Here is a 57,671-nt window from a genome sequence, read left to right on the forward strand (position 1 = left end):
GCGTCCAGATCATGCCCGCGTGGGACCTGGTCGACGAGCAGAAGTTCGCCCAGGTGTGGTTCGCCCACACCTGCTTCGCGCTCCCGTTCGCCGTCTACCTGCTGCACAATTTCATCTCGCAGCTCCCGGGCGACCTGATGGAGGCGGCCCGGGTCGACGGCGCCACCCACCCGAAGATCTTCCGCACCATCGTGCTGCCGCTGATCACCCCGGCGCTGGCGGCGATCGGCATCTTCCAGTTCCTCTGGGTCTGGAACGACCTGCTGGTCGCGCTGATCTTCGCCGGTGGCGGCGACGAGACCGCCCCGCTGACCGTCCGGCTCGCCGAGCTGGCCGGCACCCGGGGCAACGAGTGGCAGCGGCTCACGGCCGGCGCGTTCGTGTCGATCGTCGTACCGCTGATCGTGTTCCTGTCCCTCCAGCGCTACTTCGTGCGGGGCCTGCTCGCCGGCAGCGTCAAGGGTTGATCCACCGTCCCGCCGCCGCCGGTGTGCCGGCGGCGGCGGGACACGGGTCGCAGCGGGGAGCCACGATGACCAAGATTGACGACGTCGCCCGCCTGGCCGGGGTCTCCACGGCCACCGTCTCCCGCGCGTTGCGCGGCCTGCCGACGGTCTCGGCCGCCACCCGCCGCCGGGTGCTCGCCGCCGCCGAGCAACTCCAGTACGCGGTCTCGCCCAGCGCCTCCCGGCTCGCCGGCGGCCGGACCGGCACCGTCGCCGTGGTGGTCCCGCGGATCACCAGGTGGTTCTTCGGCACCGTGGTGGAGGCGGTCGAGGACTCCCTCCAGCAACACGGCTACGACACGCTGCTCTACAACCTCGGTGGCCGGGAGCAGACCCGCCAGCGGGTGCTGCGAACGGCCAGCCTGCACAAGCGGGTGGACGCGATCATCCTGGTCGCCACGCCGCTGCGCGCGGCGGACGTGCACGCGCTCACCAAACTCGACCTGCCCGGCGTGACGATCAGCTCCGGCAGCGGAGTGCCCGGCTGGCCCTGCGTCCGGATCGACGACGTGGCCGCCGCCCGCACCGCCACCCGCCACCTGCTCGACCTCGGGCACACCCGGATCGCGCACATCTCCGGCGACCCGGACGACGAGCTGGCGTTCACCACCCACCTGGACCGGCGGCGCGGCTACCAGGAGGCGCTGCGCGCCGCCGGCCTCCGGCCCGACCCGAGCCTCGACGTCGAGTCCCAGTTCACCATCGACGGCGGCACCCACGCCACCGCCGAGCTGCTGGCCCGCGGCGAGCCGCCGACCGCCATCTTCGCCGCCTGCGACGAGATGGCGATGGGCGCGGTCAGCGCGCTGCGCGACGCCGGGCTGCGGGTGCCGCAGGACGTCAGCGTGATCGGCATCGACGACCACGACCTGGCCGGCGTGCTCGGGCTGAGCACCATCGCCCAACCCGCCGCCGACCAGGGGCGCCTCGCCGCCCGCATCCTGCTCGACCCGCTGGGGGCGGGCGCCGCCGACCCGTACCCCGGCCCGGTGCCGGCGCCGCGCGGGGCCGGCGGCGACGGACGGACGCCGACCTCGGTGATCCTCCCCACTCGGCTGGTCGTGCGGGACTCGACCGCGCCGCCCCGGGCACACTGAACGGACCCGTTCGTCAGGCATCCACGACAGGGAGAAGGCGCTGAACACCGACGCGACGCAGCAGGCCCCGGCCACCGGCTGGTGGACCGAGGCAGTCATCTACCAGGTCTACCCGCGCTCGTTCGCGGACTCCGACGGTGACGGCATCGGCGACCTCCCGGGCATCACCGCCCGCCTCGACCACCTCGCCGAACTGGGGGTCGACGCGGTCTGGCTGTCCCCGTTCTATCCGTCCCCGCAGGCCGACGCCGGCTACGACGTGGCCGACTACCGGGACGTCGACCCGCTCTTCGGCACGCTCGCCGACGCCGACCAGATGATCGCCGAGGCGAAGGCCCGCGGCCTGCGGGTGATCGTCGACCTGGTGCCCAACCACACCTCGTCCGCGCACCGCTGGTTCACCGCCGCGGTGGCCGCCGCGCCGGGCAGCCCGGAACGGCAGCGGTACGTCATCCGGGACGGCAAGGGGCCGGACGGCGTCGAGCCGCCGAACGACTGGGAGAGCGTGTTCGGCGGGCCGGCCTGGACCCGGCTGCCCGACGGGCAGTGGTACCTCCACCTGTTCGACCCCGGCCAGCCGGACCTCAACTGGGACAACCCGGAGGTCCGCGAGGAGTTCCTCGGCGTGCTGCGCTTCTGGCTGGACCGCGGCGTCGACGGGTTCCGGGTGGACGTGGCGCACGGGCTGATCAAGCAGGCCGACCTGGCCGACTGGCAGGAGCCGCAGGAGATCCTCTCCGGCAACGAGGCGGACAAGCCCCGGCCGCCGATGTGGGACCAGGACGGCGTCCACGAGGTGTACCGGGAGTGGCGGCGGCTGCTCGACTCGTACGCCGGGGAGCGGGTCCTGGTCGCCGAGGCCTGGGTGGAACCGGCCGAGCGGCTGGCCCGCTACGTCCGGCCGGACGAGATGCACCAGGCGTTCAACTTCGAGTACCTGATGGCCGCCTGGACCGCACCCGCCCAGTACGCGGTGATCACCCGCTCGCTGGAGGCCACCGACGCGGTCGGCGCGCCCACCACCTGGGTGCTGTCCAACCACGACGTGGTCCGGCACGCCTCCCGGCTCGGGCTGACCACCGGCGGCGGCCGGATGAACGGCATCGGCGTCGACGACCCGCAGCCGGACGTGGCGCTGGGCCTGCGCCGGGCCCGGGCGGCCAGCCTGCTGATGCTGGCGCTGCCCGGCTCGGCCTACCTCTACCAGGGCGAGGAGCTGGGGCTGCCGGAGCACACCACGCTGCCCGACGAGGCCCGGCAGGACCCGACCTGGGCGCGCAGCGGGCACACCCAGCGCGGCCGGGACGGCTGCCGGGTGCCGATCCCGTGGGAGGCCGACGCCCCGTCGTACGGCTTCGGCCCGACCGACGCGAGCTGGCTGCCCCAGCCGCCGATCTGGGCCGAGTACGCGCTGGACCGCCAGCGCGGGGTGCCCGGCTCGACGTACGAGCTGTACCGGACCGCGCTGCGCCTGCGCCGGGAGCACGGACTGGCCCGGGGCCCGATGCGCTTCCTCTCCTCCGGCGACGAGGTGCTCACCTTCACCAACGGCGACCTCACCGTGCTGACCAACTTCGGCCCCGAGCCGGCCCCGCTGCCCGACGGCGCAACAGTGCTGGCCGCCAGCGCCCCCCTGACGGACGCCACCGTCCCCACCGACGTCACCGTCTGGCTGGCGGCGTAAGGAGGGGCCCCCTGTTAACGCCTCCGGTATAGATGGGGCCCCCTCTTGACACCCACCTGTTAAGAGGGGGCCCCTCCTTCGAGGCGGTCGAGGCCGTCGCGGCGGTCGAGGCGGTCGAGACGGTCGGCGCGGGCGTGCAGCAGGTCGTGCACCTGCGCGATGTCGCGGGGGGACGTCCGGGCCGCCAGCCAGTACATGATTCCGGTCGGGACGAAGAAGAGCTGGAACGCGGCCAGCCCGACCGCGTAGTTCAACGGCGGCGGGAACGCCACCCGCAGCGCGGCGAACGCCACCCCGACCAGCCCGTTGCCGGCCGCCCGGCCGACGCCGTTGACCAGGTTGCCGAGGCTGTAGACCGTGCCCCGGTGCTCGGGCGGGTTGACGTCGGCGATCAGCGCGAACCAGTTGGGCGAGTTGGCCGAGGTGAGCGCCAGCGCCACCACGGCGGTGAGCAGGCTCAGCCCGATCGTCGGCTCGGTCAGCACGCTGGACAGCACCGCCGCCACCACCGCGCCGGAGCTGCCGCCGTCCGGCACGTCGATGCGCAGCGGCACGAAGAACAGGACCAGGTAGAACGGCACGGCCGCGAGGACGCCCACGGCCGCGACCCGGGCCCTACCGCTCGGGGTACGCCGTTGCAGCGCGTCGCCGACCAGCCCACCCACGATGGAGAGCACGCCGCCGAGCTGGAACAGGGTGGCGAAGACGCTGCCCACCACCACCGCGGTGGCCGCCGAGTAGCCCTGTGCCTCGGCCCGCTGGCTGAACAGCACCGGCAGCCAGACCAGCGAGCCGAACGCGGCCTGCGCGGTGAGCCCCTGGAGGATCAGCCAGCGGTTGGTCCGCCGGGCCAGGATCCGGGGCAGGTCGGCGCGGCTGATCCGGTAGTCGTACTCGCCCCCGGCGTCCAACGCCTCGGCCAGCTCCGGCTCGCTCTGCCCGCGCCGGATGTCGTAGGTGAACAGGTACGCCATGGTGGCGGCCAGGCCGACGCCGGTCAGCAGCAGGAACGGTCGCCGCCAGTCGGTCGCGCCGAGCAGCCCGCCGACCAGCGTGCCGGCCAGCGTGCCGACGCCCTGGGACAGGCCCCAGAAGCTCATCACCAGCCCGCGGCGGCGCGGCGAGATCAGGTCGGTGACCACGGAGAAGCCCACCGAGCCGACCGCGCCCAACCCGACCGCGGCGACGAGCTGGGCGACCAGGAACGTCGAGTAGTGCCCGGCCAGCGCGCTGCCGCCGGTGCCGGCCGCCCAGATCAGCGTGCCGACCATGAGCAGCGGCTTGCGGTTGGTGCGGTCCCCGACGTACGCCCAGCCCACCGCCGCCACGGCGCTGACCAGGAAGCTGACGGCGGTGACCAGGCCGAGCAGCCGCTGCGGTACGCCGAGCGCGCCGGAGATCGGCCCGTACAGCGGTGGCACCAGGCCGATCGCCACGTTGTCAAGCGAGGCGAGCACGACGAAGACCACGACGCTGTAGAACCGGTGCGCCGCGTTCCCGCGCCGGGAGACCCTCGTGCCGCTCATGCCGGCAGCCAACCAGGCCCGCGCCCCTCGCGCAGCGCGACCCCCCGGTGCGCCCGGTGTTAAACGGGGCCCCTTCTGTGCGGGAGGCGTTAACAGGGGGCCCGGCCTTACCCCCGGGCGTGGGTGTAGTGGGTGCGGATGGTGGGGACGGGGGCGGCGGTGTACTCCTCGGTGTCGCCGATGGACCAGGTGGGCGGCGTGTCACCGCCCAGCGCCACCCAGGCGGCCTGTCGGGCCGCGCCGTCCGCGACGTACTCGCCCGGCGGAGGGACCACCACCGGGCGGCCGAAGACCTGCGGCGCGATCCGCCGGACCGCGGCGGAACGGGCGCCGCCGCCGACCAGGATGATCCGGTCCGCGCGGGCGCCCTGCGCGAGCAGCGCGTCGAGGCCGTCGGCCAGCCCGCACAGCAGCCCCTCGACGGCGGCCCGGGCCAGGTGCGCCGGGGTCGAGGTGCCGAGCGTGAGGCCGTGCAGGCTGCCGGTGGCGTGCGGCCGGTCCGGGGTCCGCTCCCCCTCCAGGTACGGCACCAGCACCAGCCCGTCCGCGCCGGCCGGGGCGGACAGCGCCAGCTCGCCGAGCGTGTCCAGGTCGACACCGAGCAGCGTCGCGGCGGCGTCCAGCACCCGGGCCGCGTTCAGCGTGGCGACCAGTGGCAGGAACCGCCCGGTGGCGTCCGCGAAGCCGGCCACCGCGCCGCTCGGGTCGGCGGCCGGCGCGTCGGCGACCGCGAAGACGGTGCCGGAGGTGCCGATCGAGACGATCACGTCGCCGGGACCGGCGCCGACGCCGAGGGCCGCCGCGGCGTTGTCCCCGGTGCCCGGGCCGAGCAGCACCGACCCGGCGCCGCCGGACGGACCGACCGCGCCGGCTGCCCCGCCGCCGGACGAGCGGGCGGCACCGGACAGGTGCGCGGCCGAACCGCCGTCGAGCGCCGTCGGGTCGAGGTGCCCGGCCGCCTCGGCCGGGCCGAGCACCACCGGCACCCGCGGCCGCCGCCCGAAGGCGCGCTCCAGCAGGTCGAGCCGGTATTCGCCGGTACGCGGTGACCAGTAGCCGGTGCCGCTGGCGTCGCCCCGGTCGGTGCGTAGCGCGTCCAGCCCGGGCGCACCGGCCAGTTTCCAGGTCAGCCAGTCGTGGGGCAGGCAGACCGCGGCCACCCGGTCGGCGTTCGCCGGCTCGTGCCGGGCCAGCCAGCGCAGCTTGGTGGCGGTGAAGCTGGCCACCGGAACCGCGCCGGTGGCGTCGGCCCAGAACCGGCGGCCGGTCTCCCCGCCGCCGGCCTCCTCGACCAGTTCCCGGGCGGCGTCGGCGGACCGGGTGTCGTTCCACAGCAGCGCCGGCCGGACCACCTCGCCCGACTCGTCCAGGCAGACCATGCCGTGCTGCTGGCCGCCGACCGAGACGGCGGCCACGTCGGCCAGTCCGCCGGCCTCCGCGACCGCGGCGCGCAGCGCGTCCCACCAGGCGTACGGGTCGACCTCGGTGCCGGCCGGGTGCGGCGCGCGGCCCTGCCGGACCAGCGCGCCGGTCTCCGCGTCCCGGACCACCACCTTGCAGGACTGGGTCGACGAGTCGACCCCGGCGACGAGCGGCATGGCGGCCCGCCTCAGCGCGCGCCGAGCAGGTGCTCGACGGCGAGCTGATTGAGCCGGACGAAGCCGAAGCCCTTCGCGCCGGCGGCCTCCGGGTCGAACTCCTCGAACGCGGTCCGGTCGGCGAGCAGCTCGGCGTAGCCCTCGCCCGGGTTCAGCGTCGGCGTGGACAGCTCGGCCACCCGGCTGGCGGCGAGCGCCTCGGCCACCTCGGGGTCGGCGCGGAACGCCTTGGCCCGCTCCTTGAGCAGCAGGTACGTGCTCATGTTCGCGGCGGCCGACGCCCACACCCCGGCGATGTCCTCGGTCCGGGAGGGCTTGTAGTCGAAGTGCCGCGGGCCGTCGTACGCGGGGCCGCCGTCCGGGCCGCCGTGCTCCAGCAGGTCGACCAGGGCGAACGCGTTGAGCAGGTCGCCGTGGCCGAAGACCAGGTCCTGGTCGTACTTGATGCCGCGCTGGCCGTTGAGGTCGATGTGGAACAGCTTGCCCTGCCAGAGCGCCTGGGCGATGCCGTGGGCGAAGTTGAGCCCAGCCATCTGCTCGTGGCCGACCTCCGGGTTGAGCCCGACCATCTCCGGGCGGGCCAGGGTGGAGATGAACGCGATCGCGTGGCCGACGGTGGGCAGCAGGATGTCGCCGCGCGGCTCGTTCGGCTTCGGCTCGATGGCGAAGCGCAGGTCGTAGCCCTGGTCGACGACGTACTGGCAGAGCAGGTCGACGGCCTCGCGGTAGCGGTCCAGCGCGGCGCCGATGTTCTTGGACAGGTCGTACTCGGCGCCTTCCCGGCCGCCCCACATGACGAACGTCTTCGCGCCCAGCTCGGCGGCGAGGTCGACGTTGCGCAGCACCTTGCGCAGCGCGTACCGGCGCACGTCGCGGTCGTTGCTGGTGAAGCCGCCGTCCTTGAACACCGGGTGGGTGAAGAGGTTGGTGGTGACCATCGGCACGACCAGGCCGGTCTCGTCGAGCGCCTTGCGGAACCGGCTCAGCCGGGCGTCCCGGGTGGCCGCGTCCGCGCCGAACGGGACCAGGTCGTCGTCGTGGAACGTGATCCCGTACGCGCCCAGCTCGGCGAGGCGGTGCACCGCCTCGACGGCGTCGAGCTCGGGGCGGGTGGCGTCGCCGAACGGGTCGCGGGCGGTCCAGCCCACCGTCCAGAGGCCGAAGGAGAACTTGTCCGCGGGGGTGGGACGGGGTGCCATGGGGACCTCCGGTGGTGGTGTCGTCCGCGATTTGTTCAGCGGTTGAATTAAATGGCGGGGATGTGGCAGTGTCAAGTGGTGACCAGCGCCAGCACCGCCGGAGCGGTCCGGCAGGGCAGCCTGCGCGAGTTGAACCTCGCGGTCGTGCTCGGGCGGATCGCCGCCGCCGACCAGCCCCCGTCGCGGGCCGGGCTCGCCGCCGGGACCGGGCTGACCCGGGCCACCGTCTCCGCCGTCGTCGACGACCTGATCGCCGGGCGACTGGTCGCCGAGGCGGAGCCGGCCCCGCGGACCGGGGCGGGCCGGCCGGCGCGCGGCCTGGTGCTCGCCGCGGACGGTCCGGCCGGGTTGGGGCTGGAGGTGAACGTCGACTACCTGGCGGCCTGCGTCGTCGACCTGAGCGGCACGGTCCGGCACCACCTGGTCCGTCGCGCCGACCTGCGGCCGGTCTCCCCCGCCGACGCGCTCGACCGGCTCACCGCGCTGGCCGCCGAGGCGCGCGCCGCCGCCGTACGCGACGGGTTGACGCTGGCCGGCGCGACGCTGGCCGTGCCCGGCCTGGTGGGCGACGGCGGCCTGGTCCGGTTGGCCCCGAACCTCGGCTGGCGGGACGTGGACGTGCCGGCGCTGCTCGCCGGGCGTCCGCTCGTCGAGCCGGTCGACGGCGTCCCGCCGCTGGTGGTGGAGAACGAGGCCAACCTGGCGGCGCTGGGCGAGCTGTACGCCGGGCCGGCCGGCCCGCGCAGCTTCCTGCACATCACCGGCGAGATCGGCATCGGCGCCGGGATCGTGCTGGACGGCGCGCTCTACCGGGGCGCGCGCGGCTGGAGCGGAGAGATCGGTCACTTCCCGGTCCAGCCGCAGGGGCGGCCCTGCCGGTGCGGTGGCCAGGGCTGCCTGGAGCGGTACGCCGGTCAGGAGGCCATTCTCGCCGCCGCCGGGCTGCCCGGCGCGGAGCTGCCCGCCGACACCGCCGCCACCCGGCTCGCCGACCTGGCCGGGGCCGGGGACCGGGCCACGCTGGCCGCGCTGGCCGACGCCGGGGTGGCGCTGGGGGTGGCGGTGGCGGGCGTGGTGAACCTGCTGGACCTGGACACCGTGGTGCTCGGCGGCGGATACGCCCCGCTCGCGCCGTGGTTGTGCCCGCCGGTGGTGGCGGAGATCTCCCGACGGGTGCTCACCGCCGCCTGGTCACCGGTCACGGTGCGGCCCGCCGCGCTCGGCGCCCAGTCGGCCGCGGTCGGCGGCGCCACCTCGGTGGTACGCCGCATCGTCGACCGCCCGGTCGGCTGGCTCGCCCGCGCCGCGACCGGTTGAGCGGGGCCCCGCGCATTCCTCGACGGGCATTCGTCGCTCCCGCTCGGTACGCTTGCCGTCAGGCAACCTGTTCACGAGCGAGGAGTGCACCGACAGCATGCACACGGGTCGTCCGGCCGAAGCGCCCGGCCAGCGGCGGTGACCGCCGCGCGCCGGGGCGGCGTCGCCGGGCCGGTCAGCGGCGGCGGACAGGGCTGGCGGAAACGGCCCCGGCGGGTGGCCGGGGTCGCGCTGCCGGCTGACGACCGGCTCGCCCGCGAGCTGCTGGACGGGCTGGCCGAGGCCGTCGTGACGGTCGACCCGGCCGGCGTGGTGACCCTGGTGAACGCCATGGCGGCGGAGCTTCTCCCCGAGCTGACGCCGGGCGTCGTCCTGGCCGGCTGCCGGGTGTCCGCGCTGGCCGAGGCGGCCCGCGACGGCGCCGACACGTTCGAGGCCGAGCACCTCGGCCGGCGACTGCGCGGCCTGCGGCGCGGGCTGGCCGGGGAGCGTGGCGCCTGGTACGTGCGGGACGTCACCGAGGAGCACGCGCGTACCGACGCCCTGCTCACCGAACGGTCCCGGACCGCGTTCCTGGCCCAGGCCGGCAGCCGGCTCGGGCTCTCCCTGCACCGGGACCAGACGCTGCGCGCCGCCGTCGCCCTGCCGGTGCCCTACCTGGCCGACGTCGCCGTGGTGGTGCACCGACCGCCGCCGCCGGCCGAGGACGAGCCGCACTGGACCCGGTACGCCACCGGCGACTCCGGGCCGACCACCGGCGTGGTCGGCTGGCGGACCGTGGAGTCCGTCCCCGGCCTGGTCGAGGCGCTCGACGGCGACCTCACCGCGCCCAGCCCCTGGCTCGACGCCGAGCTGGCCGACCTGGCCGAGGTGCTCCCCGCCGACTTCGGCCGGCCGGGCACCGTGCTGATCAGCCCGATGCCGAGCGCCGGCGGTCCGGCCGGGGCGCTGGTCCTGGCCCGCCGCCCCGACCGGGCCGGCTTCGACCAGCGGGAGATCGCGCTGGCCCGGGAGTTCGCCGGCCGGGCCGGCGCCGCGCTGGCCGCCGCCGAGCTGTACGGCGAGCAGACCCACCTGGCCCGGGTGCTGCAGAACAGCCTGCTCCCGCCGGAGCTGCCCCGCCTGGCCGGGATGACGCTGGCCGGCGGCTACCGGGCCGCCGGGGACAGCCTGCGTATCGGCGGCGACTTCTACGACCTGTTCCCCACCGGCGACGGCGGTCTGTTCGCGCTCGGCGACGTCTGCGGCAAGGGCGTCGGCGCGGCCGTGCTGACCGGGCGGGTACGCCAGTCGTTGCAGACCCTGCGCCTGGTCGAGCAGCGCCCCCGGGAGCTGATGGAGCTGCTCAACCGCGCGCTGCTGGACGCGCCGGGCGCGGCCGCGCGGGCCCAGTTCACCACGCTCCTGCTCGGCACGCTGAGCCGGCAGCCCGACGGTGGGCTGCTGGTCCGGATGGCCGGCGGCGGGCACCCGGCGCCGCTGGTGGTCCGCGCCGGCGGCGGCATCGACGCGGTCCGGGTCGGCGGCATGCCGGTCGGCGCGCTGACCGCGGCCCGGTTCGCCGAGGTCGAGGTGCGGCTGGCCCCCGGTGACCTGCTGCTGGCGTACACCGACGGGGTCACCGAGGCCCGGGGCGGTCCCACCGAGCCGGCCATGTTCGGCGACGACCGGCTGCGGCAGGCGCTCGCCTCCGGGACCGGGCTGCCACCGGCCGCGCTCGTCGACCGGGTGCTCCAACTCGTGGACGAGTGGCTCGACGGGCAGCCGCACGACGACATCGCCATGCTGGCCGTGGCCGCCGCGTGAGCCCGTCCTGCCGGATCGGGCCGGAGACGCTCGCCGCGTACCTCGACCACCTGGACCGGGCCGACCGGGTCGGCGCCGTGGCGCTCGCCCGCGACCTGGTGGCCGCCGGCTGTTCGGTGGCGGACGTCCTGGTCGACCTGGTCGCGGTGGCGCAGCGGGAGATCGGCCGGCGGTGGCTCACCGGCTCGTGGAGCGTCGCCCAGGAACATGCCGCCACCCACGTCAGTGAGCTGGTGGTGGACGCGCTCGGCGCGAGCGTCGGCGCGCCGCGCCACGGCCTCGTGGTGGTGGCCTGCGTGGAGGGCGAGTGGCACGCGCTGGCCGCCCGGATCGTCAGCGAGGTGGTCCGGGCGGCCGGCTGGCGGGTGACGTTCCTGGGGGCCAGTGTGCCGGCCCGGCACCTGGTCTCCTACCTGCACCAGACCGGCCCGGAGGCGGTGCTGCTCAGTTGCGTGCAGCCGAACCGACTGGTGCGGGCGGCGCGGATGGTGGAGGCCAGTCGGGCCGCCGGGGTGCCGGTGCTGGCCGGCGGGCCCGGTTTCGGCCCCGAAGGCCGGTGGGCGACGGCGATCGGCGCGGCGGCGTGGGGCGCCAGCGCGCGGGACGCGGTGCGGTTGCTGGCCGGGCCGCTGCCCGCCGGCACGCACACCGGCCCGCCGCCGCCCCCGAGGGACGACGCGTACGTGGCGGTGCTGCACCGCCGGCGCGAGCTGGTCCGGCTCGCGCTGGGCGCGGTGGATCCGCCGCAGGAGAGCGTCGAGGATGTCGCCTCCGGCATCGCGCACCTGGTCGACGCGCTGGTGGCGGCGGTACGGGTGGACGACGACCGCCTGTTGCGGGATTTCGTCAGGTGGCAGGAGGAGGCGCTCACCGACCGCGGTGGCCGCCGCCTGCTGGACGACGTGCTCGCCACGCTGGAAGGGGCGCTGACCGAGTATCCCCGGGTGGCCGCGCGGCTGCGGACGGCGCGGGCCGCGGTCTCGGCCGGCTGACCGGCGTGGCGGGCCCCCGCCGGCGCGGCCCGGCGCCGGTGTCGACCGACGGCGGGGCCGCGGTGTCAGGCGGTGCGGACCGCCGAGGGGCCGTCGGGCGGGACCGGCTCGACGGGCCCGCGGGGCGCGCCCGGTCGACCGGGCGCCGGCGGCGCGCCCAGACCCACCAGCGGGTCGCCGATCCGCTCCCCGGAGGGGCGCAGCACCGGCCAGTCCTCGGCCACTGTCGCCTCGTCGCGGCGACCGACCTCGTCGAACTCCCGCATCCCGCGCAGCAGCGCCACCCGGCCCTCGGCGCTCATCCCGGCCAGGATCCGCGCCAGCCGGCGCCGCCGGTCGGCGCGCAGCTCGGCCAGGAGCCGATTGGCCGCCGGGGTGAGGTGCAGCGAGATCTCCCGGCGGTCGTAGCGGCCCGGCTCCCGCTCCAGCATGCCGGCCGCCACCAGCCGGTCGCAGAGCCGGCTGGCGGAGGAGAGCAGCATGTCGGTCAGCGAGGCGAGCCGGCGGAGGTTGATCCCGTCGTACTGCTCGACGACCATCACCGCGCGCAACTGGGCGCTGGAGAGGCGGCTCGTGGTCCGCTCCCGGGCCGCCTCCCAGACGGAGAGCAGGGTGCCCGCCGCCTCGTCCAGGGCGGCGGACATACTCGCTTCGGGTCCCACGGGACCGGGCTCCTCGGTCATGGTGGGCCCGAGACTACCCCGCGGCCCAGCCCGGCGACCTGTGCAAAGGAGCAAAGATGAGCGAAGCGGAGGCGCGCGCCCGCCGAAACGTGACGGACGCGCCGACTGATCTCATCGTGGCGCGCCTCGCCGACGAGCTGCGGCGGACGTACGGGATCACCCGGACCGAGCTGTACCAGGTCGACTACCGGCTCGCCGAGCTGCTGCCGCTGGGCGGCGGCGAGGCGCTGACCGGCCCCGGCCACCCGGCCTGGTACGCGTTCGACCACCAGGAGCCGGTGTTCGCCGACGGGACCGGCTGGTTCCCGGTGGGGATGCGGGGCGAACGACGCGGCGTGCTCCGGGTCTCGCCGGTGCCCGCCGACCCGGCCGCCCGCCGCGAGCTGGACACCGTCGCCACCGTGCTCGGGCACGAGGTGGCCGCCGTCACCTCGACCACCGACATCTACCTGAGCGCCCGGCGCAGCCGGCGGCTCACGCTGGCCGCCGAGATGCAGTGGGAGCTGCTGCCCGGTCGCAGCCGCATCCGCCCGTCGTTCAGCCTGGCCGGCCAGTTGGAGCCGGCGTACGCGGTGCGCGGCGACAGCTTCGACTGGTCCGACGACGGCCACCGGCTCTGGCTCGCGGTGCTCAACGGCTTCGGCGAGGGGGTGGCCGCGGCGTTGCTCACCTCGCTGGCCACCTACGCGCTGCGCAACGCGCGCCGCGCCGGGCTGGCCCTGGCCGACCAGGCCGCGTTGGCCGACCAGGCGGTCTACGCCCAGCACCGGGGCGAGCAGCACCTCTCCGTGCTCCTGATGGAGCTGGACCTGGCCACCGGGGCGCTGGTCGCGGTGGACGCCGGCTCCCCGCACCTGATCCGGCTGCGCGCCAGCGAGGTGACGTCCCAGGCGTTGGAGAAGCAGTTCCCGCTCGGCATGTTCGAGGGCACCGACTACCGCGAGCAGCGGTTCGACCTGGAGCGCGGGGACCGGCTCTTCGTGGTCAGCGACGGCGTGATCGACGCCACCGCAAACCGGGTCCGCTACGGCGAGTCGGCCCTGGACCGGTTCCTGCGCCGCACCAGCCCGATGGAGCCGCTGGACGCGGTCCGGTCACTCATCGGCGACCTGCGGGCCTTCGTCGCCGGTGACCTGGTGGACGACGCGGTGGTCGTCTGCCTGGACTGGCTGGGCCCCCAGGATCAGTAGGCGCCGCGGCTGCCCAGCACCGCGCCGAACGTCTTCCAGAGGATGGTCAGGTCCGCCGCGAGCGACCAGTTCTCCACGTAGTAGAGATCGAGCCGGATGCCGTCCTCCCAGCTCAGGTCGGACCGGCCGCTGACCTGCCAGAGGCCGGTCATGCCGGGCTTGACCAGCAGCCGGCGTGCCACGTCGCCGTCGTAGCGGGCCACCTCGGAGGGCAGCGGCGGGCGCGGGCCGACCAGGCTCATGTGGCCGAGCAGCACGTTGGCGAGCTGGGGCAGCTCGTCCAGCGACCACCTGCGCAGCAGTCGGCCCGTCCGGGTCACCCGGGGGTCGTCGCGCATCTTGAACATCAGGCCGTCGGTCTCGTTGCGCGCGGCCAGCTCGGCGAGCAGGGCGTCCGCGTTGACCACCATGGTGCGGAACTTGAAGACGCCGAACTCCTCGCCGCCCTGCCCGACCCGGGTCTGCCGGAACAGCACCGGGCCCCGGCTGTCCAGCTTGATGGCGAGCGCGAGCACCCCGAGCAGCGGCGAGAGCAGGAGCAGGGCGATCAGCGAGAGCGACCGGTCCACGAATCCCTTGACCAGCTTGCGGGCGCCGCGGAACTCGGGCGCCTCGACGTGGATCAGCGGCAGGCCGGCCACCGGACGGGTGTGGATGCGCGGGCCGGCCACGTCGGTCAGCGCCGGGGCCACCACCAGGTCGACACCGGTGCCCTCCAACTGCCAGCCCAGGCGGCGCAGCCGGGTGGCGGTCAGCTCACCGGACGCGGTGACCGCGACCGTGTCCGCGCCGATCGCGGTGGCCGCCTCCGGGATGCCCCGGAAGGACCCGACCACCGGCACGTCACCCAGCCGCTGCGGCACCGGGGCGAGCAGCGCGTCCGGGATGCACGCGCCGACCACCTGGTAGCCGGCGTACGGTTCCCGGCGCAGCGTGTGCACCAGCTCCAGCACGTGCGCGGTGTCGCCGACCACGAGCACCTTGCGGGACCAGCCGGCGCCCCGGTCGCGGGCGCGGTGCAGTCGCTTGCGCGCCGCGAACCGGGCCACCTCCAGACCGATCGTGCCGACCGCGAAGGAGATGGCCAGGAAGCCCCGGGAGACCCCGACGTCGGCGATGTAGCCGGCGATGGCGATGCCGCCGGCCAGCCGCAGGCTCGCGGCGCTGACCCGGCGGTACTCGTCCGCGCCGTAGCCGAGGACCTGGTCGTCGTAGCAGCGCATGGCCTTCAGCGACACCAACCAGACCAGCAGGAGCACCGGGGCGACCACCACGTACGGGATCTCGGACCCGGTGGGTTGTTCGTCACCGAACCGGGCCAGGTAGCCGGCCAGGATGGCCACGGCCAGCACGGCGGTGTCGAGCACCACCAGGACCCTGATGTAGGCCCGCTCCGCGGCTCGCGTCGTCGCACCGGGTCGATCACCCCCGGGACGCGACGTCCTGGCAGGTGTCAACAACGTCGCCGAGGTCACCGGTCCTCCCCACTTAACTCAGGACCGCCCCGTCCCCGCCCGGCCCCCGGTTGGAGGGCCTGCGGTCGAGGCACCCGGACATCATGCCAGGACAATTATGGTTACCGATTGATTCGGACACATTACCGTCAGTTCACCTCCCAGGTCTTGACCCGGGAAGCCTTCCGCCGCACCGGATCGCCGGCACGGCGGAAGATTATCGCTGAGTGCGGGATCAGCGCGGCGCGGGTGGCCGCAACGCGATCGCCTGGAGGAAGATTTCGCCGATCTTGCTCGGGTCGGTGGTCACGAACGCGCCGCCGCCGGTGACGTCCGTGATGGACTTCAGCTCGGCCCGGTTCACCTCGTTGCCGATGCCGATGATGATCACCTGGACCGGCTGCTCGTCGTCCCGGAGCTTCTTGAGCTGATCCAGCAGCGCCTTCTGCGAGATGCCGTTGTCGTCCTCGTTCTTGCCGTCGGTGAAGAGCACGATCGAGTTGACCTTGCCGGGCTCCCAGTCCTGCTGGACCTTCTTGTACGCCGCGAGCATGGTGTCGTACAGGCCGGTGTCGCCGCTGGAGGGCCGGATGGAGGCCAACCCGCGCTGCAACTCGCCCCGGTTGCCGGACAGCGGCCGGATGCCGACCAGCTCGTTCCAGTCCTGCGAACCCTTCAGGTTGGTGGAGAACGTCCACAGGCCGATCGACCAGGAGTCGTCGAAGAGCCCCAGCCCCTGACCGGCGGCGGCCACCGTGACCTGCTCCCGGCTGGCGCCGTTCGCGGTGGCCACCGGCTTCTTCATCGAACCGGAGACGTCGACGACACAGAGCATCCGACCGGACTGGGTGGCCACCGACCAGGTGGTGGTGGCCGTCGAGATGGCGACCGGGTCCAGGTCGGCCGCGCCGCCCTGACCGGACGGCGGGACCTGCTTCTCCCCACCGTTGGACGGGCTCGGCGCGCCCGTCGGGGCCTGGAAGCCCCGACCCCAGTTGCCGTCCGGCGCGCGCAGCGCCTGCGCGGCGAGCCGGTCCTTGAAGTCGGCGGAGCGCAGCGCCTCGAAGAGCACCCGGGCGGCCGACGCCTTGCTCGGCTCGATGCCGGGCAGCACCGCGAACGGGAAGTCCAGCGGGATCGGCGGCGGGTCGAGGTAGAGCGCGGCGAGCTTGATCGGCGGCTTCGTGTTGTTGTAGGCGATCACGTCCTCCTCGGACAGCGCCGCCGCGCCCAGCCCGTTGGCGATGGCCGTCGGGTCGGACGAACGCGGGAACCGCGCGAGCAGGTCCTGCCGCAGCGAGGAGCGGTTGGTGGCCAGCGCGCGCAGCGCCCCGACCATCGCCTCCTGCGCCTTCGGGGAGCCGGCCTCACCGGTGGAGCTGGCCGCCGCGGTGAGCGAGAGCAGGCCGGACAGGCCGGCCGCGTCCTGGGTCGGCTCGACGATCCCGGCCCGCAGCGGCTTGCTGGCGGTCACCTGCTGGAGCAGCTCGGACCAGCGGAACTCCTTGTCCGGCCAGCCGATCCGGGTGGCCACCGGCTCGGGCAGCGCGACCACCACCGGGCTGCGCGCGATCGAGGCGCCGTTGGCCGGGGCGAAGGCGCTCGCGCCGCCGGCCTTGAGCCGGACCAGCCAGGTCGAGGAGTCGGGCACCCAGACGTCGGGGGTGACCGCGGTGCCGCTGGCCTGCCCGACGCCGGCCAGCGTGGCGCCGTGCTTGCCCGCCACGGCGGCGGCCACGTCGACCGGCTCGGCCGAGGCAACGGTCACCGCGATGCAGGTGCCGCCGACCGCCGCGCCGTTGGCCACCCACTCGTCGGCGGCCCCCTGCACCGCCGGGGCGATCTCCGGGGCCGCCGACACCGACAGCTCGATCCGGCCCGAGCAGTTCGGGCCGGCCAGCTGCTGGTAACCGAACCAGGAACCGGCTACGACAGCGACGAGCGCGGTCGCCGCTGCGGCGGCGCCTGCTCCTCGGAGGTTGTGACGCATGCGATGGCGGCCAGACACGGTGACCATCTTGCGTATCTCGTGGGGTTACTGCCACAACCGTTCGGACGAAAGTTACGCAGGAGAAACAGTTGATCACTAAATCGGCACGCTGAGTTAGGAATCAGTGACCGAGGCGGCCACCGTCCACTGCGGATCGCGCGCTGCGTGACCGCTCCGTCACACCAGAACGCAGGTCGGACTCGCCACCGGCACCGGCTCCCCGACCGGCTCCGGCACCCCGCTGCCCGGGTCCACCCGGAAGACCCGCACCAGGTCGGCCCGCTCGTCGGCGACGTACAGGTGCGATCCGGCCAGCGCGAAGTGCCGGGGCCAGCCACCGCCGGCGTCCACCTCGGCCACCAGCTCCGGCGTCTCGCCCGCCAGCGCGAAGACGGCCACCGTGCCGACGCCGCGGTTGCTGACGTAGAGGAAGTTGCCGTCCGGCCCGACCGCCACCCCGGCCGGCTGCACGTGCCCGGTCCGGCCGCTGGCGTCGACCCGGACCCGCTGGCGCAGCCCGTCCGGCGTCAGGTCGTACCCGGTGACCGTGGCGTCCAGCTCACCGACCAGCCAGCAGCGCCGCCCGTCCGGATGCCGGGCCAGATGCCGCGGCCCGGTGCCGGCCGGCGTCCGCAGCCGCGGGCCCCGGGGCACCAGCCGCCCCGAGGCGGCGTCGAGGTCGTACCGGTAGACCGAGTCGGTGCCCAGGTCGACGGCGAGCAGCGGCCCGCCGGCAGGGTCGGGCGAGACCATGTGGCAGTGCGCCGCCTCCTGCCGCTCCGGATCGGCGCCGTGCCCCTCGTGCCGCACCAGGTCGGTGCGCTCCCCCGGCACGCCGTCGGCGTCCAGCGGGAACACCGCCAGGCTGCCGCCGCCGTAGTTCGCCACGAACACGTGCCGCCCGTCCGGCGCGATCGCGAGGTGGCACGGCTCGGCCCCGCCGGTCGGGCGTACGCCCAGCGCGGTGAGCCCGCCGTCCGGGGCCACCCGGAAGGCGCTCAGCCCGCCCTCGGGAAGCTCGTTGACGGCGTACAGCACCGGCTGCCCGGGGTGCCGGGCCAGGAACGACGGCGACGGGGTGACCGCCACGGTGCCGAGCGGGGTCAGCGCCCCGGTCGTCGGGTCACGCCGGGCCGCGACGATCCCCTCGGCCCGCCCGTCCGACTCCGCCGTGTAGCCCCCGATGTGGACGACCTCGTGCTGCCCCGCCACCGTTTCCCACCTTCCGTCGGTCCTGCTGCGATCCAACCAGGCTTCCCGGGCGGTCGCCCGGTCAGTCGTCGAACGCCGCCCCGACCGGCGGGCGGGCTCAGCCCACCGGGACCGGCTCGCCGCGCTGCCGGGCCACGTGCTCGACCAGCGTGATCAACACCAGCTTGCCGGACTGCCGGTCCCGGGCGTCGCAGAGCACCAGCGGAACGTCCGGGTCGAGGTCCAACGCGTCGCGGACCGCCTCCAGGCCGAACCGCCGGGAGCCGTCGAAACAGTTGACCCCCACCACGAACGGGATGCCCCGCTGCTCGAAGTAGTCGATCGAGGGGAAGCAGTCGGCCAGCCGGCGGGTGTCGGCCAGCACCACCGCGCCCAGCGCGCCGAACGCCAACTCGTCCCAGAGGAACCAGAAGCGGTCCTGGCCCGGGGTGCCGAACAGGTAGACCTGGAGGTCGTCGTTGATGGTGATCCGGCCGAAGTCCATCGCCACCGTGGTGGTCGACTTCTGCTCCACCCCGGAGACGTCGTCGGTGCCCAGACCGGCCCCGGTCAGCACCTCCTCGGTCTGCAACGGGCGGACCTCGCTCAACGCGCTCACCAGCGTCGTCTTGCCGGCGCCGAAGCCACCCGCGATGAGGATCTTCAGGGCCAGCGGCACCCGCGACGCGGCCGAATCCGGGTCAAAGCGCACGGAGTCCATTGACCACCGCCTTGAGGATGTTGTCGTCGGGCAGGTACGCGGTGGCCGGTGGCCGGTGCACCGCGACGAACCCATGGGCGAGGAGGTCGCCGAGCAGCACCCGGACCACGCCCACGGCGAGGTCCAGGTCGGCGGCGAGGTCGGCCACGGCCTTCGGCCGCCGGGCCAGCTCGACCAGGCGGCGGTGCTCCGGCTGGAGACCGGGCACCCCGGCCGGCTCGGCCGCGGACGTGGTCAGCACGAACGCCAGCAGGTCGAACCCGTCGACCGGCGGGCGCACCCGGCCGCCGGTGAGCGTGTACGGACGGACCACCGGGCCGGCGTCGGCGTCGAGCCACTCGTGCTGCGGCCCGGGCCACTCAGCTCGCATCGGAGGGCTCCCCCGGGATCCGGGCCGGCGCGGCCAGGTTCTCCCCGACGCGGATCACCAGCATCGCCATCTCGTACGCCACCAGGCCGATGTCGGCGTCCGCGTCGCTGGCCACGGCCAGGCAGGCGCCCTGCCCGGCGGCCGTGACGAACAGGTACGCCGACTCCATCTCCACCACCGTCTGCCGGACCGCGCCGCCGCCCAGGTGCCGGGTGGCCCCCTTGGCCAGCCCGGAGAAGCCGGAGGCCAGCGCGCAGAGGTGCTCCGCGTCGGTGCGGTCCTGGTCGGTGGAGGCGCCGAGCAGCAGCCCGTCCGCCGAGAGCACCACCGCCCGGCTGGCGGCCGGCACCCGCTCCACCAGGTCGTCGAGCAGCCAGTCGAGATCGGCGTTCTGCCGCGTCGTGTGCACCACTAGGCGTCCCTCTCAGTCGCGGTTCGTTGGTCCGACGCCGGCGGGGAGGGCTCCGGGGCCGGCTCCGGCGCGGTGGCCGGCGTACCGGGGTCCGCCGGCACGTCGGTGGGCGGGTCGGGAACGGCGCCCCGGATCCGCGCGACCGTCGGGTTGCCGGTGGCGCGCGTGCCGTCCCGGCGTCCGCGCGCGGTGCCGGCCTGCAACGCGGACATGGTGCGGCGGGCCTCCTCCGGCGGGCGGCTCGCCGGGGTGTCGGTGACCACCGCGCGGGGTCGCGCCGGGCCGCGCCGGCGCACCCGCCGGGGCAGGCCGTCGCCGTCGGCGGGCGGTTCCACGGTCGAGGCCCGGGCGGCCGGCAACGGGATGACGGTGGACTCGGGACGCTCCCGGCCCGGTCGGGTGGGCCGCCCGCGGGGCACCGTGGTCAGCCGGCTCACCTTCGCCATCCGGCGCCGCTCCGGGCCGGCGGTGGCGTCCGGGCCGACCGGTGGCTCGTCGGTGATCAGATCCGACGGGACGAGGACCGCCGCGATCGTCCCGGCCGGCCGGCCCCGCCGCAGCTCCACCCGGACGCCGTGCCGCGCGGCCAACCGGGCCACCACGAACAGGCCCAGCCGGGCGCTGTCGGTCGGGTCGAACTCGGGCGGGGCGGCCAGCTTGCGGTTGGCGGTGGCCATGGCCGGCGGTGACATGCCGAGCCCTCGATCGGTGATCTCGATGGTGTAGCCGCCCGGCACGGTCCGGCCGGTGACGTCCACCCGGGTGCCCGGCGGGGAGAACGCGGTCGCGTTCTCGATCAGCTCGGCGAGCAGGTGGATCACGTCGCCGACGGCACGGCCGAGCACCCCGGCCGGCTGCACCTCGCCCACGTCGACCCGGTCGTACGCCTCGACCTCGGAGATCGCCCCGCGCATCACGTCCACCGCGGCGACCGGCCGGCGCCAACCCCGGCCGGGCGCGGCACCGGCCAGGATGACCAGGTCCTCGGCGTGCCGGCGGAGTCGGGTGGCGAGGTGGTCGACCTGGAACAGCCCGGCCAGCTCGTCCGGGTCCTCGGTGCGCCGTTCCAGCCGGTCCAGCAGCGCCAACTGCCGGTGCACCAGGCCCTGGCTGCGCCGGGCGAGGTTGAGGATGACCTCGTGGAAGCCGCGGCGCAGGGTGACCTCGTCGACCGCGGCCCGGACGGCGGTCCGGCGTACCTCGTTGAAGGCGCGCGCCACCTGGCCGATCTCGTCCCCGCCGTGATCCAGCTCCGGGGCCTCGCGGTCGACGTCGACCTCCTCGCCCCGGCGCAGCCGGGCGACCACGTCGGGCAGCCGCTGCTCGGCCACCTCGGTCGCGGCGGTGCGGACGCCGGTCAGCCGGTGCGCCAGCGACCGGCCGACCCGCAGCGCCACCAGCACGCAGACCACGATGGCGATCAGGCCGAGCACGCCGGCGGCGGCGAGCTGGACCAGGATGCGTACCGCGATCGGCACCGACCGTTCGGCGAGGCTGTCCGCGCCGCGCAGCTCGAAGTCCCGCAGGCCCTGCCAGACCTCCGCGTGGCCGGCCTCCCAGGCCCGGACGTCGAAGCCGGCGGGGAGGTCGTCGGCGCGGATCAGCGCGTCCTGGAGCGCGCGCAGCCGGAGGAACGCGGCGCCTTCGGTGAGTCGTTGGTAGCCGGCCCGCTCGTCGGGCGGCAGGTCGGCGACCGCGTTCTCGGCCAGGAACCGCTGGTTCTCCACGGTGCGCACCAGTTGCTCGTGCTCGCCGTCGGCGTACCGGCCGGCGGTGACGGCGCCGGCCAGCAGCGCGTCGGCCTGACCGAGCAGCTCACGGGAGCGGCCCAGCGCGGTGAGCGCCGACGCCTCCCGGTTGAGCCGCACGTCGGGCAGCATCGCCATGGCGGAGAACGCCTGGAACGCCGAACCGATCATCCCGCTGTAGAGCCCGACCGCGCCGGCCCGGTCGACCTTCCGGTCGTCGATGAAGACCCGCCCCGCGGGGAGCGCCTCCAGCGCCGAGCCCAGTTGGTCGAGGCGCGCGTCGAGCTGGTCGTCGGCCGCGTCGCGCAACGCCTCGCCGTCGATCCGGCGGCGCAGCTCGGCGACGGCCCGGTCGGTGCGGTCGCGTTGCGCGGCCAGCTCCGGCAGGACGCCGTCCCCGGCGAGCTGGACCACGGAGAGCCGCCGTTCCCGCTGCAACTCGGCCACCACGTTCTCGCCCGGCCGGCCCAGGTCGTACAGCAGGGTGCGGGTGGCGAGCAGGTCGAGCGCGGGCCCGAAGGCGAGCGTGGTGGCGAAGATCCACAGTGCCAGCAGCCCGGTCACCGGGCCGATGACCAGCGCGGTCAGCTTGGCGCGGATCGGCCAGTCGCGGGTGTTCAATCAGACCTCGCCCGGGAAGGTTCGCTGGGTGGCGCCGGCAGTGGCCGTCAGGTCGACGGCCACGACGCCGGGACCCGGCCCGGACGCCTTGGGCAGGATACGTAATCCCCGACGGATGCACTACCGGCCGTCTCGCCGCTCACTACGGTCCGAGATGGTCTTGGCGGGCCCCGTCGGACCCCCGTCGCATGGCCGGACCGGCGGCCACGGACCCCGCGCCGGGCACCCGACCCGGGAAAGTGCCCCGGAACGGGATTGGCGATCACCCGGAGGAGGGAATACCAGCTGGCGAAGGAGGAGCCATGTCGCCCACGCAGGTAGTCGTCATAGTCATCGTCGTCGCCGTGGTCGCCGCGTTGGTCGCGTTCGCCGTGGTCGCGAACCGCCGACGGGCGCTGCGGCAGCGCTTCGGCCCGGAGTACGACCGGGTCGTCGCCGAGCAGGACAGCCGCGGCGCCGCCGAGCGGGAGCTGCGGGAGCGCGAGCGTCGGCACGCCGAGCTGGAGCTGACGCCGCTCACCCCGGAGTCCCGGGCCCGTTACGCCGCCGCCTGGGAGGACCTCCAGGTGCGTTTCGTGGACTCGCCGGCCGAAACCGTCGGCGACGCCGACGAGCTGGTGAGTCACCTGATCGCGGAGCGCGGATACCCCACCGGGGACTTCTCCGACCAGATCGCCCATCTCTCCGTCGAGCACGCCCGCACGCTCACCCACTACCGCGACGCCCACGAGATCCGGCAGCGCAACGAACGCGGCGAGGCCGGCACCGAGGATCTCCGCCAGGCGCTGGTGCACTACCGGGCCCTCTTCGCCGACCTGCTCGGCGCGGACCCGGTCGGCCAGCGGTCGCCGGAGCAGCGCCACCCCGATCCCGACCCCGAGCACGACGCCACGAGCCGCTGAGGAGCCGCCGTCATGCGCCACGAAGAGCAGCAGGTCACGCCGGAGCACCCGGAGACCGTACGATCCGCGCCGGTGCCGGTCCCGCCGCCGGACGACCGCGCCCACGCCGACCGGTCGGGGACCGACCGCGCCGGCGTTCCGGAGGACGCGCTGGACGACCGGGGGACGTTCGACGACCCGGCCGTGACCGACGGGCCGGACGCCCGGCCCGACGAGACCCGGGCGTACGACGCCGACGACCTGCGCGACGCGGCGGACCGGGCGGACGACGCCGACGGGACGCGGGACGGCGAGCGGCCCGCCTTCCACGAGCCGGCGCCGCTGCCGACGGCGTTCGGCGCGGCCACGGTGGGCGACGCGGTGGCCGCCTCGGCGCTGGCCGGCGGTCGTCCGCAGGACGAGCGGGACGCGCGTGGTGAGGACACCGCCGCGCCGGGCGACGGCGCCCCGGGCCGCACCGACCCGCTGGACGACGAGCGGGCCGACCCGACCGCCGGGGACCGGCTGCACGACCGGGACCGTTGGGCGGCCGAGCACGCCGACGCGGACCGGGACGCGGACGTCACCGACCGGGACGACGACGCGGTGACCGCCGACGCGGACCGGCGCCACGACCGGGTGACCGCCGACCGGGACTCCGACGACGCGGTGGCCGCCGGTGCGGTCGGTTACGGCAGCCCCGAGCCGGGCCTGGTCGACCCGGACGCCGTGCCGGTCGCGGCGGGCGCCGACGCCCACGGTTCCGGCCGGCACCACGACACCGTCGACCGGGACGCCGCCATCGCGGCGGGCACGGCGACCGGCGGCACGACGGCGGCCGGCGGCGCGGCGGGCGCGACCGTGACCGGCGGCGAGGTGGGCGCGGTGGCAGCCAGCGACGCGGCGGGCGTGACGCCGACCGGCGACGCGGCGGACGCGGCGGTGGCCGGGGCGGGGCGGGCCATGTCCGGCGCCGTGCCGGCGGACGCGGCCACGCTGTTCGACCCGGACGCGGCGCAGGGCTTCCGGGACCGCTGGCGCGACGTCCAGCTGCGTTTCGTGGACGACCCGAAGGCCGCGGTCGGCGAGGCGGAGTCGCTCGTCGAGGAGGCGATCGAGGCGCTGTCCACGGCGCTGCGGGAGCAGCGCACCCGGCTCGGCACCTGGCAGGAGTCCGGGGACACCGAGCAGCTCCGGGTGGCGGTGCGCGGCTACCGCGACTTCCTGGACCGCGTACTGGGCCGCTGACGCCCCGCACGTGCGACGGAGCCCCGGCCGGTCACCCGGTCGGGGCTCCGTCGCGCACGGCGGATCGAACAGTAGGCATGAAACTTCGCGATCGGGGTACCTGCCGCCGCAGCACGCACCCACACGAGGGGAGCAACAGGCATGGGCAGCGGCCTACGGTTGAACATGAACGCCCTGGACTACCTGATCCTGGCGCTCTACTTCGTCACGGTGCTGGGGGTCGGCTTCGCCGCCCGTCGCGCCATCAAGACCAGCGTCGACTTCTTCCTGTCCGGGCGCTCGTTGCCCGCCTGGGTCACCGGCCTGGCGTTCGTCTCGGCGAACCTGGGCGCGCTGGAGATCATCGGCATGGCCGCCAACGGCGCCCAGTACGGCATCATGACGGTGCACTACTACTGGATCGGCGCGGTGCCGGCGATGGTCTTCCTCGGCATCGTGATGATGCCGTTCTACTACGGCTCGAAGGTCCGCAGCGTGCCGGAGTACCTGCGGCTGCGCTTCAACCGCCCCACCCACCTGCTGAACGCGATCAGCTTCGCGGTCGCCCAGGTGCTGATCGCCGGCGTCAACCTCTACGCGCTGGCGTTGATCATGCAGGCGCTGCTCGGCTGGCCGCTCTGGATCGCGATCGTGGTCGGCGCGGCGATCGTGCTGGCGTACATCACCGTCGGCGGGCTCTCCGGCGCGATCTACAACGAGGTGCTCCAGTTCTTCGTGATCATCGCCGGCCTGGTGCCGATCACGGTGATCGGTCTGGTCAAGGTCGGCGGCGTGAGCGGCCTGATGGACGCGGTACGCGAGTCCAAGCTCGGCGAGGCCGGTCTGCACGCCTGGCAGGGCACCGGCAGCACCGACAACCCGCTCGGCGCGCACTGGCTGGGCATCGTCTTCGGCCTCGGCTTCGTGCTCTCCTTCGGCTACTGGACCACCAACTTCGCCGAGGTGCAGCGCGCCCTGTCGGCGCGGAACATGAGCGCCGCCCGGCGTACCCCGATCATCGGGGCGTACCCGAAGCTGCTCATCCCGCTGGTCACCGTGATTCCCGGCCTGATCGCCCTGATCACGGTCAAGGGGCTGGGCGCCGACCAGGGCGACCTGGTCTACAACAACGCCATCCCGCTGCTCATGCGCGACCTGCTCCCCAACGGCGTGCTCGGCATCGCGGTCACCGGCCTGGTGGCGTCGTTCATGGCCGGCATGGCGGCCAACGTCAGCGGGTTCAACACCGTCTTCACGTACGACATCTGGCAGGCGTACTTCCGGCGGGACCGCCCGGACGAGTACTACGTGAAGGTGGGCCGGATCGCCACCGTGATCGCGGTGGTGGTGGGCATCGGCACCGCGTTCATCGCGGCCGGCTTCAGCAACATCATGAACTACATCCAGGCGCTGTTCTCGGTCTTCAACGCGCCGCTGTTCGGCACGTTCATCATCGGCATGTTCTGGCGGCGGATGAGCGCGCTGGCCGGCTTCTGGTCGCTGCTGTCCGGCACCGTGGTGGCGGTCGCGACGTACGTGCTCTACAAGACCGGCGTGATCAGCTTCAACTCGGACCTGGAGGAGAGCTTCTGGGGCGCCGGCCTGGCCTTCGTCACCGTCGCCGTGGTGGCCGCGATCATCACGCCGCTGACCCGACCGAAGACGAACGACGAGCTGACCGGCCTGGTGTACGGCCTCAGCGACACCACTCTCGCCGACGACTCGCTGGCCGGCGACGCGGCCTGGTACCGCTCCCCGGTGCTGCTCGGCGTCGTCGCCGTGGTGCTCGCCGCCCTCTTCTACATCCCGGTCTTCTGAGGAAGGGACCCACGTCATGGCAGACAACGCGGACCGTTACCAGGGCGGCGAGGCCCACGACCCGCTGGTCGACGAGACCGAGGACGCCCGGGAGGAACACTCCGCCGCGGCCCGGCTGTTCGACATCCGCCGGGTCATCGGTGGGCTGTTCGTCGCGTACGGGCTGATCGTCGGGCTGATGGGCCTCTTCGACTCGTCGGCCGAGATCGACAAGGCGCAGGGCCTGCGGATCAACCTGTGGGCCGGCGCGGTGATGCTGGTCTTCGGGCTGCTCATGCTGCTCTGGCAGCGGCTGCGCCCGACCGAGGCCCCGCCGGCGCGCTCCGACGGGTCCTGAGCCGCACCGGATCCCCGCACCGGCCCCGCCGGCATGCCCGGCGTCGCACCGGGTACGCCAGGCGCGGATGGGGACAGGAGGCAGCAGCATGACCGATCGTGACCCCGGTGGCGAGCGACCGCTGGAGGAGACCCCCGAGGTGGCCGCCGCGGTGGACGACGACAGCACGGTGCCGCAGCTCCGCGGCAGCGGCACCGATCCGGACAATCCCGCGTTCGCCGAGCCGGACGGCGCGGTGGCCGACACCGGCTCGCCGGACATCCTCGGCGACCCGTACGCGGCCGGCACCGGCGCGACCGGCACCGGCACCGGTGCGGGCGGGGACAACATCCGTACCGGCGCCGAGCAGCCCTGGGAGCCGGAGGATCTGGTGCGGGCCCGTGGCCAGGACGTGACCCCGGAGAACGTCGAGCGGGCCCGCCGTGACCTGGCCGAGCTGGGCCGAGCGGCGATCGAGAAGACGGTGCCCTGACCGGGAACGGCCGGGGGCCCCTGGTCGACGTGGGCGTCGACCAGGGGCCCGGGGAAACCCGCGCGGCGGTGCCTCACTCCCGCCGCGGCGGGTGGTCCGGCCGCGGGGCTCTACAGCGCCGGGTAGGCGTTCTGCATGAGCTGCGCGAACTGGGCCGCGAACCAGGCGCCGGAGATCGGCGCGTCCGGCAGGGCGCCGGACAGGCTGTTCCCGTTGCGGGCGTTACCGGTGTACGTCGGGTCGCACATCCGGTCGAAGCCCTTGCCCTCGTCGTTCGGGATCGCCTTGCTGGAGCCGTCCGACTCACCCGGGGGCTTCACCCAGACGTAGGCGTCGATACCCGGCTCCGGGTTGGCCTTCGGCCGCTCGCCGAGGCCGGCACCGGCCTGGTTGCACCAGTTGCCGGCGTGGATGCGGCGGTCGACCCGACCCCCGTTGACGTAGGCGTCAACGCTGGTCAGCGGGCCAGGACCGGTCGGCCGCGCCGAACCGCCCCAACCGTTGCGGGAGGTGTCGATCAGCATGCCGATGTTGCTGTCGAAGCCGATCGAGACCAGCTTCTGCCGGAACGCCTGGGCGAACGAGAGCTCGTCGACGTAGAAGTTCCAGTCGATCCACTTGGCCTGCCGCACGGTCTGGCCGTTCACCGAGTCGGTGATCTTGACGTACGGCTCCTTGAGCGCGGAGTAGTTCGCCGTGTTGACGATGAACCCCTGCACGTTCTTCACGGTGCTGCCGGACGCCACAGCGGCGGCCTTGAGCTGGTCGGCGGTCGGGCCGAAGTTGCTGTCCCAGCCGATCCAGCCGTGGTGCGCGGCGTCGATGTAGTTGTAGACGTTGCCGATCGCACCGAGCTTCGCCAGCGCGTAGCCGACGCCGTTGACGTAGGCGCCGTTGGCCTTGACCGTGTCGCACATCGCGGTGCCGCCCGGCTGGCCCGAGGTGTTGGTCACCAGGTTGGGCAGCGAGTCGATCTCGATGATGTTGACGATGCGCAGGTTCTTGTACTTCGCGTCGGCCTGGATCGCGGCGATCGGGTCGATGTACTCGGTCTTGTAGCGGGGCAACTCGTCCGGGCCCAGCTCGCCGTTCGAGGCCAGCGCGGCACAGTCCCGGCCGGGCAGGTTGTAGATGACGAACTGGATGTAGCCGGCGCCCTGGGCGAGCGCGGCGTCCAGGTGGTCACGAACGCCCATCGAGCCGTTGGAGCTGCTGCCCGTGGTGCCGTTGATGGCGGCGATCCGGTCGAGCCAGACCGCGGTCGGGTTGTTCGACACCCGGTTGCCACCGGCCACGGACTCGGCCTTGGCCTTCCACTCCGGGTTCACGTACCCCTTGACCCCGGCGTACGGGTTGTCCACCTTCTCCCCCGGCGGCGGGGTGGTGGGCGGCGGCGTGGTGGGGGGCGGCGTCGTCGGCGGGGTGCTGGTGGGCGGCGTGCTGGTCGGCGGCGTGCTGGTGGGCGGCGTGCCGCCGTTGCAGACCGTGCCGTTGAGCGTGAACTGCGTCGGCTTCGGGTTGCTGCCGCTCCAGGCGCCGTTGAACCCGATGCTGGTGCTGGCGCCGGTGGCCAGCGAACCGTTGTAGGACTCGTTCTGCGCGGTGACGTTCTGGCCGCTCTGGGTCCACTTCGCCGACCAGCCCTGCTGTACGCGCTGGCTGCTGTTCGGGAACGTGAAGCCGAGGTTCCACGAGCTGACCGGGTCACCGAGGTTCTTGATGACCACGTTCGCGGTGAAGCCACCGGCCCAGTCGTTGGTGGTGTAGTCCACGCTGCACTGCGTCGCGGCCTGCGCCGCGGTGACCGGGAGGGTCACCAGCCCGCCGGCCACGAGGACGCCGGCGCCGGTGAGCGCGAGCGTCCGGCTCCGGCCGGACAGCCTTCTCCACAGATTCATACCACTGATCTCCTTGGGCGAGACCGGATCCGCGTACGGCCCGGCGGAATGGCGGCGGTGGTCGCCCTGCGGGAACGACCGTGCGCGCCACGGGTTGTTTCGGGGGACGCCCGACCCGGACGGGCGTGAGGTGGTGGTGGTGCCGACCGGTCCGCAGGACCGGTCGAAGGAGCCGGACGTCGTCCGGTGAGACCGGTTGCCCTCGACGTCTGCGCTCGCGGTGTGGCTCCCCGAACCGCGTGCAGCGATTCTTGCATGGGAGCGCTTCCATGGCAATGCCTCGATACGCACCCCGACCCTACCCCCACCCCCCACCACCCCACCCCCGTCGATCATGAGGTTGACGGCAGATGGAAGCGCTCCCCCGACCGCCAACTCCATGATCACCGGTCGTCGGCCGCCCGGACGGGGTGCGGGGGACCGGGCGGGAGGCGCAGAGGGCGCAGAGGGCTCGGGGATGGTCGGCGCCACGCGAAATGCCACATCATCGACAAAGCCCGAAAAACGAAACTTTCCCCGGATAGGTCGCGAAAAGGTCTAACGTCGGCCGTAGCTCGACTGACGTCGGGCTCAGGACGAACAGGGATGGAGTGACGCTGGTATGGCTGACAAGATGCTCGGGAAGATCGTCGCGGGTGCCGCTCTCGGCGGTGCGGGCCTTCTCGTGTTCACCCCGGGAATGGCCTACGCAGGCGGGCACGACGACGAGGGCAAGGTGATCGCCAAGCCGCACGTGGTCAAGGCCGGTGACACCGTGGAACTGCTCCAGATCTGCCCGGAGCCCCAGGAGCACGCCTACGTCTGGTCGAAGGTGACCGGCAAGGTCGACCTCCACCCGGCCCGGGACGGCGAGCACGGCGACTGGGCCGACAAGGGCGGCGACTGGGCCGAGGACGCGGACCAGGGTCCCGACGGCAAGGACGGGCACGGCGCCCCGCCCGAGGCCAACAAGGACGAGCACGGCAAGGACGCCAAGGACGAGCACGGCAAGGACGAGCAGGGCAAGAACGAGCAGGGCAAGAACGAACAGGGCAAGGGTCCCGAGGGCAAGGACGAGAAGGGCACGGACGGGCACGGTCCCGGCGAGGCGGGCATGCCGGAGCCGCCGGCCGACGCGCCGAAGCCGGGCGGTGCGGGTGCCGGCATGGCCGCCGACGCCGGGGATCTGGGACCGCAGGGCCACGAGGAGTACGGCCAGGACGCCGAGCCGGGCTGGACGGCTGCCGACTGGACCCGGGACGAGCACGGCGCCGACGGCAAGGACGGACACGGTGCCCCGCCCGAGGCCAACAAGGACGAGCACGGCAAGGACGCCAAGGACGAGCACGGCAAGGACGAACAGGGCAAGGACGAGCACGGCAAGGACGGCAACAACGGCAAGGACAAGCACGGTAAGGACGGCAAGGACGAGCACGGCGCCCCGCCGGAGGCCAGCAAGGACGAGCAGGGCAGGGACGCCAAGGACGAGCCCCACGGCGACTGGCAGGACGACTGGCAGGACGACAAGGGGTACGGCCACGGTGAGGACGAGGCCGGCTGGGAGCACGGGAAGGACTTCGTCTACTACGGCGAGGCCCGCGTCTCCGAGGACGTCCACCCGGGCCGCTACGAGCTGAACGGCTCCTGCGGCGAGGGCGAACTGGTGGTCCTCCCCCGGGGCGGGGTCGACGGCGGTGACGGCGGCATGGCCACCACCGGCCTGGACCGTGGTCTCGCCACCGGAGGCGCCGGCATGATCGGTGCCGCCGCACTCGGCGGACTGGTGCTGATGCGTCGGCGGCGGGCCGGTGGCCTGGTCTGACCGGACGACGAGCCGGGCCGGCGGCCGTCACGGGAAACCGTGGCGCGCCGTCGGCGCGGCCGTCGTCGTCCTGCTCGCCATGGTGGGCTCCGGCCTGATCGGCGCGTCCGTCCGCACCGTCCCGCCGCCCACCCCGCCGCAGCCGATCGCGCAGGCCGGACCGGCCGGCACGACGGATGCCACCGACCCGCCCACCGCCTCCGACACCGATCCGGACGCCGACGGCGGCGCGCCCTGGGACGGCCCGTCGACCACCTACGCCGATCCGGCCACGCCGCCCGGCGCCACGCCGGGCACGCCACCCGGCGCCGCACCGGCGACCCCGCCCGGCACCGCGCCGGGCACACCGGCGGGGACCGGGCCGGGCACACCGGCGGGGACCGGGCCCGGGACCGTGCCGGGCACACCGTCCGGGAGCGTGCCGGTGGCCCCCGGCGCCGCACCGACCGGGCCCACGGGTGCCCCGGCCGCACTGCCCCGCTCCGCGCCCACCACCGTCGTGATCCCCCGGATCGGGGTCCGCGCCGAGGTCATGACGCTCGGCACCAACCCGGACGGAACAGTCCAGGTGCCCCCGCTGGACCAGGCGATGAAGGCGGGCTGGTACTCCCCCGGCGCCAGCCCCGGCGAGGTCGGCAACGCCGTGATCGTCGGGCACGTCGACTCCGCCAAGCTCGGCCCGGCGGTCTTCTTCAACCTGGGCGCGCTGGTGCCGGGCGACACCATCGCCGTGTCCCGGCAGGACGGCTCGACCGTCACGTTCACCGTGGAGGAGGTCCGGTCGTACCCGAAGACGGCCTTCCCGGCGGAACAGGTCTACGGCCCGTCCACCGTGCCCGGCCTGCGCGTGGTCACCTGCGGCGGGGTGTTCGACCGGACCGCCGGCAGCTACCTGAACAACATCGTGGTCTACGCCCGGATGACCCGCTGATCCACCTCAGACACGGAAAGAGTGCCCATCCGAAGCGCGATGGGCACTCTTTCCGTGCATCAGTGACGTGGCGCGTCAGGCCGCCGCAGAGGTGCGGACCAGGGTACGGATCTGACGCAGCAGCACCGACAGGGCGGACAGGTCGGCGCGGGACTCGTCGAACTCCCCCATCGCCCGGTGCGCCCGGTGGATCGAGGTCGCGTTCGCCTGCTCCCACTCCTGCACCCGCTCCACCGGCGGCTGGCTGTCCGAGGTGGAGCTGAGCACCTCCGCGGTGAGCGCGGCCAGCGCGGCGTACAGGTCGTAGCGCAGCGCCATCCGGGCCAGCGTCTGCCAGCGGTCCTCCCGCGGCAGCAGGGAGATCTTCGACAGCAGCGCGTCCACCCGGAACCGGTCGGAGAGCACGAAGTAGACCGACGCCACCTCGCTCACCTCCCGCCCGGTCGTCTTCGCCGTCTCGACGATGTCGAGCAGGCCGAAGCTGTACATCAGGCGGGTCGCCTGCACGGCCAGCTCACGCGGCAGCCCCTTGCCGACGAGCGTCTCGATGTGCGCCGCGATCGCCTCCCGCTCGGTGCCCCAGAACAGGTGCTCCAGGTCCGGCATGAGCTGGGCCACGCCGTCCCGCAGCCGGGTGATCTCCGCCGGCACGTCGATCGGCGAGCGCCGGTTGGTGACCAGCCAGCGCACCGCGCGGTCGAGCAGCCGTCGGGTGTCCAGGTAGACGGCGGTCTGCAACTCGGGCGAGACCTTGTTGTCCAGCGCCTCGACCGCGTTCCACAGCTCACCCAGCCCGAACACCTCGCGGACCACCACGTACGCGCGCAGCACGTCCGCCGCCGAGGCGGCCGTCTCCTCGACCACCCGGAACACGAACGAGATGCCGCCCCGGTTGATCGCCTCGTTGACCAGCACCGTGGTGACGATGTCCCGGCGCAGCCGGTGCCGGCCCATCCGGTCGGCGAAGCGCTGCCGCAGCGGGGTCGGGAAGTAGTTGACCAGGACGTCGGTCGTCCACTCCTCGTCCGCCAGCCCTTCGCTGACGATCTCCCGCTCCAGCACGATCTTCACGTACGCGAGCAGCACCGCGAACTCCGGCGGGGTCAGCCCGGTCTCGACGCGGACCGCCAGCTCCTCGTCCGACGGCAGCGCCTCCAGCGCCCGGTCCAGCGCGCCGGACCGCTCCAGCTCGTTGATCATCCGGCGGTGCACCGGGAGCAGCGAGGCGGCCTGGGTCTGGGCGTTGTTGAGCGCCCGCGCCTGGTCGTAGTTGTCCCGCAGCACCAGCTCGGCGACCTCGTCGGTCATCTGGGCCAGCAGCTCGTCGCGCTCCGGCCGGTCCAGCTCCCCGTCGGCGACCGCGGTGTTCAGCAGGATCTTGATGTTCACCTCGTGGTCGGAGCAGTCCACCCCGGCCGCGTTGTCGATGAAGTCGGTGTAGATGCGTCCGCCGCCGGCGGCGTACTCGATCCGGCCCTGCTGGGTGAAGCCCAGGTTGCCGCCCTCGCCGACCACCCGGCAGCGCAGGCTCTTGCCGTCCACCCGGATGGCGTCGTTGGACTTGTCCCCGACCTCGGCGTTGGTCTGCGTCGACGCCTTCACGTAGGTGCCGATGCCGCCGTTCCAGAACAGGTCCACCGGCGCGGTGACGATCGCCTTCATCAGCTCCTGCGGGCTGAGCTGCGTGACGTCGTCGTCGAGGCCGAGCACCGCGCGGACCTGCGGCGTGAGCGGCACCGACTTCGCGGTACGCGGGAAGATGCCGCCGCCTTCCGAGATCAGCTCCGGGTCGTAGTCCTCCCAGGACGACCGGGGCAGGTCGAACAGCCGCTTGCGCTCGGCGAACGAGGTGGCCGCGTCCGGGTCCGGGTCCAGGAAGATGTGCCGGTGGTCGAACGCGGCCACCAGCCGGATGTGCTCGGAGAGCAGCATCCCGTTGCCGAACACGTCGCCGGACATGTCGCCGACGCCGACCACGGTGAAGTCCTGGGTCTGGGTGTCGTGCCCCAGCTCCCGGAAGTGCCGCTTCACCGACTCCCAGGCGCCCCGGGCGGTGATGCCCATCTTCTTGTGGTCGTAGCCGGCCGAGCCGCCGGAGGCGAACGCGTCACCGAGCCAGAAGCGGTGCGCGGTGGAGATCTCGTTGGCGATGTCGGAGAACGTCGCGGTGCCCTTGTCCGCCGCCACCACCAGGTAGGGGTCGTCGGGGTCGTGCCGGACCACGTCCTCGGGCGGCACGATCTCGCCGCTGGCGATGTTGTCCGTGACGTCGAGCAGCGCGGAGATGAACTCCTTGTAGCAGACCACCGCCTCGTCCCGGTCGCCCGGCTTCTGCTTGAGCACGAAGCCGCCCTTGGCGCCCACCGGCACGATCACCGCGTTCTTCACCATCTGCGCCTTGACCAGGCCCAGCACCTCGGTGCGGAAGTCCTCGCGCCGGTCGGACCAGCGCAGGCCGCCCCGGGCCACCGGCCCGAACCGCAGGTGCACGCCCTCGAACCGGGGCGAGTAGACGAAGATCTCGAACTTCGGCCGCGGCGCCGGCAGGTCCGGGATGGCCTGCGGGTCCAGCTTGAACGCCACGTACGGCTTGGGCCGCCCGCCCACCGGCTTCTGGTAGAAGCTGGTGCGCAGCGTGGCCTGGATCAACGTCAGGAAGGCCCGCAGGATGCGGTCCTGGTCGAGGCTGGCCACCTCGTCCAGCGCCTCGCCGATCGCGTCGACCAGCTCGGCGCCGCGCTGGCGCCGCTCGTCCATCGTGATGGGGCTGGGCGCGAACCGGATCTCGAAGAGCTGCACCAGCAGCCCGGCGATGCTCGGGTACGCGATGAACGTCTGTTCCATGTACTCCTGGGAGAACACGGTGCCGGCCTGCCGCAGGTACTTCGCGTACGCGCGCAGCACGACCACCTGCCGCCAGGTGAGCCCGGTGCGCAGCACCAGCTCGTTGAAGCCGTCCACCTCGGCCTCGCCCCGCCAGGCGGCGGCGAACGCGTTCTCCACGTGCGGGCGCACCTCGGCCAGGTCCTGGTGCCGTTCCGGCAGCTCCAGCCCGAAGTCGTAGAGCCAGATCCGGCCGTCGACGCGCTCCACCTCGTACGGGTGCTCGTCGACCACCTTCACGCCGAGCGAGTGCAGCACCGGCAGCACGGCGGAGAGCATCATCGGCTCGCCGTACCGGTAGACCTTGAACCGCACGTCCAGCGACTCGTCGCCGTCGTTCGCCCGGCCCGAGTAGGCCCGCGGCGCCAACTGCTTGCGGAACAGGTGCATCTCGAGCTGGCCGGGCTCCTCCAGCAGCTCCAGCTTGGCCAGGTCCTTCATCGCCTCGTACGGCGTGTGCCCGTCCTTGTAGCCCTCCGGGAACGCGTCGGCGTACCGGCTGAACAGGTGCTTGGCCTGCTCGTCGCCGAGCTTGCGCTCCAGCACCAGCCGGTAGTCGTCGTCCCAGAGCCGGGTAGCGTCGGCCAGCTCCTCGGCGAGCAGGTCGGCGTCGATCTCGCCGGGCGGGCTGTTCGGGTCGGTGCGGACGATGAAGTGCACCCGGGCCAGCATCGACTCGGTGACCCGGGTGGTGTAGTCGACGCCGACGCCGTTCAGCTCCCGCAGCAGGATGTCCTGCATGCGCAGCCGGTTCTGCGTGGTGAACCGGTCCCGGGGCAGGTAGATCAGGCAGGAGATGAACCGCCCGTACCCGTCCCGGCGCAGGAAGACGCGGAGCTGCCGGCGGCCGGCCATCCGCAGCACGCCGATCACCGCGTGGTAGAGGTCGTCGGTCTTGATCTGGAACAGCTCGTCGCGCGGGTAGGTCTCCAGGATCTGGAGCAGGTCCTTGCCGGAGTGGCTGCGCAGGCTCAGGCCGGAGCGGTCCAGCACCTCGGCGACCTTGCGGCGGACCACCGGCAGCTCCTGCACGCTGGTCCGGTACGCGGCGGTGGAGAACAGGCCCAGGAAGCGCCGCTCCCCGACCACCTCGCCGGCCTCGTTGAAGATCTTGAAGCCGATGTAGTCGAGGTAGGCCGAACGGTGCACGGTGGCCCGGGAGTTGGCCTTGGTGATGATGAGCAGGCGCTTCTCCAGCACGCGCTCGTGCGCCTCCGGGGTCATCGAGTTCAGCGACCGGGCCTCCGGCGAGTCGGACCGCAGGATGCCCAGCCCGGTGCCGAGGACCGCCTCCAACGCCTGCCCGCCGGCCGCCCCGTCCGCGTCGACCAGGCGGTACTCCCGGTACCCAAGGAACGTGAAGTGGTCGTGCGCCAGCCAGCGCAGCAGCTCCACCGAGTCCGTGATGTCCTTCTCCGGCACCGGCGGGCGGCTGTCCGACGTCCGCGCGGCGGCCAGCTCGTCGGCGAGCGCCAACGCCCGCTGCCGCATCTTGGGCCAGTCCTCGACGGCCTCCCGCACGTCGGTGAGCACCCGCTGGAGCTCGCGGCGCACCGCCTCCCGTTCGGCCGGGTCACGGACCGGGTCGATCTCGATCCGCATCCAGCTCTCGACCAGGTCACCGGCGATCGCGTCGTCCGGCTCCACGTCCGCGGAGACCTCGGTGAGCCGGCCCAGCGGCTCCCGACGGACCACCACCAGCGGGTGCACCAGCAGGTGCACGTCGAGGTGGCGGGAGTTCAGCAGCGCGGTGACCGAGTCGACCAGGAACGGCATGTCGTCGGTGACGATCTCGACGACGGTGTGGTGCTGCTCGGCGTCCGGCTCGTGGATGCGCAGTTTCAGCTCGCCCGGCACCCGCTGCTGGGCCAGGTCCCGGTGGGCCCGGGCCGCCTCCAGCATCTCCTCGGCGGTGAAGCCGATCAGCTCCTCGTCCGGCGCGAACCGCCAGAACCGGTCCACCAGCGTGGCCGCGTCGTGGTCGTCGCCGGCCAGCGCGACCGCCTGGGCGACCAGCCGCTCCGCGTTGGGCACCGGCTCGTCCAGCTCGGCGTCCTCCACGTCGTCGGCCAGTGCCTGCGCGGGCAGGCCCAGGTCGTAGAGGGTGTCGATGCTGGAACCGGTCAGGCCGGTCACTCCTGTGTCGAGACGGCCGAAACCGTCCCCGTCGGTCGCCGAATCGAAGCTGTCATCGTCCCGGCTGGTGTCAGCCTGGAGATCGGGTCCCGGTTTGATCGCCGGACGCCGGTCCATCGGTGCCACTCCCCTCGACCCACCGCGTTGTGGGTCACTCTGCCGCCCAGCCTAGGCCCTGCCGTTGTGCCCCTCCGTCGGCGGACCACTGGCCGGACGTCCGGATCGGGACTGTGCCCTTTCACCTGTTGCGGGTCCGTGGTCGGCCGGACTCGGATTACCCCGGCTGGCGATGTTCATCACACTGCCACATGCCACTTCTGAACCCGCCGCGGGCGGTGGCGGGGCGGTGGGGAGCCGCGTGGCGTACTAGCGTGCAGGTCAGCTTCACACCGGAGGGACCGCTTCATGCCCCTGTCGTACCCCGTCCACCCCCGTCGCCAATCCCGCCGCCGGCCGATCGCGGCGCTGGTCGCCGCGCTGCTGGCCGCCGGCGCGGTGACCGGGTGCTCCGGCGAGGACGGGCCGGGGAGCACCGTCGACGCCTTCCTGAGCGGCTGGCGCTCGGGTGACCTGCAACCGGTCGGCTTCCTCGCGCCGACCGGCGCGCGGGTGCCGGCGGCCGAGGTGACCAAGCAGTTGAAGGCGCTCTCCGGTGACCTGGCCGCGACGCCGCCGACGCTGGAACGCACCGGCGAGGTCACCACCGCCGGCGACATCGCCACCGCCCGGGTCCGGCTGACCTGGGCGCTGCCGGGCGGCGCCCGCTGGGCGTACGAGAACCCGGTGCGCCTCAAGGGCAGCGGCGACCAGTGGCAGGTGATCTGGGAGCCGGCCGTGGTGCACGAGAAGCTGACCGAGGGCGACCACCTCGCCTTGCGCCGGGAGCCCGCGGAGCGGGCCGCGGTGCTGGACGCCGCCGGCAAGCCCGTCGTGGCGCCCCGTCCGGTGGTCCGGGTCCAGGTCGCGCCCGGCGAGGTGAAGGACGTGCCCGGCCTGGTGCGCAAGCTCGACGCCGCGTTCAAGGCGGTCCGGCCCGCGCTCAGCCCGCCGGTCGACCTCAGCGACCTGCCGAGGCGGCTCAAGGAGGCCGACCGGGACGCGCTCGTCGAGGTGGTGACGCTGCGCGACGAGGCGTACCGGCAGGTCAAGTCCCGCATCTACGACCTGCCCGGCACCCGGTTCCCCACCGACCAGCTCATGCTGGCCCCGACCCGGGAGTTCGCCCGGGCGCTGCTCGGCTCCGTCGACCAGGCCCAGGCCGACGATCTCCAGGCCCACCCCGACCGGTACGCCCGCGGCGACCTGGTCGGCCACGGCGGCCTCCAGGGCCGGTACGACGAGCGGCTGCGTGGCGTGCCCGGCGTGACCGTGATCACCGAGCGGCCCGCCGCCGAGGGCGCCACCGAGCCCACCGGCACCGAGGTGTTCCGCAGCGACCCGAAGCCCGGCCAGCCGGTGCGGACCACGCTGGACGTGGCCACCCAGAACGCCGCCGACGCCGCGCTGCGGGGCCAGACCCGCCGCTCCGCGCTGGTCGCGGTGCGGATCAGCGACGGCGCGGTGCTGGCCACCGCGAACGGCCCCGGCGCGGCCGGCGAGAACCTCGCGTTCACCGCCCAGGTGCCGCCCGGCTCCACGTTCAAGATGGTCAGCGCGCTGGGCCTGCTCGACCGCGGCGCGGTGACCCCGCAGACCACGGTGAACTGCCCGAAGACCGCCGAGGTCGACGGGCGCATCTTCAAGAACTCGGACAACTTCGCGCTCGGCGCGGTGCCGTTCGCCACCGACTTCGCGAAGTCCTGCAACACCGCCTTCACCGCGCTGGCCCCGCAGCTCGGCCCGGACGGGCTCGCCCAGGCCGGCCGCACGCTCGGGCTGGAGGCCGGGTGGGACCTGGGCGCGGACGTGTTCACCGGCAAGATCTCCGCGAACGGGGAGCGCACCGAGCAGGCCGCCGCCGCGATCGGCCAGGGCACCACGCTGGTCAGCCCGCTGGCGATGGCCGGCGCCACCGCGGCCGTGGCGCGGGGCCGCTTCGAGCAGCCCAAGCTGCTGCTCGACCCGGCGCCGGGCAAGCCCGCCCCGGCCGGGCCGGCGCTCAAACCGGAGTCGGTGGCCGCGCTGAAGACCCTGATGCGCGGCGTGGTCACCGCCGGCACCGCCACCGCCCTGGCCAAGGTGCCCGGCGAGCCGGTGCACGGCAAGACCGGCACCGCGGAGTACGACAACAACCCGGCGCACACGCACGCCTGGTTCGTGGGCTGGCAGGGCGACGTGGCCTTCGCCGTCTTCGTCGAGCAGGGCGGCTCCAGCACGGCCAGCGCGGTGCCGATCGCCGAGCGGTTCCTGCGCGGCCTGGCCCGCTGACCGGGTTCGCTCGGTCCGGCGTCGCTCAGGCGGGTTCCCCGGTGGCCGGCGCCTCCCCGACCGGTCTGCCGTCCATCCCGGGCACCGCGACGCGGCGGAGCAGCCCGGGGCCGACGGCCGGCCCGGAGTCCTTCTCGCCCGGCTCCGGCAGCCACGCCGCCGTGTCGTCGGCACCGTCGTCCCCGTCCGCGACAGCCGGCGGGCCGATCGGGTCCGTCGCGACGGCGGGTACGGGCACCGTCGTCGCCGGGCGCGGCACCCGGCCGTCACCCGCCCGGGGTGTCGGGGCCGCCGGGCCGGCCGGCAGCAGCCGGGGCGGCACCGCGTCCGGGGCGACGACCGGGGCGAGCCCGGCCACCACCGTGTTCACGATCTCCGCCGCGTACGCCCCGTCCGGGTCGTAGTCGGGGTCGAAGACGGTCAACTCGACGCCGAGGCAGTGCGGCGTGTCCACCAGCCCGGCGAGCAGGATCTCCAGCTCGGCGAAGGCGATGCCGCCCGGGTCGGGCGCGTCGACGGCGGGCATCACGGCCGGGTCGAGCACGTCCACGTCGATGTGCACCCAGTAGCCGGCACAGTCGACGAGCTGCTCGTGCGCCCACTGGGCGGTGCGGGCCGCGCCCTCGGCGCGCAGCGCCGGCACCGGTCGGGTGGTGATGCCGGCGGCCTGGAGGTCGAGGCGGTACTCGTCCTGCGCGCGGATGCCGAGCACCACCACGTCGATGTCCCGGAAGTAGGGGCGTCGCCCCTCGATGGCGGCCAGGTCGGGCTGCCCACGCCCGGTGACCAGGGCGAGGTCCTCCCCCGCCGCCGCGCCGACGTAGGAGGCGTTGCCGGGGTGCCGGAAGTCGGAGTGGCCGTCCACGAAGACCAGCCCGATCCGCCCGCCGACCGCCTCGCCGAGCCGGTGCATGGCCAGCGCCGAGCCGAGCAGCACCGAGCAGTCCCCGCCGAGCACCAGCGGGAACTCGCCCCGGTCGATGATCGCGCCGATCCGGTCGGCCAGCGCCACCGAGTAGGTCGAGATCTCCGGCGCGTGGCAGACGCCGTCGCCGGGCCGCCAGTCGCCCGGGTCGTACCGGGGCGGGGTGAGACAGCCGGCGTCGCGGGCCCGCAGCCGGGCGAGCAGCCCGTGGTCGCGCAGCGCGCCGGGCGCCTTGCCGCAGCCGGGCACGGAGCTGACCGTCGGCGGGCGCAGCCCGAGGTTTGTCGGCGCGTCGAGGACGGCGATCCGGCGCATCATGAGCTCCCGTCCTCGATGGTCGGGCGGGCCGGCGGCGCGCCGGCCCGCGCGGGCGTGCGACGAATTCAGAACAAGGCGCTGGCCAGGGCGCGTCGGGCGGAAGCCACGGCGGGGTCGTCCGGGCCGGCGATGGTGAACAGGCCGATCAGGTGCTGGCGGACCCGGTCCCGCTCCTCACCGGCGGTGCGGCGAACCAGGCCGACCAGTCGCTGGTAGGCCTGGTCGGCCAGGCCGCTGAGCACCTCGATGTCGGCGGCCAGCAGTTGGGCGTCCACGTCGTCGGGGGCCGCCGCGGCGGCGTCGAGCGCCCCCTGCGGGTCCGCTCCGGCCACCCGGCGGGCCAGCCCGACCTGCGCCAGGCCCGCCTCCGCCGCCGCGTCCGTCGGGGACTCGGCCAGGATCTTCCGGTACGCCGCCTCGGCGGCGTCGAGGTCACCGCTCATCAGCGCGTCGTCGGCGGCGTCGAGCCGCGGGTCCTCCGGCTCGGCCGCCTCGACGCCGGCGGCCTTGAGCACGGCCTGGATCCACTGCCGTAGCTGCGCCTCGGGCACCACGCCCGGGAAGGCGTCGACCGGCCGCCCGCCGACGATGGCGTAGGTGGTCGGCAACGTCTGGAGTTGGAACATCTGCGCGAGCCGGGGCTGCTGCTGCACGTCGACCCGGGCCAGGAGCCACGCGCCGGCGCCCTCGGCGGCCAGCCGCTCCAGCACCGGTGCGAACTGGTCGCTCTCCGGGTACCCGGCGGCGCCGAAGAAGACCACGACCGGTGTGGCGAGCGAGCGTTCGAGCACCTCGGACTGGATGTTCGCCTCGGTCACGTCGATCACGGCGGCCGAGCCGGCGGGGCTGCCCGGCAGCCCGGCGGGCGGGCCGCCCTGGGACGGTGTGGCGGGAGAGGTGTCGGCCGGTGCGGGGGTGCGCAGCGCGCTGAGGTCGACCGCGCCGCGGGTGAAGATCGACGAGGTGATCCGTGGGTCGCTCATGGTTGTCTAGTCTCGCACGTACCGCACGGAACTCCGCTCACCCGCAACGGCGACGTTGCGACTCTCACCCCTGCTCAGAGTGCGCAAGAAGGGCCTTCCTGACAGACGCCGCGTCAGGAAGGCCCTTCCTCTCGCCTAGAAGCGGGCGGGCTCGCGGTAGACGCCCCACTCGCCGCGCAACGCGTCGCAGATCTCGCCCAGGGTGGCCTCGGCGCGGACCGCGTCCAGCATCGCCGGGATCATGTTCCCGCCGGTCCGGCTGACCTCCACCATCCGGCGTACGGCGGCGGTGACCGCGGCGTCGTCACGGGCCGACTTGCGCTCGGCCAGCACCCGACGCTGCTCCAGCTCCACCTCGTGCGAGATGCGGAGGATCTCCAGCTCCTTGGCGACCGTGCCGGTGTGGCAGTTGACGCCGACGATCTTCTTGTCGCCCTTCTCCAGCGCCTGCTGGTAGACGAACGCCGACTCGGCGATGTGCCCGGTGAACCAGCCGTCCTCGATGCCACGCAGGATGCCGGAGGTCATCGGCCCGATCTGGTGCGGCCCGTCGCCGCCGAGCTGCCGGATCCGGGCGAAGATCTCCTCCGCCTCGGCCTCGATCCGGTCGGTGAGCGCCTCGACGTACCAGGCGCCGCCGAGCGGGTCGGCCACGTTTGTCACGCCGATCTCCTCCATCAGCACCTGCTGCGTCCGCAGGGCGATCTCGGCCGACTCGTCGGTGGGCAGGGCCAGCGTCTCGTCCAGCGCGTTGGTGTGCAGCGAGTTGGTGCCGCCGAGCACCGCCGCCAGCGCCTCCACCGCGGTGCGTACCACGTTGTTGACCGGCTGCTGGGCGGTCAGCGACACCCCGGCGGTCTGCGTGTGGAACCGCAGCCACATCGCCTTCTCGCTGGTCGCGCCGTACACGTCGCGCAGCCAGCGGGCCCAGATCCGGCGGGCGGCGCGGAACTTGGCGATCTCCTCGAAGAAGTCCAGGTGGGAGTCGAAGAAGAAGCTCAGCCCGGGGGCGAACACGTTGACGTCCAGCCCGCGCGACAGGCCCAGCTCGACGTAGCCGAACCCGTCGGCCAGCGTGTACGCCAGCTCCTGCGCGGCGGTCGAGCCGGCCTCGCGGATGTGGTAGCCGGAGACCGAGAGCGGCTTGTAGCGGGGGATCTCCGCCGCGCAGTATTCCATCAGGTCGCCGATCAGGCGCAGGTGCGGCTCGGGGTCGAAGAGCCACTCCTTCTGCGCGATGTACTCCTTGAAGATGTCCGTCTGGAGCGTGCCGTCCAGCGTGGACACATCGGCGCCCTGGCGCTCCGCGGCGACCAGGTACATGCAGAACACCGGCACGGCCGGCCCGGAGATGGTCATCGAGGTGGTGACGCCGGCCAGGTCGATGCCGTCGAAGAGCACCTCCATGTCGGCGGCCGAGTCGATCGCGACGCCGCAGTGGCCGACCTCGCCGAGCGACTGCGGGTCGTCCGAGTCGCGGCCCATCAGCGTCGGCATGTCGAACGCGACGGAGAGCCCGCCACCGCCCGCGCCGAGGATCATCTTGTAGCGCTCGTTGGTCTGCTGGGCGTTGCCGAAGCCGGCGAACTGCCGGATGGTCCAGGCCCGTCCGCGGTAGCCGGTCGGGTGCAACCCCCGGGTGTACGGGAACTCGCCCGGCCAGCCGATCCGCTCGAAGCCCGGGTAGGCGGTCCCCTCCGGCGGGCCGTACACCGGGTCGACCGGCAGGCCGGAGAGCGTGGTGAAGTCCGCGTCGCGCTTGCGGGCGGCGTCGTAGCGGGCCTGCCAGCGGGCCCGGCCGGCGGCGATCTCGTCAGCGTCCATGCGCGGAGCTCCTCCTCGAGTCCTCGTGAAGACCGAGTGTAGAACGAATGCCTGAACGATCGCTAAGGACCGGCGTACCGGCCGGTAACCCGGGAGCAGGGTCCGTCGTGGTCGGCGCGGAGCAAGACAGCGCCGGCCGCCGACCATCCGCAGGTCGCAGAAGACCCGATGGCGTACGCCCTGCTCGCCCTCGGCCGACACGGTGGTCTCACCGGGGTCGGCCGAGGTGAGCACGCCCGACCAGCGGGCCACCACCCGGGCGAGGCGCACCGCGCCGGCCAGGTCACCGGCCACCACGGTCAGGTGGATGACGAACCGTTCCCGCATCGCGCTCGCCTCTCGCGTCGGAGCACTGGAAGGGCGGATCCACCCGTCCGCCCCGCACGGGCGGACCCGCCCGCCCTGCCGCCGCAGCGTCATTCCGCAGTACGGCACCAGAGCAACTCAGCCGGCACCGCCTCGACTGAGGAACTCTCCCCATCGCCCGACCCGGACCGTGAGACGAAGTTACACTAATTGCCATATGGCCACAACCCCCTACGGCCAGAACCTGAGATACCCACGGGGGCACAAGGCTGACGGCATGGCTATCGATCCGCGCTCGCACACGCCGGTCTATGTGCAGCTCGCTGACCTGCTGCGACAGCAGATCGAGTCGGGTGAACTAGCGCCCGGATCGACGCTGGCCAGCGAGGCGCGGCTATCGCAGGAATACGGCATCGGCCGCGACGCGGTGCGCATGGCGATCGCGCTGCTGCGATCGGAGGGTCTGGTCGACACCCGGCGCGGCCACGGCACCCGGGTGCGGGAAGCGCCTCGGCGACGGCAGGTCGAACTCGATCCGGGCGGTTCGGTCGTCGCCCGGATGCCGACCGGCAACGAGCGCCGGACGTTGCAGCTCGACGAGGGCGTACCGGTGCTGGAGGTCCACGGCCCGACGGGCGCCGTGGAGCTGCTCGCGGGCGACGAGGTCGAGCTGATCCGCCCACCGGACGCCTGACCGGGCCGGCCGGCTCCGACGTCGTCCGGAGCCGCGAGCCCGGCAATGGTCATCGTCGGGCTGGGCGCCGCCGAGCCGAGGGCGGAGACCGTTCAGACCCCGCCGCCTCGCTCCCGGCGCGTCACTCGGGCCACCAGCGGGCCGATGCACCCACGCCGTTCCACCCGCGACCCGGGTGGGGCGTCACTGGAACGCCATGGGTGTCTGCGGCGCCCTGACGCACCCATGGCGTTCCACTGACGGTCCAGATGGGCCGCGGGTGGAACGTCATGGGTGTCTTGGGTCGCTCGGGGATGACGGTGGGCAGACGGTCCGGGCGACCACTTCTGCCATCACGTTTGCCGGCGACGCGAGCCCACTCACCGGCCCGGGCGTCGCTCGGCGCGCAGCATCAGCCGAGCGGCGTGCCCGGCCCGCCGATCGCCACGTCGTCCACCCGGATGTTGATCTCGTCGACCCGCAGCCCGTACGCCTCGACCGCGGACGTGACCGCGGCCCGCACACCGTCGGTGACCTGCGGCACCGGGTGACCACCGTCGATCACGATGACCAGGTTGACCACGGCCGCGCCGTCGGTGACATGGGCCGAGCAGCCGCGTCGGGCGTCGCCGACCTGGTCCAGGCCGACCCGGTCCAGCACGGCGTTGAAGAACCGGGCCACGTCGCCGCCCAGTTCGGCCACGCCGGGCACGGACTTCGCGGCGGCCACCGCGATCTTCTCCACCACCTCGTCGGCGACGTGCGTCGTCCCGCCCGCCGTTGCGGCCGGCGTGATCGACAGCTCCTGCGTAGCCTCGTGCTCCACGCTTTCCCCCACCCTCGCTCCAACCGACCCCGGGAGCGTACAAGCCGGGTGACGCGCCAAGCCATCTTGTTGCCGTCGACGGGGGCGTTCCGATGCCACAATGCCAGCATGAGCAGCGTTCTGGATCGGGAGATGTACTCCGAGGCGGAGGCGGCCCGGCTGCTTCGGGTCCGCCAGTCGACGCTGCACTACTGGCTGGAAGGTGGGCAGGCGCGCGGCAAGAGCTACAAACCGATCCTTCGCGACAAACCGCGTGGCAGCCGGACGGTGACCTGGGCCGAGTTCGTGGAAGCCGGCTTCCTCCGCGAATACCGCCAGAAACACAAGGTGCCCATGGCGGAGCTACGCAAGTTCATCGAACTCCTGCGTCAGGAGTTCGATGTTCCCTACCCGCTCGCCGACCGCCGCCCCTTCGTAGTCTCTGGGAGGCGACTCGCCTACGACGCCCAGACCGCAGCCGGTCTCGGCGTCGACTTCTGGATGGTGACCGTCGCGGACGACCAGCTCATGCTCACGACACCAGCCGACTCCTTCAGCCAGCGCGTCGACTGGGTCGACGACACGGCAGTGGGTTACCGGCCGGACGCCAATCTGGAGTCCCCGGTGCGCGTCAAGCCCGACGTACGGTTCGGCAAGCCGTCGATCAACGGGGTAAGCACCGAAGTGATCAGCGAGCAGCACGACGCGGGCGAGGACCGTGACGCCATCAGCGAGATGTACGCGCTGACGCGTGCGGATGTCGACTGGGCGCTGGCATATGAATTCTCCGTCCGCGCAGCCAACCACGCGGCGTGACGCGTACCAAACAGGCGGGGGTCCGCTTCTACTTCGACGCGGACATCCGCGGCCTGGGCATGCTGCTGTCCCGCATCCGATCGGACGTGACCTACCCCGGTGACCCCGGCGGCGAGGTGCACAGGCGGTTCCGGCCGCCTTGTGTCGTCACCGATGTGGCCACCCCTGACGACGTCTGGATCCCACAGGTCACCGAGCAGGGATTCCTGATCGTCACACGCGACCGTCACATCCGGACCCGTCCGCGCGAGATCGCCGCGGTACGTGGATACGGCGCCCGAATGGTCGCGCTGACCGCAGCCGGCCAGGCCCGTTCATCTACACCGCGACGCGAACCACCTTCGAGCCAGTCCCACTCTGATCGAGAAACCCCGGTCAGGTCGCTAGTTGGGTGAGGAGGTCGTCGGCGGCGGCGTAGGGGTCCAGGGCGCCCTGGGCCACCTTGGCGGCGAGCGCCGGGAGTTGCGTACCGTCGCGCAGTGAGCCGATCTTGGCGCGGAGGGCACCGAGCGCGATCGCCTCGATCTCGGCGGCGGCCCGCGCCTCCCGGCGACGGCGTAGCTCGTCGTGGCGCTCCAGCCAGTCGCGGTGCTTGTCGATCGCGGCGGCGATGTCGTCGATGCCCTCGGCGCGGGCGGCGATCGCGCGCACCACCTGCGGACGCCACTCCCCCGGCCCACGCTCGCCCAGCGCGATCATGCCCTGGATGTCGCGGACCGTGGCGTCCGCGCCGTCCCGGTCGGCCTTGTTCACCACGAACACGTCGGCGATCTCCAGGATGCCGGCCTTGACCGCCTGGATCGCGTCACCCATGCCCGGCGCGAGCAGCACCAGGGTGGTGTCGGCAAGCGAGGCCACCTCCACCTCGGCCTGCCCCACCCCGACGGTCTCCACCAGCACCACGTCGCAGCCGGCGCCCTCCAGCACGCGCACCGCCTGGGGCGTCGCGGCGGAGAGCCCGCCGAGATGGCCCCGGCTGGACATGGAACGGATGTAGACGCCGGGATCGGTGGCGTGGTCCTGCATCCGGACCCGGTCGCCGAGGATCGCCCCGCCGGTGAACGGGCTGGACGGGTCGATGGCCAGCACGCCGACCCGGTGACCGCGCGCCCGCAGCGCGCGTACCAGCTCGTTCGTGGTGGTCGACTTGCCCACGCCCGGCGAACCGGTCAGCCCGACCACCTGGGCGTGCCCGGCGTACGGCGCGAGGGCCGCCGCGACCTGCGGCAGCACCTCGTCGCCGGACTCGACCAGGGTGATCAGCCGGGCCACCGCACGGGCGTCGCCCGCACGGGCCCGCTCGACCAGCAGGGGTACGTCGCGGCTGCGGCGCACCGGACCGGTGGCCGGGTTGGTCACGTCACTCACGCGTGCGACTCGCCGCCCGTCGGCACGTGGATGATCAGCGCGTCGCCCTGGCCGCCACCGCCGCAGAGCGCCGCCGCGCCGGTGCCGCCACCGCGCCGCTTCAGCTCCAGCGCCAGCGTGAGCACCAGCCGGGCGCCGGACATGCCGATCGGGTGGCCCAGCGCGATCGCGCCGCCGTTGACGTTGACCTTGTCCGCGCTGATCCCGAGGTCACGGGTGGACTGGATGCCGACCGCGGCGAACGCCTCGTTGATCTCGATGAGGTCGAGGTCGTCCAGGCTCAGGCCGCCCTTGCGCAGCGCGTGGTTGATGGCGTTGGACGGCTGCGAGTGCAGGGAGTTGTCCGGCCCGGCCACGTTGCCGTGCGCGCCGATCTCGGCCAGCCAGGTGAGGCCCAGCTCGGTGGCCTTGGCCTTGCTCATCACGACCACCGCGGCGGCGCCGTCGGAGATCGGCGAGGAGCTGCCGGCGGTGATGGTGCCGTCCTTGGCGAAGGCGGGACGCAGCCGGCCCAGCGACTCGGCGGTGGTGTCCGGCCGGATGCCCTCGTCCTCGCTGACCACCAGCGGGTCGCCCTTGCGCTGCGGAATGATCACCGGGGTGATCTCCTCGGCGAAGTGGCCGTTCTTCTGGGCGGCGGCGGCGCGCTGGTGGCTGGCGGCGGCGAAGGCGTCCTGCTCCTGGCGGGTGATGCCGTGCTTCGCGCCGTGCCGCTCGGTGGACTCGCCCATCGAGCAGCAGTCCCAGGCGTCGGTGAGACCGTCGAGCGCCATGTGGTCCTTGACCGTGACGTCGCCGTACTTGTAGCCGGAGCGCTGCCCGAGCAGCAGGTGCGGGGCGTTGGTCATCGACTCCATGCCACCGGCCACCACGATGTCGAACTCGCCGGCCCGGATGAGCTGGTCGGCCAGCGCGATGGCGTCCAGCCCGGAGAGGCACACCTTGTTGATGGTCAGCGCCGGGGTGGACATCGGGATCCCGGCCTCGACGGCGGCCTGGCGGGCCGGGATCTGCCCGGCGCCGGCCTGGAGCACCTGCCCCATGATCACGTACTGCACCTGGTCCGGTGCCACGCCGGCGCGCTCCAGCGCGGCCTTGATCGCGATGCCACCGAGTGCGGTCGCGGGGAGGTCCTTGAGGTTGCCCAGCAGGCGCCCCATCGGGGTTCGCGCGCCGCTGACGATCACCGAAGCCATGCCTGCCTCCGAGGGGTGCCGACCTGTACGCCTTAACGATTGTTCGGTCAGACTAGCGCCATGGCTGAGAACTCCCCCGTCGAGCCCGCTGCCGAGTTTGTCACAGACATCGGCCTGCGCCGCATCGACCACGTCGGGATCGCGGTCGCGGACCTGGACGCCGCGATCGACTTCTACCAGCGCACCTTCGGGATGCGCTGCGTGCACACCGAGACCAACGACGAGCAGGGCGTACGCGAGGCGATGCTGGCGGTCGGGCCGGACGCCTCCGGCGGCATGGTGCAGTTGCTCGCCCCGCTCTCCCCGGACACCACCATCGGCAAGTTCCTGGACAAGCGCGGGCCGGGCATCCAGCAGGTCGCGTACACGGTGGCGGACATCGACGTGGCCTGCGCGGCGCTGCGCGAGCGCGGCGTCCGGCTGCTGTACGAGGCGCCCCGGCGCGGCACGTCGGACTCCCGGGTGAACTTCGTGCACCCGAAGGACGCCGGCGGCGTGCTGATCGAACTGGTCCAACCCGCCTGAGGTGTAAGGAGGGGCCCCTTGTTAACAGACGTCTGTTAACAAGGGGCCCTTCCTAACAAGTGGGAACACGCGCGGCCATGCGCGGTTGCGCGTTCCCACGGACATCTCCACGCATCGGCCGATGCAGTTTTTCACACAGCCCTTCCGACCCAAGCTACCGTTCAGTAACGTCCCGGCCCACAGGAGCGCGACCGGTGCCGGATGTGTCGATTGCCGACATGGCGGTCCCGTCGCACCGGCGCCGACGATGGCAGCACCCCTGCCCCGGTGCGGGTGCTGACGAACGGGAGGTCACCGTGCAGGACATCCTTGAAGCGATCATGGCGACGGAGGGCTCGGCGCGGCCGGAACGGGACCTCGCCGGCCTGGCCGGCCTGCCGGTGCCGGAGAGCTACCGGGGCGTGGTGGTGCGGGCCGAGGACACCCGGATGTTCGAGGGCATGGCCACCCGGGACAAGGACCCGCGCAAGGCGCTGCACGTCCAGGAAGTGCCCACCCCCGAGCTGGGGCCGGGCGAGGCGCTGGTCGCGGTCATGGCCAGCGCGATCAACTACAACACGGTGTGGACCAGCATCTTCGAGCCGCTGCCCACGTTCAAGTTCCTCCAGCGTTACGGCCGGCTCTCCGAGCTGACCCGCCGCCACGACCTGCCGTACCACGTGGTCGGCTCGGACGCGGCCGGCGTGGTGCTGCGGACCGGCCCCGGCGTGACCCGGTGGAAGACCGGCGACGAGGTGGTCGCGCACTGCCTGTCGGTCGAGCTGGAGGACGCCGCCGGCCACGACGACACCATGCTCGACCCGCAGCAGCGGATCTGGGGCTTCGAGACCAACTTCGGCGGCCTGGCCGAGCTGTGCGTGGTCAAGGCCAACCAGCTCATGCCGAAGCCGCGCCACCTGAGCTGGGAGGAGGCGGCCAGCCCCGGGCTGGTCAACTCCACCGCGTACCGGCAGCTCGTCTCGCACCACGGCGCGAACATGAAGCAGGGCGACGTGGTGCTGATCTGGGGCGCCTCCGGCGGCCTGGGCGGCTACGCGACCCAGATGGCGCTGGGCGGCGGCGCGATCCCGGTCTGCGTGGTCTCCTCGCCGGAGAAGGCCGAGCTGTGCCGGCGGATGGGCGCCGAGCTGGTCATCGACCGCACCGCCGAGGGCTTCCGGTTCTGGTCCGACGAGCACACGCAGGACCAGGACGAGTGGCGGCGCTTCGGCGAGCGGATCCGCGAGCTGACCGGCGGCGAGGACCCGGACATCGTCTTCGAGCACCCGGGCCGGGAGACGTTCGGCGCCAGCGTCTACGTCGCCAAGAAGGGCGGCACGATCGTCACCTGCGCCTCCACCAGCGGGTTCCTGCACCAGTACGACAATCGCTACCTGTGGATGCACCTCAAGCGCATCGTCGGCAGCCACTTCGCCAACTACCACGAGGCGTGGCAGGCCAACCGGCTCGTCGCGCTCGGCAAGGTGCATCCGACGGTGTCGAGGACGTACCCGCTGGAGCAGACCGGTCAGGCCGCGTACGAGGTGCACCGCAACGCGCACCAGGGCAAGGTCGGCGTGCGCTGCCTGGCGCCCACCGACGGGCTCGGCGTCCGGGACACCGAGCTGCGCTCCCGGCACGAAAGCGCGATCAACCGGTTCCGCGGGCACTGACCGTACGGCGTCGACGGATTGCCTTTCCGGCGGAGCGGGACGCCATTCGACTGTCGCCCGGACAGTCATGAAGACAGTCGTGAACACAAAGGGCCGCGGGCACCCGTCCGCGGCCCTTTCCCGCCGACCGTCCGGCGCCGCCGTCCGGCCCGGGACCTGCCAAGATCGCCGATTGGTCCGGTCCCCCGGCCGGCAGAAGTTGACCATGTAAAGAGGACGCGAAAGCTGCCGACCACTCTTGCGAACCACCCTGGGGGGTCTGCGAGTATGTCCCAATGCCCCAGCAGCAGTCCTCCCCTCTTGCGTTCTTCGATAACGCGAACTCACAGCCCGATTTCACTGTTGGCCTGCGCGGATACAACACCAACCAGGTCGACGACTTCATCGGCCGGCTGAGCGCCGCACTGAGCCAGTCCGAGCAGGCCCGCGCCGAGGCCGAGCAGCGGATGAACGACGCCCAGCGTCGGCTCCGGCAGGCCGAGCAGCGCCAGGGTGCGCTCGAGCAGAAGCTCACCGAGACCAACAAGCAGCTCGAGGAGAACAGCCGGCCGACCCTCTCCGGCCTGGGCACCCGCGTCGAGCAGATCCTGCGGCTGGCCGAGGAGCAGGCCAACGACCACCGCAACGAGGCCAAGCGCGAGTCGGAGGGCATCCTCTCCGCCGCCCGGCTGGAGGCGCGGGAGATCACCGACAAGGCCCGCGCCGAGGCGGCCGCCATGAAGGCCACCGCCGAGCGGGAGGCCGGCACCGTCCGCACCGCCGCCGAGCGGGAGGCCGCCGAGGTCCGCGTGCAGGCCCGCCGGGAGGCGGACACGCTGCGCTCCGACGCCGACCGGGAGACCAAGCAGCTGCGTACGGTCACCGCGCACGAGGTGGCCGAGCTGAAGTCGACGGTCGAGCGGGAGGTCGCCACGCTGCGCGCCACCGCCGAGCGGGAGATCACCCAGCAGCGGGCCAAGGCCGCCCGGGAGGCCGAGGAGAAGCGGGCCGAGGCGACCAAGCTGCTCACCGACGCGCGCGACAAGCGCGACAAGGACCTCCAGGCCCTGGAGCTCCAGCTCGCCGAGCGGCGCGAGAAGTCCGAGCGCGAGGAGTCGGCGCGGCACGCCGCCCAGGTCACGCAGACCCAGAAGATGGTCAACGAGGCCGAGCAGCGGGCCCGGGCCGCCCAGGAGCGGGCCAAGGAGATCGAGCAGCGGGCCGAGTCGCGCCGGGTCGAGTCCGAGCGCACCGCCAACGACACGGTCGACAAGGCCAAGGCGCTGGCCGACAAGACGCTCAACGAGGCGCGGGCCGAGGCGCAGCGGGTGCTCAACGAGGCGCGCACCGAGGCGGAGCTGACCACGCAGGCGGCCCGCCGCGAGGTCGAGGACCTGACCCGCCAGAAGGACGCGGTCACCTCCCAGCTCGGGCAGATGCTCTCCGGCCTGGCCGGCATCGTGCCGGGCGTGCCGGCGGGCGGCAACAAGGCAGCCGAGACGCCGAAGGCCGACACCTCCGGGCAGAAGGTCACGGCCGAGTCGGCCGGCTGAGTCACCACCCGCTGACGGGGCATGAGCCGCGGCGCGGGGTGACACCGGGTAACCGGTGCCGCCCCGCGCCGTCATGCTTTCCCCGGCCCGTTTCGCCACGAGGGTGAAGTAGGTCCCAGAAGGGGCGTCCGTATCGCCCCCGCGGAGGCGGAGGCGTGTGAGGATGGGGGCATGTCGCACGGCGAGGAACTGTTCGCGCTCGGCGGGGACGTGACCACGGAGCCCAGCTTCGAGTCCGCGCTGCGGGGATACGAGAAACGACAGGTCGACCGCTACGTCGCCCGCGCGGAACACGAGATCGCGGCGCTGACCACCGAGCGGGAACAGGCGTACACCCAGATCCACAAGCTCGCCGGCCAGGTCGAGGTGCTCCAGCGCGATCTCGCCCAGGTGCGCAAGCAGGTCGGTGTGGTGGACCGCGCCTCGTTCCGGCACCTCGGTCCCCGGGTCGAGCAGATCCTCACCATGGCCGAGGAGCAGGCCGACGACATCCTCGCCGCCGCCAACGAGGAGATCGAGGCCCGTCGGGCCGCCGCCGAGCACATCGTCGAGGAAGCCCGGGAGCAGGCCGCGCAGGCGCTCAAGGACTTCGAGATCGCGCTCGCCGCCCGCCGCGCCGAGGAGGAGCGGCACACCGCGACCCGCAAGGCCGAGGCGGAGGCGACGCTGAAGGCCGCCAGGGACGAGTCCGCCAAGCTGCGTACGGCCGCCCAGGACGAGGCCGAGAAGCTGCGCCGGACCGCCCAGGACGCGCTGGCCAAGGCGCAGCAGGAGGCCAACCAGCTACGGGACACCGCCAAGGAGATCCACGCCCGGGCCCAGCAGGAGGCGGCCCGGCTGCGCGAGGCGGCCAAGGAGGTGCTGGCCAAGGCGCAGCAGGAGGCCAACCAGCTCCGCGAGGCGGCCAAGGAGGTGCACGTCAAGGGCCAGCAGGAGGCCAAGCGGCTGACCGACGCCGCCGCCGAGGCGGGCCGGGCCACCCACGCCAAGGCGCTCGCCGAGGCCAAGAAGATCGTCGACGACGCGGAGGAGGCCGCCAAGGCCACCCGCGGCCGGGCCCGCACCGAGGCCAGCCGGCTCACCACCGAGGCCACCGAGGCCGGTAAGCGCAACCGCGCCGAGGTCGAGGCGTACGTGCAGCGGATGCGCACCGAGACCGAGGCGTACGTGCAGCAGTCCCGCGCGCAGACCCAGCAGGAGCTGGGCGCGTGGCGGGCCGGGGTGGAGAAGGAGGTCGCCGGCCAGCGGGAGAAGGCGGAGAAGGAGCTGGCCCAGCGCCGCGCCGCCGCCGAGCAGGAGTTCGCCAAGCGCCGCGACGAGCTCGACAAGCAGCACACCAGCCGGCACGAGGAACTGGAGCAGGCGTACGCTGCCCGCCGCGACGAGATCGAGCGCAACGCCGCGAGCATCCGGCAGGCCGCCGAGGAAGACGCGCTCACCATGCGGCAGCAGGCCGAGCTGGAGGCCGCGGAGCTGCTGCGCCGGGCCGAGGCGGACGCCACCGAGCAGCGCCGCCGGGCCGACGAGCACGTGGCGGCCTCGCGTCGCCAGTTCGAGGAGTACGCGGCCACCACCCAGCAGCACCTGGCCACCACCCAGCAGCACCTCGCCGCCACCCAGCAGGAGGTGGCCGCCGGCCGGCAGCAGCTCGCCCACGTGATGCTGGAGATCGCCACGGCGCAGCAGGAGCTGGCCGACCTGCGCACCGCGACGTGGAAGTCCCGGCAGGAGTCCGACGACCTGGAGCGCCGGCTCACCGAGCTGCGTCGGGACGCCGACTCGGCCGGCATCTCGGCCACCCCGGTCGACCCGGCGGAGCTGGCCACCGCCGCCACCGGCGGCCGGCCGGCCGGGGACGGCGTACCCGCGGGAGGCAGCACCCCGGTGGGTCGTGGCTCGGCGAAGGGCACCGCCACGGTGACGGCCAACGGCGCCGGGCCGGAGCGGGGCGGGAACCGGTCGGCCGGCGAGCCGGCGGAGGCCGGCACGGCGAAGCCGATCGCGGAACCGGTGACCACGATGGACTCGGCCGCCGGCGCGGGTGTCGACGGGGAGCCCACCGTGGCCGCCGTGCCGGGCGAGGGTGGCCGGGGCGCCACCCCCACGAAGATCACCAGCACCGGCGAGAACGGCAAGCGCCCGACCAAGCCCACCACCGACGAGCGCAGCGCCAAGCCCAGCGCCGTCACCGTCGACAAGGACTGACCCTCCCCGGGAGCGCCGACCGACCCCGTCGATCATGAAGTTGACGGCGCGGGGAGCGCTCTCCGGGGCGGTCAACTTCATGATCGGCCGTCAGGTCCGTGAGGGGGTCGACCGTCGACGCCCGGCGTTAGGTGGTGCTGTGGGATGCCAGGACGCGCGGTGAGCGCTACTCGGCGCTTCGCTGGGCCGGGCCGGGGACCGGGGTGTCGGCGAACGCGGCCACCGTCCGGTCCGCGTACGCGCTGACGTCGCCGGTCTCCATCGGGCCGTCCCAACTCGTCGGCAGCGGCACCGGCACGCCCGGGGCGACGCGCCGGACGATCTCGTCGAGCGCCTTCTCCGCGTCGCCGACCCAGAGGTGCTTGGCGCCGTCCACGCCGACCACCTCGGCCTGCGGCACGGCGGCGAACCGCTGCCGGGCCTCGTCCGGGCGCAGGTAGTCGTCGAACTCCGGCACCAGGGCGGTCAGCGGCCGGCCCGACTCGGCCCAGACCGCGAGATCCTCCGGGGCGGAGAAGCGCAGCGGCGGGGAGAGCAGGATCGCGCCGGCGACAGCCGGGTCGCAGCCGTACTTCAGCGCCAGGTCGGTGCCGAACGACCAGCCGACCAACCAGATGTTCGGCAGCTCGTGGAACTCGGCGTACTCGATCGCGGCGGCCACGTCGAACCGCTCGCTGACGGCGTTGTCGAACGCCCCCTCGCTGGTGCCTCGGACGCTGCTGGTGCCCCGGGTGTTGAACCGCAGCACGGCCAGGTCGGCCAGCGCGGGCAGCCGCCAGGCGGCCTTGCGCAACACGTGGCTGTCCATCATCCCGCCGTGGGTGGGCAACGGGTGCAGGCACACCAACGTGCCGACCGGCTCGCGGTCCACCGGCCGGGCCAGCTCGCCGACGAGCGTCAGCCCGTCGGCGGTGTGCAGCTCGATGTCCTCCCGGCGGCCGGGCAGGATCGACGACGCGCGAATCGGAGTGCTCACCGTGCCAGTGTCCCGCGCCGCCGGCCCCGCCGCCCGCCGGGGCGGGAACCGGGTGATCCAGATCGCTCAGCCGTGCCGGGGGGCGCCCCGGCCGCGCTGGAGGTTGGGGGCGCGCCGGTCCCGGGCCCGCCAGCAGCCGCTGTGCCAGTGCCGGCGGTCGGTCAGGTCACCCCGGTCGTCGGCCGGCCAGGCCACCAGGTGCGCCACGCCCGGACGGATCTCCTGGTCACACCCGGGGCAACGGTACGTCTTGGCGGACGCGCCGCCGCTGATCCCCCGCACCTGCCAGTCGCCGTCGCGCCACTGCTGCACGGTCGGCACGCCGTGGCGGGCTCGTTCGGCGTCCAGACCGGTGGTCTCGTCCCGGCGGGGCCGATTGCGACGGGGGCTCACGGTCACCAAGCGTACGGCCCGCATCCGGGCGATCCTGCTACGGCCCTGCCCATCCCGGGGCGGCTCCGTACCAGGATCTCGCACGGTCAGGGCCACGTCGTCAGGTCGGACGGGTCCTTTGCCAGTCGCGCGTCGGCAAGCAGCATCCCCGCCTCCGCCTCGGTGAATCCGGGCGCCGCCGCCCCGACGGTGGCCTTCAGCTCCACCTTCGGGACGCCGACCAGGTCGAGCGTCCATCCACCGGGCACCACGTACGCCGGCCGGCCGGCGTACGACCGGTTGGCCTTGGTGCTGGTGCCGGCGCCCACCGCGTAGCGATACCAGACGGTCATCGTCGCGCCGTTCCGCTTCACCGAGAACTGGGCGGTGACCAACTTCGGGTACGAGGAGACGTCGGCGCGGCACGAGTCGACCATCGATCCCTCCGGAAGCGCGTCGATCCGTACCGGCGCGGCGCACCGGCGTGCCTCGTCCCACCGGAGGGCGTTCACCGCTCGGGCCAGCGCCGGGAGGTCACCGCTGCTGGTGGCCGCGCGGGCGAAGACTCCCGGTGCGGGCTGCCAGGACTGGATCCAGGCGACGGGCGTGCGACCGTCCGTGCCGACCCTGGACCAGCGCCCACCGTCGAACCTGAGCCGTTCCCGGCTCACCTGCGCCGAGAACCCCTCGATCTCGCGGATATCGAGTTCCTGCCGGGAACGCGCCACCTGCACCGTGACCGGCGGCCCGTGCCCGGTGTCCACCTGGACCGACTCGACCTGGCCGAGGACCTCCCAGTTCAGGTAACGGACCTGGGTCGGGTCGACGCCGAAGTGCAGCACCCGCGGATCGGTGCCGACCCGGGCCGGGTCGGTGGCCGCCCCCGGCACCCCGTCGGCCGGCGGCGGCACCGGCGGCGGGGGCGTCGCCGGCGTCGTGGCCGCCCAGGGCAGGCGCTCGGCCAGCCCGCCCACGTCCGCCCGCACCACCCCGACGAGACCGAGCACGCCGACCAGGGTGAGCGCGGTGCCGGCGGTGATCCGGCGGCGGGCCTGCCGGCGCCGGCCGAGCGTGCGGGAACCGCGCAGCAGGCGGTCGGTGTCGACGTCCCCGTCGGCGCGCTCCCGCAGCGCCGACGCGATCCGCTGGTCGAGGTCGGTCACGGCCGGCTCCCCTTGGTCGTCGGGACGCCGCAGCGCTCCCGGAGGTGGGCGAGCGCCCGCATCGCGTGGGTGCGGACGGTGACCGGGGAGCAGTCGAGGATCTGGGCGATCGTCGCGTCGTCCAGGTCCTCGTAGTAGCGCAGCACGAGCACGGCGCGCTGGCGGTCGGGCAGGGCGCGGATCAGCCGCCACATCTCGTCCCGGTCGGCCGCCTCGCCGTCGAGGTCGCCCCGCTCGGGCCGCTCGGCGAACGTGTTCATCGCCAGCTCGCGGTTGGACCGCCGCCGCCACCAGGAGTGGTTGGCGTTGACCAGCATCCGGCGTACGTACACGTCGGGCCGGTCGACGCGGGCGATCCGCCGCCAGTGCACGTACGCGCGGGCCAGCACGTCCTGGGTCAGGTCCTCGGCGCGGTGCGCGTCGCCGGTCAGCAGCCGGGCCAGGCGTAACAGGGCCGGGCCCCGGCTGCCGACGTACTCCTCGAAGGTCACACCCTCATGACGCCGTCACCGGCGCGGGCCGTTGACCCGGTCAGCGGTTGGTGTGGTCGCGGAATCCGCGCCCGCTCTTGCGGCCCAGGTAGCCGGCGGTGACCAGGTGCTCCAGCAGCGGCGCCGGCGCGAAGCCGGGCTCGCGCAGTTCCAGGTACAGCTCCCGCTGGATGGCCAGCGAGACGTCCAGGCCGACCACGTCGAGCAGCTCGAACGGGCCCATCGGGTACCCGCAGCCGAGCTTCATCGCATGGTCGATGTCGTCGGCGGTGGAGTAGCTGGCCTCCAGCATCTTCACCGCGTCGTTCAGGTACGGGAAGAGCAGCGCGTTGACGATGAAACCGGACCGGTCGCCGCAGACCACGCCGGTCTTGCCGAGCGTGGCGCAGACCGCGCGGGCGGTGGCGGACGTCTCGGCGGAGGTGCGGATGGTCCGCACGATCTCCACCAGCGGCATGATCGGCGCCGGGTTGAAGAAGTGCAGGCCGATCACGTCGGCCGGGCGCTGGGTGGCCATCGCCACGTCGATCACCGGCAGCGACGAGGTGGTGGTGGCGAGCACCACGCCCGGCTTGCAGATCTCGTCCAGGCTGGCGAACAGCGCCTTCTTGACGCTCAGCTCCTCGACCACGGCCTCGACCACCAGGTCGACGTCGGCGAGGTGCTCCAGCGTGGCGGACCAGGT

46 protein-coding genes and 1 pseudogene (2 of these 47 only partly in view) are annotated in these 57,671 nt (G+C 73.4%); 22 read left to right on the plus strand and 25 right to left on the minus strand.

Annotated elements, in window-relative coordinates:
* The 3 genes from OG767_RS26260 to OG767_RS26270 form a co-directional block, all read left to right on the plus strand.
* Positions 1–467: the final stretch of a carbohydrate ABC transporter permease gene (locus OG767_RS26260; protein ID WP_405090937.1), read on the plus strand. The gene continues 493 nt to the left of window position 1, outside the view; only the last 467 of its 960 coding nucleotides appear in the window; its start codon lies beyond the left edge, outside the window; its stop codon occupies positions 465–467.
* Positions 468–532: 65 nt separating this feature from the next.
* Positions 533–1,603, plus strand: a complete 1,071-nt coding sequence (locus tag OG767_RS26265; protein WP_107157060.1) for a LacI family DNA-binding transcriptional regulator — start codon at positions 533–535, stop codon at positions 1,601–1,603.
* Positions 1,604–1,643: 40 nt separating this feature from the next.
* Positions 1,644–3,287 (plus strand): glycoside hydrolase family 13 protein, encoded by a 1,644-nt coding sequence (locus OG767_RS26270; RefSeq protein WP_405094317.1) that lies wholly within the window; start codon positions 1,644–1,646, stop codon positions 3,285–3,287.
* Between the two features lie 59 nt (positions 3,288–3,346).
* Here the strand turns inward: OG767_RS26270 and OG767_RS26275 are convergent, their stop codons facing one another.
* The 3 genes from OG767_RS26275 to xylA form a co-directional block, all read right to left on the minus strand.
* Positions 3,347–4,813: an MFS transporter gene (locus tag OG767_RS26275; RefSeq protein ID WP_405090938.1), complete on the minus strand. Its 1,467-nt coding sequence runs from the start codon at positions 4,811–4,813 to the stop codon at positions 3,347–3,349.
* 107 nt (positions 4,814–4,920) lie between these two features.
* Positions 4,921–6,411 carry a xylulokinase gene (locus tag OG767_RS26280; RefSeq protein WP_405090939.1) on the minus strand — a complete coding sequence of 497 codons (1,491 nt, stop codon included), beginning with the start codon at positions 6,409–6,411 and terminating at the stop codon, positions 4,921–4,923.
* An 11-nt stretch (positions 6,412–6,422) separates the two neighbouring features.
* Positions 6,423–7,610: a xylose isomerase gene (gene xylA, locus OG767_RS26285; RefSeq protein ID WP_405090940.1), complete on the minus strand. Its 1,188-nt coding sequence runs from the start codon at positions 7,608–7,610 to the stop codon at positions 6,423–6,425.
* Between the two features lie 51 nt (positions 7,611–7,661).
* Here xylA and OG767_RS26290 point away from each other — a divergent pair, with 51 nt between their 5' ends.
* From OG767_RS26290 to OG767_RS26300, 3 genes are all read left to right on the plus strand, one after another.
* Positions 7,662–8,927, plus strand: coding sequence for an ROK family protein (locus OG767_RS26290; protein ID WP_405090941.1), 1,266 nt, complete (start codon positions 7,662–7,664; stop codon positions 8,925–8,927).
* Between the two features lie 138 nt (positions 8,928–9,065).
* Complete coding sequence (locus OG767_RS26295; protein WP_405090942.1) at positions 9,066–10,733, plus strand: SpoIIE family protein phosphatase; 1,668 nt, start codon at positions 9,066–9,068, stop codon at positions 10,731–10,733.
* Positions 10,730–11,725, plus strand: coding sequence for a B12-binding domain-containing protein (locus tag OG767_RS26300; RefSeq protein WP_405090943.1), 996 nt, complete (start codon positions 10,730–10,732; stop codon positions 11,723–11,725). Before OG767_RS26295 ends, OG767_RS26300 begins: the two co-directional genes overlap by 4 nt.
* Positions 11,726–11,790: 65 nt before the next feature.
* On the opposite strand, the gene OG767_RS26305 is transcribed toward OG767_RS26300, so the two are convergent.
* Positions 11,791–12,369, minus strand: coding sequence for a MarR family winged helix-turn-helix transcriptional regulator (locus OG767_RS26305; RefSeq protein WP_281937501.1), 579 nt, complete (start codon positions 12,367–12,369; stop codon positions 11,791–11,793).
* Between the two features lie 95 nt (positions 12,370–12,464).
* On the opposite strand from OG767_RS26305, the gene OG767_RS26310 reads away from it, so the two are divergent.
* Complete coding sequence (locus OG767_RS26310) at positions 12,465–13,598, plus strand: PP2C family protein-serine/threonine phosphatase (protein WP_405090944.1); 1,134 nt, start codon at positions 12,465–12,467, stop codon at positions 13,596–13,598.
* On the opposite strand, the gene OG767_RS26315 is transcribed toward OG767_RS26310, so the two are convergent.
* From OG767_RS26315 to OG767_RS26345, 7 genes are all read right to left on the minus strand, one after another.
* Positions 13,592–15,073, minus strand: coding sequence for a sugar transferase (locus OG767_RS26315; protein WP_281937505.1), 1,482 nt, complete (start codon positions 15,071–15,073; stop codon positions 13,592–13,594). The genes OG767_RS26310 and OG767_RS26315 overlap by 7 nt on opposite strands.
* Before the next feature lie 214 nt (positions 15,074–15,287).
* Complete coding sequence (locus OG767_RS26320; RefSeq protein ID WP_405090945.1) at positions 15,288–17,042, minus strand: VWA domain-containing protein; 1,755 nt, start codon at positions 17,040–17,042, stop codon at positions 15,288–15,290.
* Positions 17,043–17,219: 177 nt separating this feature from the next.
* The gene (locus OG767_RS26325) at positions 17,220–18,254 is read right to left on the minus strand and encodes a lactonase family protein (RefSeq protein ID WP_405090946.1); all 1,035 of its coding nucleotides are present in this window, start codon (positions 18,252–18,254) and stop codon (positions 17,220–17,222) included.
* A gap of 97 nt (positions 18,255–18,351) precedes the next feature.
* Complete coding sequence (locus tag OG767_RS26330) at positions 18,352–18,954, minus strand: GTP-binding protein (protein WP_405090947.1); 603 nt, start codon at positions 18,952–18,954, stop codon at positions 18,352–18,354.
* The gene (locus OG767_RS26335) at positions 18,935–19,324 is read right to left on the minus strand and encodes a DUF742 domain-containing protein (RefSeq protein WP_281937511.1); all 390 of its coding nucleotides are present in this window, start codon (positions 19,322–19,324) and stop codon (positions 18,935–18,937) included. Before OG767_RS26335 ends, OG767_RS26330 begins: the two co-directional genes overlap by 20 nt.
* On the minus strand, positions 19,314–19,736 hold the full coding sequence (locus OG767_RS26340; RefSeq protein WP_396777327.1) for a roadblock/LC7 domain-containing protein: 423 nt from the start codon (positions 19,734–19,736) through the stop codon (positions 19,314–19,316). Before OG767_RS26340 ends, OG767_RS26335 begins: the two co-directional genes overlap by 11 nt.
* The gene (locus OG767_RS26345; protein ID WP_405090948.1) at positions 19,736–22,105 is read right to left on the minus strand and encodes a nitrate- and nitrite sensing domain-containing protein; all 2,370 of its coding nucleotides are present in this window, start codon (positions 22,103–22,105) and stop codon (positions 19,736–19,738) included. The genes OG767_RS26340 and OG767_RS26345 overlap by 1 nt, the downstream gene beginning before the upstream one ends.
* 302 nt (positions 22,106–22,407) lie before the next feature.
* Here OG767_RS26345 and OG767_RS26350 point away from each other — a divergent pair, with 302 nt between their 5' ends.
* The 5 genes from OG767_RS26350 to OG767_RS26370 all read left to right on the plus strand — a co-directional run bounded on the left by OG767_RS26350 (position 22,408) and on the right by OG767_RS26370 (position 26,840).
* Complete coding sequence (locus OG767_RS26350) at positions 22,408–23,007, plus strand: hypothetical protein (protein WP_405090949.1); 600 nt, start codon at positions 22,408–22,410, stop codon at positions 23,005–23,007.
* 12 nt (positions 23,008–23,019) lie between these two features.
* Complete coding sequence (locus tag OG767_RS26355) at positions 23,020–24,234, plus strand: hypothetical protein (protein WP_405090950.1); 1,215 nt, start codon at positions 23,020–23,022, stop codon at positions 24,232–24,234.
* Positions 24,235–24,375: 141 nt separating this feature from the next.
* Complete coding sequence (locus OG767_RS26360) at positions 24,376–26,031, plus strand: sodium:solute symporter family protein (protein ID WP_405090951.1); 1,656 nt, start codon at positions 24,376–24,378, stop codon at positions 26,029–26,031.
* A gap of 16 nt (positions 26,032–26,047) precedes the next feature.
* Positions 26,048–26,368 (plus strand): hypothetical protein, encoded by a 321-nt coding sequence (locus tag OG767_RS26365; RefSeq protein WP_405090952.1) that lies wholly within the window; start codon positions 26,048–26,050, stop codon positions 26,366–26,368.
* 88 nt (positions 26,369–26,456) lie between these two features.
* The gene (locus OG767_RS26370; protein WP_405090953.1) at positions 26,457–26,840 is read left to right on the plus strand and encodes a hypothetical protein; all 384 of its coding nucleotides are present in this window, start codon (positions 26,457–26,459) and stop codon (positions 26,838–26,840) included.
* Between the two features lie 110 nt (positions 26,841–26,950).
* Here the strand turns inward: OG767_RS26370 and OG767_RS26375 are convergent, their stop codons facing one another.
* Positions 26,951–28,738 (minus strand): glycoside hydrolase family 6 protein, encoded by a 1,788-nt coding sequence (locus tag OG767_RS26375; protein ID WP_405090954.1) that lies wholly within the window; start codon positions 28,736–28,738, stop codon positions 26,951–26,953.
* A gap of 601 nt (positions 28,739–29,339) precedes the next feature.
* Here OG767_RS26375 and OG767_RS26380 point away from each other — a divergent pair.
* Both OG767_RS26380 and OG767_RS26385 read left to right on the plus strand, forming a co-directional pair.
* On the plus strand, positions 29,340–30,539 hold the full coding sequence (locus OG767_RS26380; RefSeq protein ID WP_405090955.1) for a hypothetical protein: 1,200 nt from the start codon (positions 29,340–29,342) through the stop codon (positions 30,537–30,539).
* Between the two features lie 79 nt (positions 30,540–30,618).
* Complete coding sequence (locus tag OG767_RS26385; RefSeq protein ID WP_405094318.1) at positions 30,619–31,470, plus strand: class F sortase; 852 nt, start codon at positions 30,619–30,621, stop codon at positions 31,468–31,470.
* A 75-nt stretch (positions 31,471–31,545) separates the two neighbouring features.
* Here the strand turns inward: OG767_RS26385 and OG767_RS26390 are convergent, their stop codons facing one another.
* Positions 31,546–36,606 carry an NAD-glutamate dehydrogenase gene (locus tag OG767_RS26390; protein ID WP_405090956.1) on the minus strand — a complete coding sequence of 1,687 codons (5,061 nt, stop codon included), beginning with the start codon at positions 36,604–36,606 and terminating at the stop codon, positions 31,546–31,548.
* Positions 36,607–36,894: 288 nt separating this feature from the next.
* On the opposite strand from OG767_RS26390, the gene OG767_RS26395 reads away from it, so the two are divergent.
* Positions 36,895–38,856: a penicillin-binding transpeptidase domain-containing protein gene (locus OG767_RS26395; protein WP_405090957.1), complete on the plus strand. Its 1,962-nt coding sequence runs from the start codon at positions 36,895–36,897 to the stop codon at positions 38,854–38,856.
* Positions 38,857–38,881: 25 nt separating this feature from the next.
* Here the strand turns inward: OG767_RS26395 and OG767_RS26400 are convergent, their stop codons facing one another.
* The 4 genes and pseudogenes from OG767_RS26400 to OG767_RS26415 form a co-directional block, all read right to left on the minus strand.
* On the minus strand, positions 38,882–40,099 hold the full coding sequence (locus OG767_RS26400) for an arginase family protein (RefSeq protein WP_405090958.1): 1,218 nt from the start codon (positions 40,097–40,099) through the stop codon (positions 38,882–38,884).
* Positions 40,100–40,164: 65 nt separating this feature from the next.
* Positions 40,165–41,082 (minus strand): tetratricopeptide repeat protein, encoded by a 918-nt coding sequence (locus OG767_RS26405; protein WP_405090959.1) that lies wholly within the window; start codon positions 41,080–41,082, stop codon positions 40,165–40,167.
* Positions 41,083–41,217: 135 nt separating this feature from the next.
* Entirely contained in the window at positions 41,218–42,906 is a 1,689-nt protein-coding gene (locus tag OG767_RS26410; protein ID WP_405090960.1) for a methylmalonyl-CoA mutase, read from the minus strand.
* 62 nt (positions 42,907–42,968) lie between these two features.
* Positions 42,969–43,233, minus strand: a pseudogene (locus OG767_RS26415) (hypothetical protein).
* A 256-nt stretch (positions 43,234–43,489) separates the two neighbouring features.
* Here OG767_RS26415 and OG767_RS26420 point away from each other — a divergent pair.
* Entirely contained in the window at positions 43,490–43,906 is a 417-nt protein-coding gene (locus OG767_RS26420) for a GntR family transcriptional regulator (protein WP_405090961.1), read from the plus strand.
* Positions 43,907–44,297: 391 nt separating this feature from the next.
* Here OG767_RS26420 and OG767_RS26425 read toward each other — a convergent pair whose 3' ends face one another.
* Positions 44,298–44,711: an Asp23/Gls24 family envelope stress response protein gene (locus tag OG767_RS26425; RefSeq protein ID WP_405090962.1), complete on the minus strand. Its 414-nt coding sequence runs from the start codon at positions 44,709–44,711 to the stop codon at positions 44,298–44,300.
* A 108-nt stretch (positions 44,712–44,819) separates the two neighbouring features.
* On the opposite strand from OG767_RS26425, the gene OG767_RS26430 reads away from it, so the two are divergent.
* Both OG767_RS26430 and OG767_RS26435 read left to right on the plus strand, forming a co-directional pair.
* On the plus strand, positions 44,820–45,506 hold the full coding sequence (locus tag OG767_RS26430; protein WP_405090963.1) for a DUF433 domain-containing protein: 687 nt from the start codon (positions 44,820–44,822) through the stop codon (positions 45,504–45,506).
* Positions 45,507–45,565: 59 nt separating this feature from the next.
* Positions 45,566–45,901, plus strand: a complete 336-nt coding sequence (locus OG767_RS26435; protein ID WP_405094319.1) for a hypothetical protein — start codon at positions 45,566–45,568, stop codon at positions 45,899–45,901.
* On the opposite strand, the gene meaB is transcribed toward OG767_RS26435, so the two are convergent.
* A complete protein-coding gene (gene meaB / locus OG767_RS26440; protein ID WP_405090964.1) occupies positions 45,882–46,874 on the minus strand; it encodes a methylmalonyl Co-A mutase-associated GTPase MeaB in 993 nt (330 codons plus the stop codon). The two genes, OG767_RS26435 and meaB, sit on opposite strands and share 20 nt — an antisense overlap.
* Positions 46,871–48,070: an acetyl-CoA C-acetyltransferase gene (locus OG767_RS26445; RefSeq protein ID WP_405090965.1), complete on the minus strand. Its 1,200-nt coding sequence runs from the start codon at positions 48,068–48,070 to the stop codon at positions 46,871–46,873. The genes meaB and OG767_RS26445 overlap by 4 nt, the downstream gene beginning before the upstream one ends.
* 60 nt (positions 48,071–48,130) lie before the next feature.
* Between OG767_RS26445 and mce the strand changes: the two genes are divergently transcribed.
* The 4 genes from mce to OG767_RS26465 all read left to right on the plus strand — a co-directional run bounded on the left by mce (position 48,131) and on the right by OG767_RS26465 (position 53,984).
* A complete protein-coding gene (gene mce, locus OG767_RS26450; protein ID WP_107157028.1) occupies positions 48,131–48,595 on the plus strand; it encodes a methylmalonyl-CoA epimerase in 465 nt (154 codons plus the stop codon).
* A gap of 296 nt (positions 48,596–48,891) precedes the next feature.
* On the plus strand, positions 48,892–50,247 hold the full coding sequence (gene ccrA, locus OG767_RS26455) for a crotonyl-CoA carboxylase/reductase (RefSeq protein ID WP_357303415.1): 1,356 nt from the start codon (positions 48,892–48,894) through the stop codon (positions 50,245–50,247).
* 275 nt (positions 50,248–50,522) lie between these two features.
* On the plus strand, positions 50,523–51,779 hold the full coding sequence (locus tag OG767_RS26460; protein WP_405090966.1) for a DivIVA domain-containing protein: 1,257 nt from the start codon (positions 50,523–50,525) through the stop codon (positions 51,777–51,779).
* A 171-nt stretch (positions 51,780–51,950) separates the two neighbouring features.
* Positions 51,951–53,984, plus strand: coding sequence for a hypothetical protein (locus OG767_RS26465; protein WP_405090967.1), 2,034 nt, complete (start codon positions 51,951–51,953; stop codon positions 53,982–53,984).
* A gap of 166 nt (positions 53,985–54,150) precedes the next feature.
* Here OG767_RS26465 and OG767_RS26470 read toward each other — a convergent pair whose 3' ends face one another.
* From OG767_RS26470 to OG767_RS26490, 5 genes are all read right to left on the minus strand, one after another.
* On the minus strand, positions 54,151–54,960 hold the full coding sequence (locus OG767_RS26470; RefSeq protein ID WP_405090968.1) for an alpha/beta hydrolase: 810 nt from the start codon (positions 54,958–54,960) through the stop codon (positions 54,151–54,153).
* Between the two features lie 66 nt (positions 54,961–55,026).
* The gene (locus OG767_RS26475) at positions 55,027–55,359 is read right to left on the minus strand and encodes a hypothetical protein (protein ID WP_107157023.1); all 333 of its coding nucleotides are present in this window, start codon (positions 55,357–55,359) and stop codon (positions 55,027–55,029) included.
* Between the two features lie 80 nt (positions 55,360–55,439).
* On the minus strand, positions 55,440–56,495 hold the full coding sequence (locus tag OG767_RS26480; RefSeq protein WP_405090969.1) for a hypothetical protein: 1,056 nt from the start codon (positions 56,493–56,495) through the stop codon (positions 55,440–55,442).
* Positions 56,492–56,986 carry a SigE family RNA polymerase sigma factor gene (locus OG767_RS26485; protein ID WP_405090970.1) on the minus strand — a complete coding sequence of 165 codons (495 nt, stop codon included), beginning with the start codon at positions 56,984–56,986 and terminating at the stop codon, positions 56,492–56,494. The genes OG767_RS26480 and OG767_RS26485 overlap by 4 nt, the downstream gene beginning before the upstream one ends.
* Positions 56,987–57,026: 40 nt before the next feature.
* On the minus strand, positions 57,027–57,671 hold the end of the coding sequence (locus OG767_RS26490) for a 3-hydroxyacyl-CoA dehydrogenase family protein (protein ID WP_405090971.1). It continues 1,146 nt past the right edge of the window; the window shows 645 of its 1,791 coding nt (coding positions 1,147–1,791); its start codon lies beyond the right edge, outside the window; it ends in the stop codon at positions 57,027–57,029.

Origin of the sequence: Micromonospora sp. NBC_01392, assembly GCF_045040125.1 — a bacterium.
Taxonomy (GTDB): domain Bacteria; phylum Actinomycetota; class Actinomycetes; order Mycobacteriales; family Micromonosporaceae; genus Micromonospora.

What these genes read in the sequence shown, in the direction of transcription:
- OG767_RS26335 (WP_281937511.1), bottom strand. Translation starts at nt 19,324, where the DNA reads ATGCGAGCTGAGTGGCCCGGGCCGCAGCACGAGTGGCTCGACGCCGAC.
- OG767_RS26465 (WP_405090967.1), top strand. Translation starts at nt 51,951, where the DNA reads ATGTCGCACGGCGAGGAACTGTTCGCGCTCGGCGGGGACGTGACCACG.
- OG767_RS26395 (WP_405090957.1), top strand. Translation starts at nt 36,895, where the DNA reads ATGCCCCTGTCGTACCCCGTCCACCCCCGTCGCCAATCCCGCCGCCGG.
- OG767_RS26420 (WP_405090961.1), top strand. Translation starts at nt 43,490, where the DNA reads ATGGCTATCGATCCGCGCTCGCACACGCCGGTCTATGTGCAGCTCGCT.
- OG767_RS26380 (WP_405090955.1), top strand. Translation starts at nt 29,340, where the DNA reads ATGGCTGACAAGATGCTCGGGAAGATCGTCGCGGGTGCCGCTCTCGGC.
- OG767_RS26390 (WP_405090956.1), bottom strand. Translation starts at nt 36,606, where the DNA reads ATGGACCGGCGTCCGGCGATCAAACCGGGACCCGATCTCCAGGCTGAC.
- OG767_RS26305 (WP_281937501.1), bottom strand. Translation starts at nt 12,369, where the DNA reads ATGTCCGCCGCCCTGGACGAGGCGGCGGGCACCCTGCTCTCCGTCTGG.
- OG767_RS26350 (WP_405090949.1), top strand. Translation starts at nt 22,408, where the DNA reads ATGTCGCCCACGCAGGTAGTCGTCATAGTCATCGTCGTCGCCGTGGTC.
- OG767_RS26435 (WP_405094319.1), top strand. Translation starts at nt 45,566, where the DNA reads ATGCTGCTGTCCCGCATCCGATCGGACGTGACCTACCCCGGTGACCCC.
- OG767_RS26430 (WP_405090963.1), top strand. Translation starts at nt 44,820, where the DNA reads ATGAGCAGCGTTCTGGATCGGGAGATGTACTCCGAGGCGGAGGCGGCC.
- OG767_RS26360 (WP_405090951.1), top strand. Translation starts at nt 24,376, where the DNA reads ATGGGCAGCGGCCTACGGTTGAACATGAACGCCCTGGACTACCTGATC.
- OG767_RS26405 (WP_405090959.1), bottom strand. Translation starts at nt 41,082, where the DNA reads ATGAGCGACCCACGGATCACCTCGTCGATCTTCACCCGCGGCGCGGTC.
- OG767_RS26410 (WP_405090960.1), bottom strand. Translation starts at nt 42,906, where the DNA reads ATGGACGCTGACGAGATCGCCGCCGGCCGGGCCCGCTGGCAGGCCCGC.
- OG767_RS26375 (WP_405090954.1), bottom strand. Translation starts at nt 28,738, where the DNA reads ATGAATCTGTGGAGAAGGCTGTCCGGCCGGAGCCGGACGCTCGCGCTC.
- OG767_RS26445 (WP_405090965.1), bottom strand. Translation starts at nt 48,070, where the DNA reads ATGGCTTCGGTGATCGTCAGCGGCGCGCGAACCCCGATGGGGCGCCTG.
- OG767_RS26275 (WP_405090938.1), bottom strand. Translation starts at nt 4,813, where the DNA reads ATGAGCGGCACGAGGGTCTCCCGGCGCGGGAACGCGGCGCACCGGTTC.
- OG767_RS26310 (WP_405090944.1), top strand. Translation starts at nt 12,465, where the DNA reads ATGAGCGAAGCGGAGGCGCGCGCCCGCCGAAACGTGACGGACGCGCCG.
- OG767_RS26365 (WP_405090952.1), top strand. Translation starts at nt 26,048, where the DNA reads ATGGCAGACAACGCGGACCGTTACCAGGGCGGCGAGGCCCACGACCCG.
- OG767_RS26385 (WP_405094318.1), top strand. Translation starts at nt 30,619, where the DNA reads ATGGTGGGCTCCGGCCTGATCGGCGCGTCCGTCCGCACCGTCCCGCCG.
- OG767_RS26265 (WP_107157060.1), top strand. Translation starts at nt 533, where the DNA reads ATGACCAAGATTGACGACGTCGCCCGCCTGGCCGGGGTCTCCACGGCC.
- OG767_RS26370 (WP_405090953.1), top strand. Translation starts at nt 26,457, where the DNA reads ATGACCGATCGTGACCCCGGTGGCGAGCGACCGCTGGAGGAGACCCCC.
- OG767_RS26400 (WP_405090958.1), bottom strand. Translation starts at nt 40,099, where the DNA reads ATGATGCGCCGGATCGCCGTCCTCGACGCGCCGACAAACCTCGGGCTG.
- OG767_RS26355 (WP_405090950.1), top strand. Translation starts at nt 23,020, where the DNA reads ATGCGCCACGAAGAGCAGCAGGTCACGCCGGAGCACCCGGAGACCGTA.
- OG767_RS26290 (WP_405090941.1), top strand. Translation starts at nt 7,662, where the DNA reads ATGGCGGGGATGTGGCAGTGTCAAGTGGTGACCAGCGCCAGCACCGCC.
- xylA (WP_405090940.1), bottom strand. Translation starts at nt 7,610, where the DNA reads ATGGCACCCCGTCCCACCCCCGCGGACAAGTTCTCCTTCGGCCTCTGG.
- OG767_RS26320 (WP_405090945.1), bottom strand. Translation starts at nt 17,042, where the DNA reads ATGCGTCACAACCTCCGAGGAGCAGGCGCCGCCGCAGCGGCGACCGCG.
- OG767_RS26330 (WP_405090947.1), bottom strand. Translation starts at nt 18,954, where the DNA reads ATGGACTCCGTGCGCTTTGACCCGGATTCGGCCGCGTCGCGGGTGCCG.
- OG767_RS26460 (WP_405090966.1), top strand. Translation starts at nt 50,523, where the DNA reads ATGCCCCAGCAGCAGTCCTCCCCTCTTGCGTTCTTCGATAACGCGAAC.
- OG767_RS26280 (WP_405090939.1), bottom strand. Translation starts at nt 6,411, where the DNA reads ATGCCGCTCGTCGCCGGGGTCGACTCGTCGACCCAGTCCTGCAAGGTG.
- mce (WP_107157028.1), top strand. Translation starts at nt 48,131, where the DNA reads ATGGCTGAGAACTCCCCCGTCGAGCCCGCTGCCGAGTTTGTCACAGAC.